This window comes from Rhodospirillaceae bacterium (assembly GCA_018660465.1).
Taxonomy (GTDB): domain Bacteria; phylum Pseudomonadota; class Alphaproteobacteria; order Rhodospirillales; family JABJKH01; genus JABJKH01.
This window is the reverse complement of the sequence record JABJKH010000022.1, coordinates 1-53,226: the sequence shown is the minus strand read 5'-3', so window position 1 is coordinate 53,226 and position 53,226 is coordinate 1. Positions and strand designations below refer to the sequence as shown.

Annotated in this window: 55 protein-coding genes; 31 read left to right on the top strand and 24 right to left on the bottom strand. The window is 52.8% G+C overall.

The window, feature by feature from the left end; genetic code table 11:
* From HOM51_04485 to HOM51_04445, 9 genes are all read left to right on the top strand, one after another.
* The coding region (locus tag HOM51_04485; protein ID MBT5033756.1) for a flagellar motor switch protein FliG at positions 1-410 on the top strand (410 nt) is incomplete at its 5' end.
* 44 nt (positions 411-454) lie between these two features.
* The gene (locus HOM51_04480; GenBank protein MBT5033755.1) at positions 455-1,459 is read left to right on the top strand and encodes a hypothetical protein; all 1,005 of its coding nucleotides are present in this window, start codon (positions 455-457) and stop codon (positions 1,457-1,459) included.
* Positions 1,452-1,826 (top strand): flagellar motor switch protein FliN, encoded by a 375-nt coding sequence (fliN, locus tag HOM51_04475; GenBank protein MBT5033754.1) that lies wholly within the window; start codon positions 1,452-1,454, stop codon positions 1,824-1,826. The genes HOM51_04480 and fliN overlap by 8 nt, the downstream gene beginning before the upstream one ends.
* 41 nt (positions 1,827-1,867) lie before the next feature.
* Positions 1,868-2,680 (top strand): flagellar motor protein MotA, encoded by an 813-nt coding sequence (locus tag HOM51_04470; GenBank protein ID MBT5033753.1) that lies wholly within the window; start codon positions 1,868-1,870, stop codon positions 2,678-2,680.
* Positions 2,681-2,715: 35 nt separating this feature from the next.
* On the top strand, positions 2,716-4,059 hold the full coding sequence (locus HOM51_04465) for a sigma-54-dependent Fis family transcriptional regulator (GenBank protein ID MBT5033752.1): 1,344 nt from the start codon (positions 2,716-2,718) through the stop codon (positions 4,057-4,059).
* A 23-nt stretch (positions 4,060-4,082) separates the two neighbouring features.
* A complete protein-coding gene (gene flhA, locus HOM51_04460; GenBank protein ID MBT5033751.1) occupies positions 4,083-6,221 on the top strand; it encodes a flagellar biosynthesis protein FlhA in 2,139 nt (712 codons plus the stop codon).
* 53 nt (positions 6,222-6,274) lie between these two features.
* A complete protein-coding gene (locus tag HOM51_04455; GenBank protein ID MBT5033750.1) occupies positions 6,275-7,066 on the top strand; it encodes a MinD/ParA family protein in 792 nt (263 codons plus the stop codon).
* Entirely contained in the window at positions 7,059-8,738 is a 1,680-nt protein-coding gene (locus HOM51_04450; GenBank protein ID MBT5033749.1) for a hypothetical protein, read from the top strand. Before HOM51_04455 ends, HOM51_04450 begins: the two co-directional genes overlap by 8 nt.
* A gap of 9 nt (positions 8,739-8,747) precedes the next feature.
* Positions 8,748-9,116, top strand: a complete 369-nt coding sequence (locus tag HOM51_04445) for a hypothetical protein (protein ID MBT5033748.1) — start codon at positions 8,748-8,750, stop codon at positions 9,114-9,116.
* Here HOM51_04445 and HOM51_04440 read toward each other — a convergent pair.
* Together HOM51_04440 and fliI are read right to left on the bottom strand one after the other, a co-directional pair.
* Positions 9,113-9,544, bottom strand: a complete 432-nt coding sequence (locus HOM51_04440; protein ID MBT5033747.1) for a hypothetical protein — start codon at positions 9,542-9,544, stop codon at positions 9,113-9,115. The genes HOM51_04445 and HOM51_04440 overlap by 4 nt on opposite strands.
* Positions 9,545-9,569: 25 nt before the next feature.
* Positions 9,570-11,126 (bottom strand): flagellar protein export ATPase FliI, encoded by a 1,557-nt coding sequence (gene fliI / locus HOM51_04435; protein MBT5033746.1) that lies wholly within the window; start codon positions 11,124-11,126, stop codon positions 9,570-9,572.
* A 219-nt stretch (positions 11,127-11,345) separates the two neighbouring features.
* Between fliI and HOM51_04430 the strand changes: the two genes are divergently transcribed.
* The 7 genes from HOM51_04430 to HOM51_04400 all read left to right on the top strand — a co-directional run bounded on the left by HOM51_04430 (position 11,346) and on the right by HOM51_04400 (position 18,985).
* Entirely contained in the window at positions 11,346-12,344 is a 999-nt protein-coding gene (locus HOM51_04430) for an ABC transporter ATP-binding protein (GenBank protein MBT5033745.1), read from the top strand.
* Complete coding sequence (locus HOM51_04425; GenBank protein MBT5033744.1) at positions 12,341-13,375, top strand: ATP-binding cassette domain-containing protein; 1,035 nt, start codon at positions 12,341-12,343, stop codon at positions 13,373-13,375. The genes HOM51_04430 and HOM51_04425 overlap by 4 nt, the downstream gene beginning before the upstream one ends.
* Before the next feature lie 73 nt (positions 13,376-13,448).
* Positions 13,449-15,056: an ABC transporter substrate-binding protein gene (locus HOM51_04420; GenBank protein MBT5033743.1), complete on the top strand. Its 1,608-nt coding sequence runs from the start codon at positions 13,449-13,451 to the stop codon at positions 15,054-15,056.
* A gap of 84 nt (positions 15,057-15,140) precedes the next feature.
* Entirely contained in the window at positions 15,141-16,112 is a 972-nt protein-coding gene (locus tag HOM51_04415) for an ABC transporter permease (GenBank protein MBT5033742.1), read from the top strand.
* An 18-nt stretch (positions 16,113-16,130) separates the two neighbouring features.
* Positions 16,131-17,027: an ABC transporter permease gene (locus tag HOM51_04410; GenBank protein MBT5033741.1), complete on the top strand. Its 897-nt coding sequence runs from the start codon at positions 16,131-16,133 to the stop codon at positions 17,025-17,027.
* Between the two features lie 44 nt (positions 17,028-17,071).
* The gene (locus HOM51_04405) at positions 17,072-18,100 is read left to right on the top strand and encodes a TauD/TfdA family dioxygenase (GenBank protein MBT5033740.1); all 1,029 of its coding nucleotides are present in this window, start codon (positions 17,072-17,074) and stop codon (positions 18,098-18,100) included.
* A gap of 27 nt (positions 18,101-18,127) precedes the next feature.
* Positions 18,128-18,985, top strand: coding sequence for an isocitrate lyase/PEP mutase family protein (locus tag HOM51_04400; protein MBT5033739.1), 858 nt, complete (start codon positions 18,128-18,130; stop codon positions 18,983-18,985).
* A gap of 11 nt (positions 18,986-18,996) precedes the next feature.
* Here the strand turns inward: HOM51_04400 and HOM51_04395 are convergent, their stop codons facing one another.
* Genes HOM51_04395 through HOM51_04385 form a run of 3 tightly spaced genes read right to left on the bottom strand, consistent with a single transcriptional unit; the run spans position 18,997 to position 22,454 of the window.
* Complete coding sequence (locus tag HOM51_04395) at positions 18,997-21,360, bottom strand: xanthine dehydrogenase family protein molybdopterin-binding subunit (GenBank protein ID MBT5033738.1); 2,364 nt, start codon at positions 21,358-21,360, stop codon at positions 18,997-18,999.
* Positions 21,360-21,941 carry an aldehyde dehydrogenase gene (locus tag HOM51_04390; protein ID MBT5033737.1) on the bottom strand — a complete coding sequence of 194 codons (582 nt, stop codon included), beginning with the start codon at positions 21,939-21,941 and terminating at the stop codon, positions 21,360-21,362. The genes HOM51_04395 and HOM51_04390 overlap by 1 nt, the downstream gene beginning before the upstream one ends.
* A gap of 3 nt (positions 21,942-21,944) precedes the next feature.
* Positions 21,945-22,454: a phosphonopyruvate decarboxylase gene (locus tag HOM51_04385; GenBank protein ID MBT5033736.1), complete on the bottom strand. Its 510-nt coding sequence runs from the start codon at positions 22,452-22,454 to the stop codon at positions 21,945-21,947.
* Positions 22,455-22,637: 183 nt separating this feature from the next.
* Between HOM51_04385 and HOM51_04380 the strand changes: the two genes are divergently transcribed.
* On the top strand, positions 22,638-23,345 hold the full coding sequence (locus HOM51_04380; GenBank protein MBT5033735.1) for a response regulator transcription factor: 708 nt from the start codon (positions 22,638-22,640) through the stop codon (positions 23,343-23,345).
* Positions 23,346-23,375: 30 nt separating this feature from the next.
* Here HOM51_04380 and HOM51_04375 read toward each other — a convergent pair whose 3' ends face one another.
* From HOM51_04375 to HOM51_04360, 4 genes are all read right to left on the bottom strand, one after another.
* Positions 23,376-24,209, bottom strand: coding sequence for a protein-glutamate O-methyltransferase CheR (locus tag HOM51_04375; protein MBT5033734.1), 834 nt, complete (start codon positions 24,207-24,209; stop codon positions 23,376-23,378).
* Entirely contained in the window at positions 24,206-25,285 is a 1,080-nt protein-coding gene (locus HOM51_04370) for a chemotaxis response regulator protein-glutamate methylesterase (GenBank protein ID MBT5033733.1), read from the bottom strand. Before HOM51_04370 ends, HOM51_04375 begins: the two co-directional genes overlap by 4 nt.
* An 84-nt stretch (positions 25,286-25,369) precedes the next feature.
* On the bottom strand, positions 25,370-25,735 hold the full coding sequence (locus HOM51_04365; protein ID MBT5033732.1) for a response regulator: 366 nt from the start codon (positions 25,733-25,735) through the stop codon (positions 25,370-25,372).
* A gap of 206 nt (positions 25,736-25,941) precedes the next feature.
* Positions 25,942-26,574: a hypothetical protein gene (locus HOM51_04360; GenBank protein MBT5033731.1), complete on the bottom strand. Its 633-nt coding sequence runs from the start codon at positions 26,572-26,574 to the stop codon at positions 25,942-25,944.
* A gap of 235 nt (positions 26,575-26,809) precedes the next feature.
* On the opposite strand from HOM51_04360, the gene HOM51_04355 reads away from it, so the two are divergent.
* Entirely contained in the window at positions 26,810-28,501 is a 1,692-nt protein-coding gene (locus HOM51_04355) for an NADH-quinone oxidoreductase subunit F (protein ID MBT5033730.1), read from the top strand.
* A gap of 8 nt (positions 28,502-28,509) precedes the next feature.
* Complete coding sequence (gene fdhF, locus HOM51_04350) at positions 28,510-31,278, top strand: formate dehydrogenase subunit alpha (protein MBT5033729.1); 2,769 nt, start codon at positions 28,510-28,512, stop codon at positions 31,276-31,278.
* A gap of 17 nt (positions 31,279-31,295) precedes the next feature.
* Here fdhF and HOM51_04345 read toward each other — a convergent pair whose 3' ends face one another.
* The 6 genes from HOM51_04345 to HOM51_04320 all read right to left on the bottom strand — a co-directional run bounded on the left by HOM51_04345 (position 31,296) and on the right by HOM51_04320 (position 35,634).
* Positions 31,296-31,682 (bottom strand): type II toxin-antitoxin system VapC family toxin, encoded by a 387-nt coding sequence (locus HOM51_04345; protein ID MBT5033728.1) that lies wholly within the window; start codon positions 31,680-31,682, stop codon positions 31,296-31,298.
* Entirely contained in the window at positions 31,679-31,903 is a 225-nt protein-coding gene (locus HOM51_04340; protein MBT5033727.1) for a type II toxin-antitoxin system Phd/YefM family antitoxin, read from the bottom strand. The genes HOM51_04345 and HOM51_04340 overlap by 4 nt, the downstream gene beginning before the upstream one ends.
* A gap of 120 nt (positions 31,904-32,023) precedes the next feature.
* Positions 32,024-32,782 carry an alpha/beta fold hydrolase gene (locus HOM51_04335; protein MBT5033726.1) on the bottom strand — a complete coding sequence of 253 codons (759 nt, stop codon included), beginning with the start codon at positions 32,780-32,782 and terminating at the stop codon, positions 32,024-32,026.
* Between the two features lie 77 nt (positions 32,783-32,859).
* Positions 32,860-34,461: a choline dehydrogenase gene (locus HOM51_04330; protein MBT5033725.1), complete on the bottom strand. Its 1,602-nt coding sequence runs from the start codon at positions 34,459-34,461 to the stop codon at positions 32,860-32,862.
* A 19-nt stretch (positions 34,462-34,480) separates the two neighbouring features.
* Entirely contained in the window at positions 34,481-35,269 is a 789-nt protein-coding gene (locus HOM51_04325; GenBank protein MBT5033724.1) for a putative hydro-lyase, read from the bottom strand.
* Positions 35,269-35,634 carry a hypothetical protein gene (locus tag HOM51_04320; GenBank protein MBT5033723.1) on the bottom strand — a complete coding sequence of 122 codons (366 nt, stop codon included), beginning with the start codon at positions 35,632-35,634 and terminating at the stop codon, positions 35,269-35,271. The genes HOM51_04325 and HOM51_04320 overlap by 1 nt, the downstream gene beginning before the upstream one ends.
* Before the next feature lie 60 nt (positions 35,635-35,694).
* Between HOM51_04320 and HOM51_04315 the strand changes: the two genes are divergently transcribed.
* On the top strand, positions 35,695-37,068 hold the full coding sequence (locus HOM51_04315; GenBank protein ID MBT5033722.1) for an MmgE/PrpD family protein: 1,374 nt from the start codon (positions 35,695-35,697) through the stop codon (positions 37,066-37,068).
* Here HOM51_04315 and HOM51_04310 read toward each other — a convergent pair.
* Complete coding sequence (locus tag HOM51_04310; protein ID MBT5033721.1) at positions 37,037-38,005, bottom strand: pyridoxal-phosphate dependent enzyme; 969 nt, start codon at positions 38,003-38,005, stop codon at positions 37,037-37,039. The two genes, HOM51_04315 and HOM51_04310, sit on opposite strands and share 32 nt — an antisense overlap.
* Before the next feature lie 137 nt (positions 38,006-38,142).
* On the opposite strand from HOM51_04310, the gene HOM51_04305 reads away from it, so the two are divergent.
* Genes HOM51_04305 through HOM51_04295 form a run of 3 tightly spaced genes read left to right on the top strand, consistent with a single transcriptional unit; the run spans position 38,143 to position 40,417 of the window.
* The gene (locus HOM51_04305) at positions 38,143-38,847 is read left to right on the top strand and encodes an ABC transporter permease (GenBank protein ID MBT5033720.1); all 705 of its coding nucleotides are present in this window, start codon (positions 38,143-38,145) and stop codon (positions 38,845-38,847) included.
* Positions 38,848-38,849: 2 nt separating this feature from the next.
* The gene (locus HOM51_04300; protein MBT5033719.1) at positions 38,850-39,596 is read left to right on the top strand and encodes an ATP-binding cassette domain-containing protein; all 747 of its coding nucleotides are present in this window, start codon (positions 38,850-38,852) and stop codon (positions 39,594-39,596) included.
* Positions 39,566-40,417 carry a solute-binding protein gene (locus tag HOM51_04295; GenBank protein ID MBT5033718.1) on the top strand — a complete coding sequence of 284 codons (852 nt, stop codon included), beginning with the start codon at positions 39,566-39,568 and terminating at the stop codon, positions 40,415-40,417. Before HOM51_04300 ends, HOM51_04295 begins: the two co-directional genes overlap by 31 nt.
* Position 40,418: 1 nt before the next feature.
* On the opposite strand, the gene HOM51_04290 is transcribed toward HOM51_04295, so the two are convergent.
* On the bottom strand, positions 40,419-41,282 hold the full coding sequence (locus HOM51_04290; GenBank protein MBT5033717.1) for a helix-turn-helix transcriptional regulator: 864 nt from the start codon (positions 41,280-41,282) through the stop codon (positions 40,419-40,421).
* Positions 41,283-41,302: 20 nt separating this feature from the next.
* Positions 41,303-41,905, bottom strand: coding sequence for a TetR/AcrR family transcriptional regulator (locus tag HOM51_04285; GenBank protein MBT5033716.1), 603 nt, complete (start codon positions 41,903-41,905; stop codon positions 41,303-41,305).
* Positions 41,906-41,961: 56 nt separating this feature from the next.
* Between HOM51_04285 and HOM51_04280 the strand changes: the two genes are divergently transcribed.
* Together HOM51_04280 and HOM51_04275 are read left to right on the top strand one after the other, a co-directional pair.
* The gene (locus tag HOM51_04280) at positions 41,962-42,729 is read left to right on the top strand and encodes an NAD kinase (protein ID MBT5033715.1); all 768 of its coding nucleotides are present in this window, start codon (positions 41,962-41,964) and stop codon (positions 42,727-42,729) included.
* 25 nt (positions 42,730-42,754) lie between these two features.
* Positions 42,755-43,840, top strand: a complete 1,086-nt coding sequence (locus tag HOM51_04275) for an AbrB family transcriptional regulator (GenBank protein ID MBT5033714.1) — start codon at positions 42,755-42,757, stop codon at positions 43,838-43,840.
* On the opposite strand, the gene HOM51_04270 is transcribed toward HOM51_04275, so the two are convergent.
* On the bottom strand, positions 43,837-44,892 hold the full coding sequence (locus HOM51_04270) for a quinone-dependent dihydroorotate dehydrogenase (protein MBT5033713.1): 1,056 nt from the start codon (positions 44,890-44,892) through the stop codon (positions 43,837-43,839). The genes HOM51_04275 and HOM51_04270 overlap by 4 nt on opposite strands.
* Positions 44,885-45,247, bottom strand: coding sequence for a DUF952 domain-containing protein (locus HOM51_04265; protein ID MBT5033712.1), 363 nt, complete (start codon positions 45,245-45,247; stop codon positions 44,885-44,887). Before HOM51_04265 ends, HOM51_04270 begins: the two co-directional genes overlap by 8 nt.
* Positions 45,248-45,436: 189 nt before the next feature.
* Here HOM51_04265 and HOM51_04260 point away from each other — a divergent pair, with 189 nt between their 5' ends.
* The 5 genes from HOM51_04260 (at position 45,437) to HOM51_04240 (ending at position 48,853) form a co-directional block, all read left to right on the top strand.
* Entirely contained in the window at positions 45,437-45,628 is a 192-nt protein-coding gene (locus HOM51_04260; protein MBT5033711.1) for a hypothetical protein, read from the top strand.
* A gap of 81 nt (positions 45,629-45,709) precedes the next feature.
* Positions 45,710-46,141 carry a nuclear transport factor 2 family protein gene (locus HOM51_04255; protein MBT5033710.1) on the top strand — a complete coding sequence of 144 codons (432 nt, stop codon included), beginning with the start codon at positions 45,710-45,712 and terminating at the stop codon, positions 46,139-46,141.
* An 11-nt stretch (positions 46,142-46,152) separates the two neighbouring features.
* Positions 46,153-46,527, top strand: coding sequence for a hypothetical protein (locus HOM51_04250; protein ID MBT5033709.1), 375 nt, complete (start codon positions 46,153-46,155; stop codon positions 46,525-46,527).
* A gap of 17 nt (positions 46,528-46,544) precedes the next feature.
* Positions 46,545-47,642 (top strand): alpha-hydroxy-acid oxidizing protein, encoded by a 1,098-nt coding sequence (locus HOM51_04245; GenBank protein ID MBT5033708.1) that lies wholly within the window; start codon positions 46,545-46,547, stop codon positions 47,640-47,642.
* 8 nt (positions 47,643-47,650) lie between these two features.
* Positions 47,651-48,853, top strand: coding sequence for a CoA transferase (locus HOM51_04240; GenBank protein MBT5033707.1), 1,203 nt, complete (start codon positions 47,651-47,653; stop codon positions 48,851-48,853).
* A 10-nt stretch (positions 48,854-48,863) separates the two neighbouring features.
* On the opposite strand, the gene HOM51_04235 is transcribed toward HOM51_04240, so the two are convergent.
* Positions 48,864-49,916 carry a 2-dehydropantoate 2-reductase gene (locus tag HOM51_04235; GenBank protein ID MBT5033706.1) on the bottom strand — a complete coding sequence of 351 codons (1,053 nt, stop codon included), beginning with the start codon at positions 49,914-49,916 and terminating at the stop codon, positions 48,864-48,866.
* A gap of 105 nt (positions 49,917-50,021) precedes the next feature.
* On the opposite strand from HOM51_04235, the gene HOM51_04230 reads away from it, so the two are divergent.
* Positions 50,022-50,696, top strand: a complete 675-nt coding sequence (locus HOM51_04230) for a flavin reductase family protein (protein ID MBT5033705.1) — start codon at positions 50,022-50,024, stop codon at positions 50,694-50,696.
* Here HOM51_04230 and HOM51_04225 read toward each other — a convergent pair.
* The 3 genes from HOM51_04225 to HOM51_04215 form a co-directional block, all read right to left on the bottom strand.
* Positions 50,693-52,126: an alkaline phosphatase family protein gene (locus HOM51_04225; protein MBT5033704.1), complete on the bottom strand. Its 1,434-nt coding sequence runs from the start codon at positions 52,124-52,126 to the stop codon at positions 50,693-50,695. The two genes, HOM51_04230 and HOM51_04225, sit on opposite strands and share 4 nt — an antisense overlap.
* Positions 52,127-52,204: 78 nt before the next feature.
* Positions 52,205-52,912, bottom strand: coding sequence for a hypothetical protein (locus HOM51_04220; GenBank protein MBT5033703.1), 708 nt, complete (start codon positions 52,910-52,912; stop codon positions 52,205-52,207).
* 127 nt (positions 52,913-53,039) lie between these two features.
* On the bottom strand, positions 53,040-53,226 hold a 187-nt coding region (locus HOM51_04215; protein MBT5033702.1), incomplete at its 5' end, for a hypothetical protein.

Here is a 53,226-nt window from a genome sequence, read left to right as displayed (position 1 = left end):
TGGCCGATATCTTCAACGGCCTTGATCGGAATACCGAGAACCAGTTCATGAGCGGACTGGAAGAACGCAACCGAGAGAGTGCTGAGAAGATCAAATCGCTAATGTTCACCTTCGATGATCTGGCCAAGGTCGATGCTGCCGGTGTTCAGGTAATCCTCCGCCAGGTTGAGAAAGATCAACTGGCAATGGCGCTTAAGGGCGGTTCGGACGATGTAAAAGACCTGTTCTTCGGCAACATGTCCGAACGTGCCGGCAAGATGATGAAGGAAGACATGGAGGCCATGGGCGCGGTTCGCCTGCGCGATGTGGACGAAGCCCAGTCTGCCATCGTGCAGGTCGCCAAAGCACTGGCTGATGCCGGTGAAATTGTTATTGCAGTCGGCGGTGAAGACGACGAATTCGTCTACTAATCGACAAACAGAAAATATTAAGCTGCACGGCAGCGGGAACATTAATGAGCACGGCACAAAAATATATTTTCGATACGGACTTTGAAGAAGAGGCTAAGCGAGTCCTGCTTGAGATCAAGCAGGAAACCGAGGCCGAAGCCAAATCCGAAATTGAAGAGCCTGATCCGACCTTTACTGAGGCGGAAGTGAACACTGCCCGCACCGAAGGCTTCAACGCGGGCAAGGAAGAAGGTATCCGTGAGGCTGCCAACGCGACCGAACAACGCGTGCTGGAAACGTTGAAGGCGTTGAGCCAGCAAACGGAGCAAATCTTTCACAGTATGGAAGACGTAAACACAACGGCCATCCGCAACGCCATGTCGGTGGGGGCCTCGATTGTTCACAAGCTTTTTCCGCATCTAAATGAACGCCACGCGGACACCGAAGTTCAAGCTCTCATCGACACGGTCATAAAACAAGTTATCAGCGATCCAACTATTCGCGTGCATGTAAACGAGGGGCTATTTGAGGTCGTTAAAGAGCGATGTGTGCCGATGGCGGCAAAAATCGGTCATGGTGATAAAGTCGAAGTCATTGCCGACAGCACACTTCCCGAAGGTAATTGCCGACTCGAATGGGAAAGCGGTGGTGCCGCGCGCGATGCTGCAGGCATATGGCGCGACGTTGATGAAATTCTAGAACGCAACTTGGGTGGCAATTGGAAAGCGCTAAAAGAAGTAGCTGAGTCCATTGCTGCGGAGAAAGCGGCAGCACTAGAGCCAGTCGCTGAGCAAACTGACTCTCCAGGTTTGGATCCAGATCAGGGGGAACAACCTACGCCGACCTCAGAAATTACGACTGAAGAACCAAAAATTACGACTGAAGAACCAGAAATTACGACTGAAGAACCAGAAATTACAACTGAAGAAGGTGTCGTCGAAGACACTCCAGGAATTGTACCAGAGGCAGAAACGACACCAGAGAAAGGCTCCTCTGAATCTGAAACATCTGAGAACGACGCCCCTATAACGGACGACACTCCTGAGGGACAAGGAGACGAAAATGGCTGACGAAGAAGACAATCTAAATCTTTCGGAACTCGACACATCCACAAAGCCGGTAGAAGACGACGATGCGGAACTGGCGGCAATGGACGTGGCCTTGCCGGAACGCGACACACAACTGGCCAGCATCCAGGATCTGGAAGCGGTCTACGACATCCCCGTTCAGGTCTCAGCGGTGTTGGGTAAATCCAGCATGCAGGTGAGCCAAATTCTAAAGCTTGGTCGGGGTGCCGTCGTAGAATTGGACAGGAAAGTCGGTGAGGCGGTTGATATCTACGTCAATAACCGGCTTGTCGCCCGCGGCGAAGTCGTCGTCGTGGAAGAACGTCTTGGCGTGACCATGACTGAAATTATCAAGACGGACCAATCTTAGGTTCCCTTCAGGGGTTCCCATCAGGGCAGACGATTTTATAAATGGCCAACGACGCAAACATAGCAATTGGAAAAGTTAAGGGATCCTTGGATCTGGCCACGATTGTTGGCTTAGTCTCGGTGTTTGGGCTTGTCGCCACTGCGATTTATCTTGGCGGCGATGTAAAATCCTTTTTCAACCCGCCGTCGATCTTGATTGTCTTGGGTGGCACCTTAGCCATTGTTACGGTTTGTTATTCGCTCGCCGAAGTTGGACGCACCGGCCGTATCGTCGCGAAAACCCTGACACAAAATGTCCGTGATCCGTCGGAAGCCGCCACTCAGGTTCTTCAAATCGCCGATTTGGCCCGCAAGAAAGGGGTTTTGTCGCTGCAAGAAGTATTGGCGTCGATCCGGTCAGAACCCTTTCTTTATAAAGGCGTCATGATGGTCGTAGACGGGACACCTGGGCGCGAAGTCGAATTGATCATGCGCCGCGATATGTCGGCAACCGGCCAGCGCCACGTCAAAAGCACGGGCGTACTCCGCAAGGCAGCGGAGTTTGCCCCAGCCATGGGATTGATTGGTACGCTCATCGGTTTGGTTCAGATGTTGGGAAACTTACAGGACCCGTCAACCATTGGACCGGCAATGGCCGTAGCCCTGCTGACAACATTTTACGGTGCCGTGCTGGCGAACATGGTGTTCATGCCCTTGGCATCCAAGTTGGAACGCAACTCAGCCGAAGAAATGCTGATTTACAATCTTTACACGATGGGGGCGACTTCCATCGGCAGGCAAGAAAACCCACGGCGATTGGAGATGCTGTTGAACAGCGTCCTGCCGCCAGCAAAACGCGTTAAATACTTTGACTAGTCTAGCGGCTGGTTGAAACTGGAGAATACGACACTATGCGGTTACTCATCATCGGAACCCTCGACGGTCAAATCGGCGCGGCCAGCCAAATCGCCATCGCGCAAGGCGCTACGGTTGCCCAGGCTGATGATATAGACGGGGGCCTAAACAACCTTCGTTCCGGCAAGGGTGCAGATTTGGTGATGGTCGACGTGAAGTTAGACATCCCCAATTTGATGATTAGCCTAAAAGCTGAACGTATTTCTGTTCCCGTGATTGCCTGCGGCATTGGCAATGATGCGCAAGCCGCCGTCCGGGCGATCAAGGCGGGGGCCAAGGAATATGTGCCTCTGCCGCCAAATGCGGAACTGATTGGCGCGGTCTTGGCCGCCGTCACCGAAGAAGCCCACACCATCGTTCACCAAAGCCCACAAATGGACCGGCTCTTGGAGCTAGGGCTCCAGGTCGCACCGAGTACCGCGAGCATTCTGATCACCGGCTCATCCGGAACCGGCAAGGAATTGATGGCGCGGTTTTTACACAATAATTCGAAGCGCAAGGCCGGACCCTTTATCGCCATCAACTGCGCGGCAATTCCTGAGAACCTTTTGGAATCTGAACTGTTTGGCCACGAAAAAGGCGCCTTTACCGGTGCTGTCGCGCGCCGGCTTGGCAAGTTCGAAGAAGCCAACAACGGCACCCTGCTGCTGGATGAAATCAGCGAGATGGACCCGCGGCTTCAATCAAAGCTGCTGCGCGCCATTCAAGAGCGCGAGATTGACCGGGTCGGTGGCTCCAAGCCTGTCAAAGTAGATGTGCGTATCGTTGCGACATCTAACCGTGACATGGATGCTGAGGTCCGTGCAGGAAATTTCCGCGAAGATTTATATTTCAGGCTCAACGTGATGACCTTGGACATGCCGTCCCTGTCAGATCGAACCGGCGATATTCCGGTTCTGGCAGAATATTTTGTAAAGAAGTACGCCGAAGCCAACGAAATGCCCGCCCTGCCGATTTCAAAGAGCGCGGAAAAAATACTGACGGCCCATTCCTGGCCCGGCAACGTGCGGGAATTGGAAAATACCATGCACCGGGCTGTCTTACTTAGCAGCGGTGAAGAGATCAGTACCGATGCGATCATGATCACCGGGGCACAGGGCGCCGCAACCGAGACCTCTTCAAATGCTGACGCAACCGCTGCCGGTATGGTCGGGCGAACCGTCGCCGAAGTTGAACGGGATCTCATCATTGATACGCTGCAACATTGTTTGGGCAATAGGACCCACGCGGCGAATATTCTGGGCATCTCCATCCGCACCCTGCGCAACAAGCTGAAACTCTATACCGGCCAAGGCTTCGACGTACCCCACCCGGGCGACGGCGATCAGCCGGCGGTTTAAGAAACTAAAGGCATAAAGACGACATGGCGGACACAGCCCCCTCAACAGCAGTAGCCACAACCGATGGCGGAGACGAAGACGCATCGTCGGTCGGCGATCAGCTGAATTCAATGGCCGGACGCGGCGATATCATGATGGCCATCGGCGTGGTCGCCATTTTGGTGATCTTAATTCTTCCGCTACCGACGTGGCTGATGGACTTCGGCCTAGCGATCTCCATCACTTTCTCAGTGATGATCCTTATGACCGCGTTGTTTATCGAAAGACCCTTAGAATTTAACTCATTCCCGACGGTTTTACTGTTGGCGACCATGCTAAGACTGTCGCTCAATCTTGCCTCAACGCGGTTAATTCTGGCCGGCGGCCATGAAGGAACACACGCCGCAGGTGAAGTAATTCAGGCCTTCGGCGGGTTTGTCATGGGCGGTAATTTCGTCATCGGCATTATCGTCTTTGCTATTCTGGTGATCGTGAACTTTATTGTTATTACTAAGGGTTCGGGGCGTATCGCTGAAGTTTCCGCCCGTTTCGCCTTGGATGCCATGCCGGGCAAGCAAATGGCCATCGATGCGGACTTGTCGACGGGCCTGATCGACGAAGATACGGCGAAGGCTCGGCGTAAAGATTTAGAAGACGAAAGCACCTTCTTCGGTGCCATGGACGGTGCCGCAAAGTTCGTCCGAGGCGATGCCATTGCTGGCCTGCTGATTACCTTTATAAACGTGATCGGCGGCATGATCATTGGTGTTGCCCAGCAGGACATGACTTTCTTGGCGGCGGCTGACTCGTATACCCGTCTGACCGTTGGTGACGGACTGGTCACCCAAATTCCGGCGCTGATCGTTTCCACCTCTGCTGGTTTGGTCGTAACCAAGGCAGGCTTGCGCGGTGCCACGGAAAAAGCACTTTTCAAACAACTGGCGACCCAGCCTCGTGCCCTCTACATGAGTGCAATTCTTCTTATGGGACTTGGAATCTTGCCGGGCATTCCTTTCCTACCGTTCGCCTCATTGGCAACGATTATGGGGGGTGCCGCGTTCTATCAGAACCGAGTCCAGGGCCACCGTAAGACTGAAGAAGAGGAACAACTTCAACTGGCTGCAGCTGATGCGGCGCCCATTGAAGAAGAACCCATCGCCAATGCCCTGCGCATCGACTATTTGCGCTTGGAACTGGGATACGGACTGCTGACCTTGATTAACAATCCGCGCGAAGGCCAACGCCTGACCGAACAGATTAAAGCGCTGCGCCGCCAAATGGCCTCTGACGTTGGCTTTGTGATGCCGTCGGTACGTATTCAGGACAACATGCAGTTGGCCGCCAATACCTACATTTTACGGGTGAAAGAAATTGACGCCGGAACAGGCGATCTTCGTCCCAACATGCTTTTGGTCATGGATCCCCGTGGTGAAGACATCACCCTTCCAGGCGAAAAAACGACGGAGCCTACGTTTGGTCTGCCGGCCATGTGGATCGAAGAAACAAACCGCGAAGAAGCTTTATTCCGTGGCTATACGGTGGTTGATCCGGCAACGGTTATTACCACTCATCTGACCGAAGTCATCAAAGACAACATGGCTGAATTGCTGTCATATGCGGAAACTCAGAAACTTCTCGATGAGCTGGAAAAAGAACATCAAAAGCTGATCACAGAAATGATTCCTGCGCAAATTTCGTTGGGTGGCATTCAACGCATTCTCCAGAACCTGCTGGCCGAGCGGATTTCCATCCGAGATTTACCAACAATTTTAGAAGGCGTTTCAGAAGGCTGTGGCCACAGCCGCAACGTCGCTTTGATCACAGAACACGTGCGCGCGCGACTGGCCCGCCAGATCAGCGATATGAATACCAATGAACAAGGCATCATCTCGCTCGTCACCTTATCACCTGAGTGGGAACAGCATTTTGCTGAGTCCTTGGTTGGAACCGGCGATGATCGTCAATTGTCCATGCCGCCGAGCCAATTGCAGCAATTTATCGCTGCCCTACGTGACACCTTTGAACGCCAAGCCATGATGGGTGAAACCCCTGTTCTGCTGACCAGCCCGGCAATTCGGCCCTTTGTTCGCTCTATCGTTGAACGGTTCCGACCGATGACGACCGTGATGTCGCAAAACGAAGTCTTTTCCAAGGCACGCATAAAAACGGTTGGTCAAATTTAAGAACCGGGTATAACCGGTATAAGTATTGAGATTAATGTGACCGAGGCACCTGCATGACCAGCGAACCCTCCCAGGCCCCTAAGGCTGTGACTAAAGGTCATAACATGATCGCCGTTGCGTCTGGTAAGGGCGGTGTCGGCAAGACGTGGTTCGCCATCACCCTCTCCCATGCCTTGTCCAAGGAAGGCCAGCGGACTCTGTTATTTGACGGCGACTTAGGTCTGGCAAATTTAGACATTCAGTTGGGCCTGATGCCGAAGCATGATCTCGGCAGCGTCATTTCGGGTCGCTTGACTCTCAATCAATCGATCGTTCCCTACGAAGACGGTGGCTTTGATATTATTGCCGGCCGTTCTGGTTCTGGCGGGCTTGCCAATGTTCCAGCCAGTCGGCTGCAAATATTAGGCGACGATCTGACGTTGTTGGCAGGTTCGTATGATAAGGTGATTTTGGATCTTGGTGCTGGGGTGGAGCGCACGGTCCGACAAATGGCCCAGAACGTCGCCACCTGCATTGTCGTCGCCACCGACGAGCCGACATCGCTGACTGACGCCTATGCGTTTATTAAAATCACCCATTTGGAACGCCCTGACACCGATATCCGGGTGGTCATAAACATGTCGAATTCCACGCGAGAAGGCGAACGTACCTTCAACACTTTGCTCAAAGCGTGCGAGGGATTTCTGAAAATGTCACCAACGTTGTTGGGTGTCGTGCGACGCGACGACAAAGTGCGCGAAACCATTCGCAGTCAATCATCTATCTTAACCCGCTATCCCAATGCAGAAGCCGCTGTGGACGTAGAAGCCATCGCCCTGAAATTATTGGAAACAGCCGATGGCTGATGTTGTTCCGCCACCAACAACACCGCCTGTTACTTCTTCTAGCCCTCCCCCCGCACCACCGACGTTGACCGTTTCCAACCCACCGCCTGCCTTAACCAGTAGTCCTGTCGGGACTCAATTCGAAGGCCGTGCGATTACGCCGCCAAATCAGCCCTCTAACCCGACCCCAACCCAGGCGGCTCCCCAGGCACCGGCCCAAGTCCAATACCAAGTTCAAATTCAAACGCCCTTGGGCACGCTAAATGCACAAAGCCCCCTCCCCCTCCCAAACAACGCGGCATTGGCGTTGGTTCTTCAGTCCCTCGGCGAGCAGCCGCAACTCCTGCTGACATCGCTTGATGGCAAACCTCTAACGCTTTTTCCAGCGCGTGTCGGAAACCTGTTAAACCCATTAGGCGCGTTGGCAACGTCGACACCAACAACACCCGTCACGCCTGGCGCACTGCCAATCACTCAACTGACTCAAGGCGCAACGGTCAATGCAACCCTGCTGAGACCTATATCCGCACTGAATGCCGGCATACCAACGACTGGAGCCTTGGCCGGCCAAGCTGCGGTCCCCGGAACCCCGGTTGCCGGGACATCGGCGGCGACATCTCCTGCTGGCATCGTTTCGGGTGTTCAGAGCACCCTCAATTCTGGTCAGACTCCACTCCACGCGAGCCATATTGGACCCCAGGCACCGGGCACAGGAATGCCCGCCACGGGCCTTCCGGCAGGCACTCAGGCAACCGTAAAGATCATATCGCTGCAACCGCCCACGCCCGGCAGCGCGCCGTCTCCGCCCACACCCGGCGGTACGATCACGGCGGGACAAACCCTGACCGGCACCGTTACCGGATCAACACCCCTCGGCCATCCCATTGTTACGACTTCGGCGGGTGTTATATCCTTGGCAACGAAAACCGTTCTGCCGACAAACACCCGTGTAATATTTGAGGTCGCCGGCAACCCCATTCTGCCACCGGCCCCCAAAACCGGCATTGGGCAAATGCTAACGACGCTACACGGCACGAAGTCCTGGCCTGAGTTGACCGAGGCGCTGCAAACCCTGGGCGACGTCAATCCGGCAATCGCTCAACAGGTGATCAATTCTGTCATTCCCGGAGCGAATGCCCAATTGACAACCAATGTCCTGTTCTTCCTCGCAGCTTTGCGCGGTGGCGACCTTCGTGGATGGCTGGGCGAGGGGCCAACGAGCATTCTGCAACGCGCCAAGCCTGATTTGGTGGCACGGCTGAATGACGGCTTTAATCAGATCGCTCGGGTTTCCGAAGAATCTACAGCCGGTGAATGGCGCGCAACAGCGGTGCCGTTTTTAAACGGATCGGAGATCGAGCAGATTTATCTCTACACCCAACGCCACAACCGCGAAGATGATCCCGACAAAGACAAAGCTGACGCCCGATTTGTCGTGGATGTGACACTGACGAATTTAGGCCGCCTGCAACTGGATGGTTTTTTGCACCAGGGACGTAAACATTTCGATCTTATTTTTCGCAGTGAGACACCCCTGCCCGGCACCATGCCTGAAGATATCAGAACGATCTTTATCAATTCGGGCGAAATTACCGGTATGCAGGGAGGCATCTCGTTTCAGGCCGCGCCGCCCAATTTTGTCGACCTCTTTCCGCCGGATAACGCGGACGATAATGTCGGCTTAATCGTATAGGTGACATAGATGGATACACACGAGCGCCGACAACTGCTGGCAGCTATACCCGGCCCCGATACAGAACATGAAATCCTGGTCCGTATGGAACAGGCCGTTTCGTTTGAGGGAGATCAAAACTCAACCCAAATTCGGATCATGTATATACCCGATCGTTTGCTGCTGCCTGATGAGAGCTTACGAGCTTATTTCAATGTGGTGTCAACGTTGGATTATGGCTCGTTGGAGACCTTAGCCGTTAAATTACTTGACGATTTTAACAACGAAATCGTCCCGCGCTGGGTCCAAATAGATATCACCACGACGGGCGCACAGATCACTGCGACCGACCGCCAACCGGGCTGGGACAATCCGAACCTTCTTTCTACAATTTTTTAAACAAAAGAGTGCGCTTTACGGCGGTGGGCATTTATGCCGATTTCGTCGAGAATGGATTGTTCTCGCCGGGTCTCTTCCAAGGCTTCCCGTTTATCGCGGTTTTCCTGGGCAATCTCATATTTTTTGAGTTCCAGATAGGCCTCACTGAGGGCATCCCGAGCTTCACCTACTTTTACCTCCATCTGAATGATGGACTCCGCCATTCGCTCGCGCCGCATGATAACGCCTTGGGCGTAGATGCCATAACATATATCGGCCTCCCCCGGCATTGAAGCAGCGACGCGTTGCTCGTTGACCACCTCAATCTCCAGATCACGTTGGCTTTGTTCCAGATCACCCATAAGTTTTAGCAACTCCCCCAAATCACGACGCTTTTCATCAACGCCGAATTCGTGGATTCGGATCAAGTTTTTTAAGTCATCAGCCATAATTTGTTCCGTCTAATCTTTTAATTTATTGCCCGTTTTCCGGCTTGACTGGATCGGCGATAAGGCTCGGCGCCGTCACTGGCGGTGCAACTCCCGGGCCGGTTGCTGCCGGTTGAGGTTGTGGTTGTGGTTGTGGTTGCGCTGGCTGGGCCGCCTGAGCTTGGGCTTGGGCTTGGGCTTGGGCTTGGGCTTGGGCTTGGGCTTGGGCCTGGACTTGAACTTGAGCTTGAGCAGGAGCCGGGGCTGGTGCTTCGATAACGGCCCCTAAAATCTCACCCAGGGTTTGATAGCACGTAGCAAGATCAGTCTTATCCACTTTTTTCTGAGCCAAAAATTCCTCAATTGCCGGGTAAAAATGAATGGATTCATCAATGCCTGGATCACTGCCGTGACGGTAGGCGCCCAAGCGAATGAGTTCGGCCATGTCTTCATAGACGGAAATAAATCTGCGTGCGCGATCAACAATGGCGTTTTCATTATCTGAATTACAGTCCGGCATGGACCGCGAGACGCTTTTCAAGATATCAACCGCGGGATACCGCCCGCGCTCAGCAATTTCACGGCTGAGAACGATGTGTCCGTCGAGAATGCCGCGTACCGCATCGGCCACAGGTTCGTTATGGTCATCGCCTTCAACCAAGACGGTGAACAGGCCGGTAATCGAGCCCTGCCCCACCGAACCTGGGCCCGCGCGTTCCAGTAACTGTGGCAATTGGGCAAATACGGACGGCGTGTAACCTTTGCTTGCCGGGGGCTCACCTGCGGAAAGACTAATTTCACGCTGCGCCATGGCGAAGCGGGTGATACTGTCCATCAAGCACAAGACCTCTTGCCCTTGATCCCGAAAATATTCGGCGACCGCCATGGTGACGAAAGCTGCTTGACGACGCACCAACGGCGGCTCATCCGATGTTGCGACGATAACGATACTGCGGGCCAAGCCTTCTTCGCCCAGATCGTCTTCTAAAAATTCTCTCGCTTCACGGCCCCGTTCGCCAATCAAGCCAATTACGTTGACCGCCGCGTCCGTATTACGGGCCATCATTGATAGCACCGTTGACTTGCCAACACCGGAACCGGCGAAGATTCCCATGCGCTGGCCATGGCAGCAGGTCAGGAATGTATTCAATGATCGAATTCCCAGATCCAACTTACCGCCAACCCGTTGGCGGGTGTGGGCAGGCGGTGGCTGACGGTGAATGGGATACCCAGCTCCCCCCATGGGGAGAGGCCCCTTATCATCGACTGGCTCACCAAAGGCATTGATGACCCGGCCCAACCATCGCTTATCCGGATAGATCACCGGATCGCTGGAACTGACTTCCACCGGACAGCCAAGACCGATCCCATCCAGCGAGCCGAATGGCATGACCAAAGCTTTTCCATCACGAAAGCCAATCACTTCGCACAGAATTTTTTTATCTCGGCGTCCAACGATGGTACAGTGGTCGCCAATAGACAGGCTGCCCTGAACGCCATCGACCTCCACCAACAACCCAACAACGGCACTTACCTGACCATACATATGATAGTCCGGAAGGCGGTCGATTTCATTCACGATATTATCGAAAAAAACGCTCAATTAATGACACCCTGTTTCACTAGATGGCCCGAGACTTTAGAATTTAATTATAGCCTATTGTGCAAGTAAGACTTTAATGTTTAGTAAAAGTCATCATTCCTAATTTCGATGAATTTCATAATCACAATACTAGCAATTGACTTTTGAAATTAAGGCACTTACCGTTTTTATGAATAAGTATAAGAGGCGGCTAAAGAAGCCTGCTCAAAGGGAGGATTAGTGACGAAACTGCTCGAGATTAGCGGTCTTACAACCTATTTCTACACGTCCGGCGGGACGGTAAAGGCTGTGGACGGCATTTCATACGATTTGGAAGAAGGCGAAACCCTGGCCATTGTCGGTGAGTCTGGCTGTGGTAAGTCGGTCAGCGCATTGTCGCTGATGCGCCTCATTCCCAACCCACCAGGTGAAATCGTCGATGGAAAAATGATCTTCATGGGGAAGGACCTACTGGCCCTTTCCGAAGAGGACATGCGCAATATTCGCGGCAAAGACATCGGCATGGTGTTCCAAGAACCCATGACGTCACTAAATCCCGTGCTCACCATCGGCTTACAGTTGACGGAAACCTTGATCCAGCACCTCGGTGTCACTCAAGAGGAGGCCGACAAGCGCGCCCTTGATTTAATGCAAATGGTTGGAATTTCTGATCCGGGCCGACGTTTGTCGCAGTACCCTCACCATTTAAGCGGTGGCATGCGCCAGCGGGTGATGATTGCCATGGCCTTGGCGTGTGAGCCCAAGCTTATCATTGCCGATGAACCAACGACGGCGCTGGATGTGACAATTCAAGCGCAAATCCTGGAATTGATGAAAAACCTTACCCGGGACCACGGCATTGCGATGATCATCATCACCCACAACCTAGGCGTGGTCGCGCGCTATGCGGACCGGGTGAACGTGATGTACGCGGGCAAGATAATCGAAAAGGGTTCCGCTAAGCAGATTTACCACAACCCGACCCATCCTTATACCTTGGCCTTGTTGAAGTCGGTGCCGCGCATGGATCAACCAAGGGCAGCTAAGCTGGACCCGGTCGATGGTCAGCCGCCTGATTTGACAAAACTTGATGGCGGTTGCGCTTTTAGACCACGGTGCCGATATGTCATTGACCGGTGCGCAACGGAAATCCCGGAATTAGAAGAAACCAGTGACGGCCAACTGACGGCATGCTGGCACGGCGGCAAATTAGACGACCCGCTTCAGGAGGCTTCATGACCAAGACTAATATTACCCGGGAAGCGGAAACCGGCTCCGGCACCAGCGTTAATCTCGGCGAAACGCTGATTACCGTCAGCGATTTAAAGATGCACTTTCCCATCGTGGAAGGCATTGTCATTAGCCGAACCGTCGCAACCGTTAAGGCTGTCGATGGCATCAGCTTCGATATTAAAAAAGGCGAAACCTTGGGCTTGGTTGGGGAATCAGGCTGCGGCAAGACAACCACGGGCCGCTGTATCCTCCAGTTGGAAAATCAAACCGATGGCTCCATCGTCTTTGAGGGGCAAGAATTAAAAGACCTAGATCAAAAACAGATGTCCAAGGTCCGGGAAAAAATCCAGGTGATTTTTCAGGACCCCTACAGTTCTCTAAACCCCAGAATGAAAATCGGCGAAATTATTGCCGAACCCATCGCCGTTCATAAAATTATTGAAGATCGAACCGAGCGCGATGCGCGAGTTCGCGAACTGCTGACAATTTGCGGATTGAACCCCGCTTTTGCTGATCGCTACCCGCATGAAATGAGTGGTGGCCAGCGCCAGCGGGTAGGTATTGCCCGCGCCTTGGCGCTCAATCCGGACTTTATTGTCTGTGACGAAGCGGTTTCCGCATTGGACGTGTCGATCCAGGCTCAAGTGATCAACCTGCTGGAAGACCTGCGCGACGAATTTGATCTGACGTATTTGTTTATATCCCATGATCTGAGCGTGGTGCGTCATCTGTGCCACCGGGTCGCGGTGATGTATTTGGGGAAAATGGTGGAATTGGCGGATTGCGATGCGCTTTATGATGATCCCATTCACCCCTATACAAATGTATTGCTGTCGGCGGTACCTATTCCCGATCCGGAGATTGAAGCGGATCGCGCCCATGAAATCGTTAAGGGTGAGGTACCAAGCCCGATTAATCCACCAAGCGGATGTGTTTTCCACCCCCGTTGCACGATGGCAACGGAGCGGTGTGGTAAAGAAATTCCCGAATTTAGGGAAGTAAAGGCGGGCCATTGGGTGGCTTGCTGGGAAGTGTGACTGTAAGGCCATTAGGTCAAAGCGGCACAAATTGAGGGAATGGGAGTTCCCTCGCTCATGGGAGGTAAAAGTTATGAAAATAACCTACTCTAGACTAGCGATCTCGGTCGCGGTCGGCGTTGGCGTTGCTATGGCAGCGTTTAGCCCGGCTCAGGCCATTAAGAAAGGCGGCGTGTTAAATTTCGTCGTCGGTTCTAAGATTCCGTCTTATGACGGACACATTGAGACCACGTTCGGCATGATCCACCCGATCAAGCCATTTTACAGCACCTTAATTCGGGTTAACCCGAACAATCCTTCATCACCGACGGACTTCGTTTGTGATGTTTGCGAAGGTGATGTGCCTAAAGGTGAAGAAGGCGGAACCTTGTTCAAGTTCAAAATCCGCTCAGGCATTAAGTTCCATGATGGAACGCCAATGACAGCGCAGGATGTTAAGGCTACTTTTGACAAAGTCGTCTTTCCACCCAAAGGCGTCGCCAGTGCCCGGAAAGCCTATTTCAAGGCGGTTAAATCCATCACGGCTCCTGATGACACAACGCTGATTTTTAAGCTGAGTTTCCCCACTGGAACGTTTATTCCAGCAGTCGCCATGCCTTTCAACTTTATCTATTCGAAGAAGGATTTGGATACAAAAGGCTACACTTGGCACAAGAAGAACGTGAATGGTACGGGCCCGTTCGTATTTGTTGAACACCAGCCTGGTTCGTTCGTGTCGGGGAAGAAGAACTCCAGCTATCACCACAAAGGCCAGCCGTACTTGGATGGCTTTAAGGCGATTTCCGCACCGAAGATGTCTCTTCGCATGCAAGCCATTCGCGGCGACCGTGCAGCCATCGAATTCCGCGGTTTCCCACCGAAAGCACGTGACGACCTTGTGAAAGCATTAGGTAAAAAGATCACGGTTCAAGAAAGTGATTGGAACTGCTTCCTGATGGTCACACCGAACCATAAGGTGAAGCCTTTTGACGACCCACGGGTCCGTAAAGCGCTGACATTGGCTATCGACCGTTGGGGTGGGTCCAAGTACCTGTCTCGTATTGCAATCGTGAAAACGGTTGGCGGTATTGCATTCCCAAGTCACCCCTTGGCAGCAACGAAAGAAGAATTGACGAAAATTCACGGCTACGGCACGGACATCAAAGCGTCCCGCGCTTTAGCTAAAAAGTTGTTGGCGGATGCAGGTCAATCCAATCTTTCGTTCACGCTTAACAACCGCGGTGTTGACCAACCCTATAAGATTGTTGGCACCTGGTTGATTGACCAATGGAAGAAAGTTGGTCTTAAGGTTAAGCAGCGCGTTCAACCGAGCCCAGCTTTCTATGCTTCTTTGCGTAAAAAGAAGGACTTTGCTGTGTCGATCGACTTTAACTGTCAGTCGATTGTTAATCCTTTAGCTGACGTTTCCAAGTGGCTGGGTAGTGCTGGTAACAACTACGCCCAGTTCGAAGATCCCGTCTTGGAAAAAATGTTCCTGAAAATGAACAAATCGGCTGATCCGAAAGTGCAACGTGAAATCATGCGGAAGTATGAGACGCGGGCTCTGCACGACACAGCGTCCAGTTCGGTTACGTTGTGGTGGTACAAGATCAATCCTCACCGGTCCTATGTTAAAGGCTGGAAGATTGCTCCGAGTCACTATCTCAATCAGACTCTCGATAACGTCTGGTTGGACAAGTAGTCAAAACACGACAATAGAACCGGCCCCCACCCGCGGTTACCGCGGGTGGGGAACCCGGCACTAAATTATTTTTGAGGACGGTACATGTATAAGTATATGGCAAAACGACTGCTGTTAATGATCCCGACGTTGTTCGGGGCAGCCGTCCTTATCTTTTTGCTCCTCCGCTTAATTCCAGGCGACGTCTGTGAGCTGCGTTTAGCAGGCACTGGAAATTATGTGGATCAAGAAGCTATTGATATCTGTCGAGAAAACCTCGGCATGAACGACGCGAAAATTGTTCAATTTTTTGATTTCATATACGGTTTTGTAACCTTTAACTTTGGCGAGTCGATGTGGACTGGTAAGGCGATTACCTACGAAATTGGCCTTCGATTCCAACTCTCGCTACAAGTCGCGATCATGGCAACATTTGTTGCTGTAATCATCGCCATTCCTTTAGGCGCGATTTCCGCGCTTAAGCAAAATACCTGGGTCGATTATGTGGTCCGAACCTTCAGTATTGCCGGCATTGCCATGCCGTCGTTCTGGCTGGGTATTCTCATCATTCTGGGCCTTTTGATTTACTCTCAAGCATGGTTTGGAGAGGCCTGGATGCCGCCCATTGAATACGTTTCTCCGCTTGAAGATTTAGGGCAAAATATGTTGCAACTAATCTGGCCGGCGGTGGCAACTGGATACCGGTATTCAGCAGTCGCAACGCGTATGACTCGATCTGCCCTGTTGGAAGTGCTGCGTGAAGATTACATCCGTACTGCGCGCGCCAAGGGCTTGATGGAAAAGCTGGTGATTAACCGACACGCCTTGAAGAACTCTATGTTGCCGGTGGTCACAATCATCGGAATTGAGTTCGCCTTCCTCATGGGTGGCTTGGTTGTAACAGAGCAGGTCTTCAATCTGAATGGCCTTGGCAAATTGTTCGTTGAATCGGTTTTGAACAGTGATTACACCATGACCCAAGCGTTGGTCATGTTGGTGGTCGCGATCTTCGTTTTAACGAACTTCGTCATCGATTTATTTTACGCGTGGTTAGATCCCCGCATTCGTTACAGTTAAGGGATTAGAATCATGACAATGGTTTCAGAAGTTCAAGTCGAAGCAGAAGTTGAGGAACTAAACCCAGACGTTCCTCTTCTCCAGGCAATGCTACAACTGATCAAACGGCAGCCGCTGGGTGCGGCAGGCTTGGCCGTGGTCATCTTAATGATCTTAATGGCTGTCTTCGCCAATTTCCTGTCGCCTTATGATCCGGAAGCAAATTCTCTGGAACACATGCTGGTTGAACCCAGTTGGATATTCCCCATGGGCACCGACCAATTCGGTCGCGATGTGCTGACACGGATCATTTATGGCGCTCGGACGGCGCTCTATGTGGGCTTTACTGCTGCCACTGTCGGTTCATTCCTGGGATTACTCCTCGGCGTCGCCAGTGCCTACTTCGGCGGGCGCTTTGATCTGATCATGCAGCGGGTCATGGATGTGTTCATGGCTTTTCCACTGATCATCATTGCGCTGGCCGTGGTTGCCACCTTGGGCACCGGAACCACCAACGTGATCATCGCGATCACCATCCCGTTCGTGCCGCAATGTGCGCGGGTCGTGCGATCCAGTGCCTTGGCCATTCGTGAAATTCCGTATGTGGATGCAGCGCGCTCTTTAGGCTTTGGTCATTCGCGGATAATTCTGCGCCACATGATGCCCAACGTGATGGCACCGTTCTTGATCATGTTCACCTCGTTCTTGGGCCAAGCGATCTTGCTAGAAGCTTCGCTCAGCTATCTCGGCATGGGCGTGCAGGAACCAACGCCTGCGTGGGGCCTGATGCTGCAAGGTGGTGCGGAAGAATATGCAGAAAGTGCTCCTTGGGTCGCAATCTGGCCCGGCGTTGCGATTAGCCTCGCCGTGTTTGGTTTCAACCTGTTTGGTGATGCCCTGCGTGATGTCCTAGACCCGAAACTGCGGTCGCGCTAATCTTATCGGATTATTCTTTGCGTGATTAAGCCCGGAGTCTGGTTATGTCTGAAATCCTTAGAGAACCCGTTCGTGAGCCTAGTGCGTGGACGCCAGGGGAGCTTGCGGCTGATCCTTCCTGGATCTATCGATTTTCGGATGCAGACATAGCCGAACTCGATCAAGCGACGGAAGGTGTTCGCGCTAAGGGAGCTGGCAATTTTGATCGGGAAGATTTTCCTCTGCCCAACCTGGAATCTCTGTTTGAAAATATCCTTCAGCAAATTGAGTTTGGTCGTGGCTGTGTGCTGATCAAAGGCCTGGACGTAACCGCCTATGACCCGGCCACCCTGGAAACGCTTTATTGGGGAATTGCAGCACATTTGGGCGTCCTAATGCATCAAAATCCGATGGGCGACCTGATCGGCCATGTCACCGATGGTGGCCGCGACTATGCGTCTAATAATGTCCGGGGCTATACGACGAAGGCTGAACTCCGCCCTCATAGCGACCCGACTGATGTCGTGGCGCTTCTGTGTAAACACCCCTCAAAATCGGGAGGCGAAAGCTGCATCGCCAGTGCATCTGCGATCTATAACGAAATCTTGGCAACCCACCCGGAGTATTTAGAAATTTTAACGGCCGGCTTCCATTTTGATCTGCGCGGCGAAGGTGTAACCACAGATCCGAACGAAACCTCGTTCAACAGAGTCCCCGCCTTTAGCTACTTCGATGGTCGATTGAGCTGCCGATTTAACAGCCGCACGATGATCGAAGGCATGGACAAGGCGGGAAAATCACTAAATGAACAGGAATTAAAAGCGGTCCAATACGTCGTTGAATTGGCGTTAAGCGATAAGTTCCGCCACGACATTATCTTTGAACGGGGTGATATCCAAATTCTCAATAACCACGGTATTCTGCACGCCCGCAAAGGCTTCGAAGATTTCCCTGAACCTGAGCGCAAGCGAGACCTGCTGCGGCTTTGGCTTAATCTACGCGAGGGGCGCGACTTAGCACCCGAATTCGCCGACCGCTTGAACACCGGCCCCAGAGGCGGCATCTGCCTAACTGACGACCGCCGCCCCCATTAGGGCCAATATTATTCTAGGAGAACCAGTGTGACCAAAACAGACCAACTCCGCGCGATCCTGGCTGAACCCGGTGCGGAGGTCATGCCCGGCGTCTTTGATGCCATGTCCGCACGCCTCGTCGAACGCGCAGGGTTTCGCGCCAGTTTCATGAGTGGCTTTGCCGTAGCCGCCGCCCGGCTCGCCATGCCCGACACGGGCCTGATTTCCTATACTGAAATGGCCAACCAGGGCCAAAATATGTGTGATGCAGTTTCGATGCCGATCATTGGTGATGGAGATACGGGCTACGGCAACGCGATTAATGTGCGGCGCACGGTCGAAGGTTTCGCCCGTGCGGGTTTCGCCTGCGTGATGATTGAGGATCAGGTATCACCGAAGCGATGTGGTCATACCCGGGGCAAGAAAACCGTCGATCGCGCCGAAGCTTTCGCGCGGATCAAGGCTGCCATCGATGTAAAAAATGACGGTACTGATATCCTGATCATGGCGCGCACAGATGCCAACGCCACCGAAGGCTTCAATGAAGCCCTCTACCGCGCAAAAAAGTTTGCCGAGCTCGGTGCCGATATCACCTTCCTTGAAGCGCCTAAAGACGTGGAACAAATGCGCACCTATTGTGAACAGGTCCCCGGACCCAAAATGGCCAACATGGTAGAACAAGGCGATACGCCTGTGCTCTCCCCCAAAGAACTGGGCGACATCGGCTATAAGATCGTGGTCCATCCCCTGACCCTATTAATGGCGGGCATCAAGGCGATGGAGGATGTTCTTACTCAATTCAAAAACGGGACGTATTCCGAAGACTCGTATGATTTTTCTCACCTGCGTGATGTCGTCGGATTTCCCGAATACTACGAAGCTGAAAAGAAATACGCGACCGAGTGAGCGCTGGCACTTTACGCGTTCAAGGCTTGATAAATTCTTTCAGGCGTAAATGGCTGGGTAGACAGCTTTGTTTCGAAGGGTGAGAGGGCATCGTTGATGCCATTCATCACCGCCGCCGGTGCCCCGGCCGTTCCCGCTTCCGCAGCCCCCTTAGCTCCCAGTTCAGAAACTTGGGTCGGTGTCGAGACCAGATCAACATCAATATCCGGCATTTCCACAGCCATCGGCACCAGGTAATCGGCTAAGTTTCCGTTCATCAACTGTCCCTCTGACGAATAGAGACAGGTCTCGCCGAGAGCCGCACCCAAGCCTTGCACCACGGCACCTCTAATTTGTTCGCCAACTAAATCTGGGTTTATGACGGTACCGCAGTCGTGCACGACCCAATGGCGAAGTAATTTGACGAATCCAGTCTCCACATCGACTTCCAAGTACGCCCCCTGAATGCCGTTGGTAACGATGGCGTCGAAATCCTTCTGGGCGTAGTTCTGAGTGGCAGAGAGTTCTGGATGGAAATCCTTGGGGAACAAGTCGGTTCGGAAATAAACCTTGTAGGCGAGTTCCTCGAGCGACATCCGAATGGTACCGCCATTTGCATCAATAATTTGACTGTCTTGAATATCCAACGTGGCGGTGTCTTCTTGGAGCAAGAAAGCAGCAACATTCAAAATATTTTCACGCAAGGCCCTGGCTGCCTTAAAGGCGGTTTCGCCACCGGTCCCTGCTCCCCGCGACCCCCAATTTCCAGCGCCGTAGGGGGTTGTATCTGTGTCGCCAAGTTTAACCGCGATCTGGTCCATGCCGACGCCGAGCACAGAGGCAACGATTTGCGCCGTGATGGTGCGTGCCCCCTGTCCGATTTCGACCACACTGATGGCACAGGTAAAAGTCCCCTGTGCCGCCAAGGCAACTGTACAGCCATCCTGCGATGTAATTGGCGCACCGCCCATACCATAGGTGGATGACGATGGGCTAGAGCCTTGAAGATACGACGCCAATCCTATGCCTCGGTAAATTCTCTTTTCCCGCAACTGGTCTTGTTCTGCTCGCAAGGCAGGATAATCCATCATCTCCAACACCCGATCTAAACACGCTTGCTGAGATAATGTTTCAAGAACAGAACCACTTGGCAGCTTGTAAGGACACGATGTTTCATCGATATAGTTCCGTCGGCGAATGTCGGCGGGATCGATTTTTAGAGCCTGTGCCGCCCGGTCGACCATGCCTTCAGTGGCGACGCAGGCAACAGGATGGCCGACAGCTCGGTACTGGCCAAGCGCTGCTTTGTTTTGAAACACCACCTGACTTCTACCGCGATGGAATTTTGATGCGTAAGGCCCGCCGGTCAAATTAAATACGTGCTTGGTCTCATTCACACTACCCCGAGGGTAGACCGAATAAGCACCGGCACCACAAAGATCATCCACATCCCAGGCAAGAAAATCGCCTTCTTGATTTACGGCAAGGCGGACCTTCACACGATGTTCGCGGGAATGATTATCGGAAATAAAAGATTCGATCCGATCCGCCACATGTTTAACGGGGCGCCCGAGCATTATCGACAACGCGGTCGTCGCCGTTTCATCGCCATAGATGTGGATTTTTAAGCCGTATCCACCGCCCATGTCCGGTACCTGAACGCGGATATTTGTCTCGGGTATTCCCAAGTGCTTGGCATAAAGATACTGCATCATGTGCGGGACTTGGCTGGACATATAAACGTTGAGGAAAATTTTCCCTGGATTGTAATCTGCCAAAATTGACCGCGGTTCCAAAGTCACAGGGGTCTGGCGTTCAACGTTAAAGGTCTCTTCCAGTACGTGGTCCGCTTGTTCGAAAACTTGGTCGATGCCATCTGTTTCGCCCGCGCGCGAGAAACAAATATTATCGCCGAGTTCCGCATGGATGATCGGCCCATCCGATGCGAGCGCCGCATCCATAGTCGCAACGACAGGCAGCGGCTCCCAATCGATTTCCACCAACTCCGCCGCGTCTTCGGCCAGGGCGCGGGATTTGGCGACAACAACAGCAACCGGTTCACCCTGCCATGTCGCTTTGTTTATCGCTAACGGAAACTGGGTTGCCGATTTCATAGATGGCATGTGAGTCAGCACACCCTTCCAAGGAACCACGTGATCGATGAAATCGGGGCCTGTCAAAACCGTAATGACACCTGCCCCGGCTTTTGCAGCAGTCGTATCAATTGAGACAATGCGCGCATGGGCGTGCGGACTTCGCACGAAGCACGCATGCACCATGCGGGGAAGTTTCATATCATCCACATATGTTCCGTGCCCAGCGAGCAAACCACCGGCATCAAGGCGTTCCACACCCTTGCCAATAAGACTGCTTGGTCGATTGAGAAGAGATGACATTAAACCTGCAAGGCCTCTCGAAATCGCTGTTTTAGCATGACGCCGTCTTGAGGCCGGGGGATGTCTGAGGCTTGGTTGGCAAAAATCTTAATGTCAAAAAATACAGGGCCGGGCTGCTGCCTGATCATGGGAATCGCATCGTTTAAGTCTTCATTTGACCTAACAGTTCCCGTCACTGGAAAACCTGCACCTGCCGCAACAGCAGCTAAATTCATCGGTCCCGCCGTGTGGGTTTCTTGCATTCCCGTCTCGCCGTAGCGTTCATTATCCAGAACCACGATGGCTAAATTGCTTGGCGCTTTATTGGCAATTGTTCCAAGCCCTCCCAGCCCCATCAATATTTCACCGTCACCCGTGATGACCACAATGCGACGGTCCGGTTGGGCTATCGCCAATCCTAATCCCATCATGCTTGCCGCCCCCATGGCTCCCCATAAGGGAAAGTCAGCGGAGTTATCTTCTATCGACAATATGTCGTAGCATGAAGAGCCTAATCCAGCGACGACCAGGAGATCGCCTCGGTCCTGCAGCAGCTGACCAACCACATCACGTCTCTCCAATGAATTCCCAAGATTGCTCATGCCTTAATCCCCAAACTTCTTCACACCGATAACTTTTTGTTCGATCAAAAGTGCCATCGCTCTTTCCTCTGAGAATACCTGTTCCCCAGCGGCGGCAACCATATCACCTGCAGTCTCACGCTGATCAATTGTGCGGACCTCTAACCCTGCAAGGGATAATACATCTCCGGTAATGCTACCCATCGGGTTTTGCCAAAAGTTTGGCTCCCCTTCTTGCCCCCGCATGGTCACGAGAACTAACAGGGGAAATTGGCATGTCTTCACCAAGGAAAGCATGTTCACACAGTTGCCGACGCCGCTGCTTTGCATCAGCAGCACGCCCCGCTCCCCGCCAAGCCACGCGCCGGCCAATACCGCAACGCCTTCTTCTTCCGTCGATAAGGGAATCGCGTTCATTCGGGCATCCTCATTGGCACCGCGAATAACTTCTGTATGGCCCGCATCCGGGACATATGCCACTTGCCGTACATTAAGTGCCAACAATGCATTAAAAATATTCTTCTGCCACGACATCCGACTTATCCTCAATTAATCCGCGAGAAAACTTTACCCTGCCGCCCCCAAGGGGCCAACACCGAACCTAAGCGACGAAAAAAGAGAATGAGACATCGCTGAATTCTCTTGACTTACGCACTTGATTGTTTTTAAAGCATGTTTTATGGTTAACGAATCTTAACAGAACCGATTGGGTTGGTTATGCGCATACTTCTTGTTGAAGATGATCCCACTACTGCACAAAGCATTGAGATGATGCTAAAGTCCGAAGGCATGGTGGTCGATACCACCGATCTCGGCGAAGACGGATTAGAGATTGGGAAGCTTTACGACTACGACCTGATTGTATTGGATTTGATGCTGCCAGACATGGACGGATTAGAGGTCCTACGTCGGCTGCGCGATTCACGGGTTGAAACCCCGGTGTTGATCCTGTCCGGCTTAACTGAGCCTGAAAAGAAGGTCAAAGGCCTAGGCATCGGTGCTGATGACTACTTGACCAAGCCCTTTGATAAAGCTGAGTTGTTAGCACGTATCCAAGCGATTATTCGCCGTTCACAAGGGCACGCGCAATCAATCATCAAGACGGGCAAGCTGTCGGTCAATCTGGATGCCCATAGTGTCGAAGTCGAGGGTCAACCGATCCATCTGACCGGCAAGGAATATGGAATTTTGGAATTGTTGTCACTGCGCAAGGGAACAACATTGACCAAAGAAATGTTTCTGAATCACCTGTACGGTGGCATGGATGAACCTGAACTGAAGATTATCGATGTGTTCATTTGCAAGCTTCGGAAGAAACTTTCCGTCGCAACAGATAATGATTCATATATCGAGACAATTTGGGGACGAGGATATGTCCTGCGCGATCCTGACGCTGAGGCAGAATCCATCGCTGCGGAAGCCTAAAATAGGTTTTAGTAAGATTTAGAAAAAGTGTTAGCTGACCGGGATGCCTACGCCGTCAGACAGGCAGTAAACGCCGCGCAGCCCAGCAAGCGGCTTAAATTTTTCGGTTATTCCCAGTACCGTCTCCGCGCCCCCAAGGAACAACACCCCGTCAGGCGGCAGCAGCTTTGCGATTTGATCCAGAACCTTACCCTTGGTTTCCTGGTCAAAATAAATCAGCACATTACGACAGAAAACGACATCGCATTTTCCAAGCGGTGTCAGATCGTTCAATAGATTAAAGTACTTGTACGTGACCAAATCGCGGACTTCCTGCTTCGCCTCCCACATCTCATCCTTTTTGGTGAAATACTTCAGCAACTGCTGAATCGGCAGTCCACGCTGCACCTCAAATTGAGAATAAACACCCGCTTTAGCCTTCGCCAAAATATCGTGGGAGATGTCTGTGCCAACGATACTCGTCCTCCAACCCGGCAACTTCGCTGCGGCATCCCTTAATACAATCGAAAGAGAATATGGTTCTTGCCCACTCGAAGCCGCAGCACACCAAATTTTAAAAGACTTCCCGCCGCCCCGTGTTTTAATCAAATGGGGAAGGACGGTATCTTTGAAAATATCAAAAGGCTTAATATCGCGAAAAAAGAACGACTCGTTTGTCGTCATTGCTTCCGTTACTTCTAGAATCAAAGCTTCCTGCTTAGTTGATCGGATATGAGCGATCAACTCATCCAGTCCCTTCATTTCCCGCTTGCGCGCAACCGGCATCAGCCGACTTTCCAACAGGTACGATTTATCCGGCGTCAAGACCAAGCCAGAACGGTCTTTTAATAGCGTGCTTATGAACTCAAAGTCTTGCGGGTTCATAGGATGCCTCGGCTGGCGAAGGAAACTATCTTCGACGCGATATCATCAATAGGGACAACGACGCTACAAAGGCCCGCCGTCGCAACAGAACCCGGCATTCCCCAAACAACACTTGATTCTTCATCCTGGGCGATTAGCGTTCCACCGTTATCAACGATGGTTTGGCCGCCTTTTGTTCCATCAGACCCCATGCCGGTTAGAATAACTGTCAGAATGTTTGGGCCATAAGCCTGTGACATGCTTCGAAGCATTGGGTCAACAGCGGGACGGCAGAAATTCTCTTTCGGACCTTGATTCAGCCGCAGCACCTTATTGGCACCATCCTTTTCCACCGTCATGTGATAATCGCCCGGCGCTATATAAATACTACCAGGGGCTATTACAGTTCCGTCCTTGCCTTCATTACACGGACGCTTTGAAGCCTTTTCAATATGTTCAGATAAAATTGACGTAAACGTCGGCGGCATATGCTGGGTAATGACGATAGGAAGTTGGAAATCCTTGGGTAATCCGCCCAAGACCTTAAACAGCGCCTGCGGCCCACCAGTGGAGCTGCCAATTGCCAGAACCGAGGGCCTGGTTCTGCCAGGCGCTCTTAATTTAATATCGCTAGAACTGGGCATTGCCGACTTGAACGGTGTTTTACCTGTAGTGGCTTCAACCTTAACCCGACCCGCGCGCTTGCGACGTGCATCCCCCAACGTCTTTACTTTTTCTAAAAGCTCACGCTGGAAGTCACCTTTTCCGCCAATTTCGCGCGACGAAGTCGGTTTAGGAACATAATCCGCCGCCCCCATCGTCAGCGCACGAATACTAATATCTGCATTCCGGTTGGTAAGGGTTGAGGCCATAAGAACCTTCAGGTCCTTATCAATTTCCAAAAGCAAGGGCAGCGCCGTCAGGCCATCCATTACCGGCATTTCGATATCTAGAATTACAACATCGACCGGTGTACGCTTCAGGCTGCTGATCGCCATTTCACCATTGGCAACAGACGCCACAACGGTGATATCAGGATCCGAATTCAACATGCGCGAAATCAGACCTCGAACAATCGCCGAATCGTCAACCACCATCGCCTGGATGGGATCAGAACCCTTTGGCGCATTAGCCGCGCCGGTATTGGAAATATTAGCCACTTAATTCCGCCTTACGGGTCGCTATAACAATCCCACTTGTGTGAATTTCGCCTGAATGATCTCACTATCAAACGGCTTCATTATGTATTCGTTCGCACCCGCTTCAATGGCCTCTTGAATATGCTGGATATCGTTTTCTGTTGTGCAAAAAACAACAATTGGCCCATCTCCATTCGGTAAGACCCTCAATTCCCGCAGGAACTCAATTCCGCTCATGACCGGCATATTCCAGTCTAGCAAAACAGCATCGGGCATTTTGCTCGTGCAAGCATCAAGCGCTTGCTTGCCGTCAGCAGCTTCAACGGTCTCGAACTCCAACTCCTGTAGGATTTTTCGGGCCACCATGCGAATTACTTTTGAATCGTCGACAATTAAACAAGACTTCATGGCAACCTACACCGTTCAATGAAATTTCCGACTACTGAATCCATAACAACCCTCAAGCCAATTTATTCTTTTAAATCAGCAAATTTGAACTTACGGAAAGTACCACAAAAAATGGCACTCCCGCTATCTTAGACATTCCGTCCAAGTGAGTCTCTGTAAAACACACTAATACGGATAAAATCCCATCTCCCCGCCTCGCGCAAGACCTAATCCAAAGGCCCAGGTAAAACAACCGCTAGATTAACTGTATCCGCACCTTCACCGGAGATTTCGATCACAGACCCCAAACTTTCGGCCAGAAGTGCTGCCCAACGGCCATGTATGTTGTGTGCATTAAGATCATCAAAATTTATATCTTTAACTATAGCGCGCTGTGTCCCTTCTTTAATCTCAGCTCGATCCCCTGTTGCCGTTACGGCTGCGCCAAATCCCTCTGGCAAAACAGCGACCCGGACGGCCAAAGCTCCGCCACGCGGCAGACACTCGATTCCGATTAGAATCATACTAAGCACCAATTTACACGCATTGGTGGGGAACAATCCTTGATCTACGTCATCTGCTGGCCAATCTAAATCGACTTTACCTTCGATCATAAACTCACCGGCCAATTTACGTGCCTGCCCCATTACTGCGGTATCTGCACCACCCAAACCAAACGCCATTCGGTAGAAGCTTAGCCTTGAGCCCATCTGCTTTGCACTACGTCCAACCATGGCCAGGGCATCTTCACCACCGTCCATTTCCTCAAACAGCTCCAATCCAGCATTAACCGCCCCAACTGGCCCCACCAAATCGTGGCACAACCGGGAACACAAAAGCTGCGCTTCTCTCATGTCCATAATGATTTTATTCCTTCGTTTATTTGCCGTTATTTACTTTCTTCGTGCTGACCAAGAGCCTAAGCTTCTTTGCGGAAAGAATCTAACACATGGTACCCAACTGCAATACCAAGACAGCTTAAGCGTTATCAATATTTTTGCTTGGTATACTGTATACTTATAAAATTCTCTGGTATATAACCCCCAACTTAAGCTGAGACTTAAGCTGACTAAAGATCGACGAAAAGGCTCATTAATGTCTGCAATAGGTAAAACTTCCACGTCGCCCGTTCAGTTGGGGCGTAAGGGTCGCCCGGCGTTTGCCTTCCCGAGAGGACGCCAAGTAGATCCGAAAGCTGTGGAGGAGGTTCGCGAGCTTCTGGTTACGGAAATGTATCAACGTGACATGCTGATTGAATATCTTCATTTAATCCAAGATAAATATGGGCATCTGTCCGCAGGTCATCTTGCGGCTTTAGCCAGCGAAATGAAGTTGGCGCAGACGGAAGTCTACGAAGTTGCAACTTTCTATTCTCATTTTGATGTGGTTCGGGAAGGCGAAGATGCACCGCCCGAACTCACGTTGCGGGTCTGCGACAGTCTGACCTGTGAAATGATGGGCGCGCAATCGCTGCTCAAGGACCTAGCTGCCAATTACGGTAAACAAGTGCGAGTGCTGAACGCCCCCTGCATGGGCCGCTGTGATGTCGCCCCGGTTGTTGAAGTTGGCCATAATCACGTTACATCGGCAACGGTAGAAACCGTAGCAGCGGCGGTAGATAGCAACAACATTCATGCGGAAATGCCGGACTACAAAGACTTTGATGCCTATAACGCAGACGGAGGCTACAAGCTTTTAGAGGCTTGTCGGAGCGGCGACCGCACCCCCGAAGACGTCATTGAAATCATGAGCGACTCGGGTCTACGGGGCCTTGGCGGCGCAGGTTTCCCGGCGGGTCGCAAGTGGAGCATCGTCCGTTCCTACGAAGGCCCCCGTATGATGGCAGTCAATGCCGACGAAGGTGAGCCCGGCACATTTAAGGACAAGCACTATCTAGATAACGATCCTCACCGATTCTTGGAAGGCATGCTGGTCGCGGCCTGGGCTGTGGACGTCGCGGCAATCTATGTCTACGTGCGGGACGAATACCCCGCCATCCGTAAAGTTTTGACGGACGAGATCGCAAAAATCACAGACGCTGGCCTGAACGGTGACACGGACATCCATCTCCGCCGTGGTGCCGGCGCTTATATCTGCGGTGAAGAATCTGCGATGATTGAGAGCATTGAAGGCAAACGCGGCCTTCCCCGCCATCGCCCCCCCTACGTGGCAGAGGTCGGTTTGTTTGGCAGGCCAACCCTAGAGCACAACGTAGAGACACTGTATTGGGTTCGCGACATTGTCGAGAAGGGTGCAGATTGGTTTTCTAGCCCTATGCTGCACAGCTATTCGGTCTCGGGTCGGGTCAAAAACCCTGGCGTCAAACGCGCCCCCGCCACCATCACGGTACGACAGCTTATCGACGATTACTGTGGCGGCATGCAGGACGGCCATACGTTTAAGGGTTATCTACCGGGCGGCGCATCAGGCGGAATTCTTCCGGCATCCCTGGATAACTTGGAACTGTTCTTCGGTAAATTGGAAGAACATGGCTGCTTTATTGGCTCAGCTGCAGTTGTCATCTTATCGGACAAGGACGATATGAAAGACGTGGCGTTGAACATTATGCGGTTCTTTGAAGATGAAAGCTGCGGTCAGTGCACACCATGCCGGGTTGGCACGGAGAAAGCGGTCGCCCTGATGGAGCGCGATACTTGGGACGAAGGATTTCTTCAGGAACTGGGACAGGCCATGACCGATGCGTCCATCTGTGGACTGGGACAGGCAGCATCGAACCCGCTGAAAATGGTTTTAAAACACTTCCGCGACGACCTGAATTTCGAATAGAGGCTATTATGAGCGATCAAATCACCTTCTCGCTAAACGGCATTGACGTCACGGCAGAACCGGGCGAAACCATCTGGCAAGTGGCGGACCGCCTGGGCATAGAAATTCCTCACCTCTGCTATTCACCAAAGCCAGGCTACCGCGCCGATGGCAACTGCCGCGCCTGTATGGTGGAGATCGAAGGCGAGCGGGTCTTGGCTGCAAGCTGCATCCGTCCCGCGTCTGAGGGCATGAAGGTCAACACCGTCAGCGACCGCGCGAAGAATGCCCGAAAGGCAGTATTCGAACTCTTACTGGCCGATCAGCCAAAGAAAGAAACCGCCCACGATCCAGACTCAAACCTTTGGAAGTGGACCGATAAAATTGGCTTGAGCGAAAGCCGTTATCCGGCTCGCGACTGTCCGAGCGCTGACAACACTCACCCGGCAATGGGCGTTAACTTGGACGCCTGCATCCATTGTAATCTGTGCGTTCGTGCGTGTCGTGAAGTCCAAGTGAACGACGTCATCGGCATGGCGGGCCGTGGCATTAAATCTTCCATCGTATTTGATATGGGTGACGGCATGGGCGACAGCACCTGCGTGGCCTGTGGCGAATGCGTTCAAGCCTGCCCGACAGGGGCCTTGATGCCATCAAATGTTTTGGATGAGAATGGCATTCACACAGGTGCCGCAGACCGTCAAGTGAATTCGCTCTGTCCGTTCTGCGGTGTGGGCTGCCAAGTCACGTTCAACATCCGCGACGATAAGATTTTATTTGTCGAAGGCCGCGAAGGGCCGTCCAACAAGAACCGCCTTTGCGTCAAAGGCCGCTTTGGCATGGACTATGTGCATCACCCGGAACGCCTGACGGTTCCCCTGATTCGCAAAGAAGGTGTTGCCAAGGACGCGGCGGACGTTCTCGACCCCGCCAACCCCTTCACTCATTTCCGTGAAGCGACTTGGGAAGAAGCATTGGACAAAGCCGCTGAAGGCCTGAGCAGAATCCGGGATCGCGATGGTGCCCAAGCCCTCGCCGGTTTTGGCTCGGCTAAGGGATCCAATGAAGAAGCCTATATGGTGCAGAAACTGGTCCGCACCGGGTTCCAAACCAACAACGTCGATCACTGCACGCGTCTCTGTCATGCCTCCAGTGTTGCGGCCCTGATGGAAGGCATCGGTTCCGGAGCCGTGACAGCCCCCTTCATGTCAGCCAAGGACGCCGATGTGATCATCGTCATCGGCGCACGACCGACGCAAAACCATCCGGTCGCTGCCACGTTCTTCAAGAACGCCGCCCAGGAAGGCAAGACCCTGATCATCATGGACCCGCGTCGCCAAGCGTTGAGCCGACACGCGGATCATATGTTGCAGTTCACGCCGGGTCGCGATGTACCTTTGTTGAATGCGATGATCCATACGATCATTGAAGAAGGCCTAACCGATGAGAATTACATCAAGGGCTACACCGAAGGCTATGAAGACCTAAAAGCAAAGGTCAAAGATTTCTCGCCGGAAAAGATGGCGGAAATTTGTGGTATCGATGCCGAAACGATCAGAACTGTCGCCCGCAAATACGCGACAGCGGAACGCTCCATTATCTTCTGGGGCATGGGTATTTCTCAGCACGTGCATGGCACAGACAACGCCCGCTGCCTGATTGCGCTATCGTTGATTACCGGCCACGTGGGTCGCCCCGGCACGGGGCTGCATCCGTTACGAGGGCAGAACAATGTTCAGGGCGCGTCTGATGCGGGCCTGATCCCCATGCTCTACCCGGATTATCAATCTGTCGAAAACGATAACATCCGAGAAAAATTTGAAACTGCTTGGGGGACCGAGCTTGATCGCAAGCGCGGCCTGACCGTGGTTGAAATCGCCGACGCGGCGTATGACCGAAAGATCAAAGGCATCTACGTCATGGGCGAAAACCCGGCCATGTCTGACCCCAATGCTGGACACGCCCGCGAGGCCATGGCGCGGCTGGAACATCTTGTGGTTCAGGATATTTTCCTCACCGAAACCGCCTTCCTAGCCGACGTTATTCTACCCGCCACCGCGTTCCCGGAAAAAGACGGCACGTTCTCCAACACCAACCGCCAAGTCCAACTGGCGCGCCAAGCGGTCAATGCGCCGGGCGATGCACGCCAAGACTGGTGGATCATTCAGGAGATCGCCAACCGCATCGGGCTCGACTGGTCCTACACCCACCCGAAAGACGTGTTCACTGAAATGCACACGATCATGCCGTCGCTGAATGGCATTACGTGGGAACGATTGGAGCGAGAAGATTCGGTAACCTATCCGTGCGATTCAGAAGACGTTCCTGGACACGATATCGTTTTCGGCGACGGCTTCCCGACGGCAAGCAAGCGCGGCAAGTTGGTTCCGACTGAGATTGTCGCGCCCTATGAAATGCCTGATGAGGCGTATCCGTTGATCCTGACCACGGGTCGGATGCTGGAACACTGGCATACCGGCGCCATGACCCGCCGATCGTCGCGCTTGGATGCGTTAGAGCCCGTGCCGGTCGCGAGCTTCCATCCCAACCAACTCGACCAAATGAACATCGGCCCCGGCGACACCATCAAAGTCGCCAGCCGCCGCGGCGAAATAGAAATTGCAGCCAGGGCTGACCGCGATGTTCCTGATGGTATGGTCTTTATTCCGTTCTGCTTTAACGAGGCCGCAGCGAACTTGCTGACCAGCCCGCAGTTGGACCCAATCGGAAAAATCCCTGAGTTTAAGTTCTGTGCGGTGAAGGTGGAAAAAGTTCGTGCGCTGGTGGCAGCGGAGTAGGCTGATTTTTCGGGAATTCACCATAAAACTGAAATTTGATAGTCCTTAAACACTGGGTCGATCGTGACGACTTTCAATTTCTCAATGTTTGCCTGGGCCATGAGCATACGGTCGAATGGGTCTTTGTGAGGACCGGGTAGCCGTCCAGCTTCCACGGCGTGCTCCAGCGAGATGGGCAGACTTTGAAAACCAGATTTTCTGACATAAAACACCAAACGCTCTGACACGTCCCCGACGCCGGTCAACTTCCCGATCCTGTGTTTCGTCGAAATTTCCCAAGCAGACGCACTGCTAACAAATATATCATTTTCTGTATTGGCAATAGCGTCCCGTGGCTCAAGGGGCAGTTTTGGATCATCTGTTAGCCACCAAAGCAATGCATGGGTGTCGAGAAGCAGCCTCATTGTCCCCACTTGTCCAAGTCTTCTTTGGAAAGAGGATCAAAAAAACTCTCAGCCAATTGGCCCTTCAATAACCCAGGCTTACGAGGAGCCTGACGTTCAAGCGGCACAATGCGCGCAATGGCCTTGCCAGCTTTGGCAATAATCACGTCCTCCCCAGATAAAGCCTGATCAAGCAATCGAGAAAGATGCGTTTTTGCGTCGTGAATATTAACGGTTGGCATGAGGCTTACCTTATGACAATATATGACTAAGATAGTAGACTAAGTCATGTGATTAGTCAATCATGCCGCCTTCTTGAACTCACAATACAATTTCCAACCCTAATAAAAGTTAACCAAGACCTACCCCGCATGCCGCAGAAGGAATTTCTTCAGTACCAAATTAAACAACTCGGGCTCTTCCAAGTGAATGCCGTGCGCCGTCGCGGGCAGGATGCAGAATTCGGCGTTTGGGATACCTTCCCATAATGGAATGGAATCATACGGCGTTGTCGAACGATCCTGATCCCCGACCAGCACCAAGGTCGGCATGGTGAGTTCCCCAAGCCAAGCCTCAGAATTCCACCCCTGCATCGCGCGCATTACCTTGATGCAGTGCGGCAACGATGCGCCGGCGCAGGCTTCCCGTGTACGCGGATAGCGGGGACTTTCGGTGCCATCAACGAACCAAGTCGCAACCGTCTTGTCGGTCGTCGCCTCGACGCCGTCTCTCCCCAGCCGCTGAATAGACGCTTCCCAAGATTCAAACCGCTGTGGCAAATCACCGACCGCGGATGATCCATACAATATCAGCGTCTCAACCCGGTCCGGATACAACCGCGCCAATTCCTGCGCGATCATGCCACCCATGGAAAATCCAAGCAGCGACACCCGCGGAAGATCAAGCGCATCCATAACCTCAATGACCGTATTCGCATAGCCTTCCAGGCTGTCCTGCTCCGGCACCCCGGCACTGCCCGCAAAGCCCGGCAAGTCGACAGAGATCAACTGAAAGTCACCCCCCAGCGCCTCTTCCTGCTGAAACCAATACCCAGCCCCGCCAACAAACCCATGCAGCAAAACCAACGGATGCCCGTTTCCGTGAACCTGATAATTTAACATTAATTTTTCTCGCTCCTGTTAGGCTGGCCAAATGTTAAGCAGCGACAGGGAGACGGAGCAAGCCCCAACTCTGGAACCTACCCCCCATCCTCCAAAATCATATCCGCTGCTTTTTCCCCAATCATAATAATCGGCGCGTTTGTGTTCCCGGATACAAGGGCCGGCATGATGGAACCGTCCACCACGCGCAGTCCTTGCACGCCGTTTACCCGCAGGCGGGCGTCGACCACGGCTTCTGCGTCCGCGCCCATGCGGCAGGTGCCGACGGGGTGGTAACTGGTTCTGGCCCGTTTATCGAGGAACGCCAAAAAATCGTCGTCGCTGACGCACTCTGGGCCGGGCCTGGTCTCTTCGACGATATATTTTCTAATCACCGATTGGCTCATTATCTCTCGGCCTTTTTTGATGCCCATGATGAGGGTTTCGCGATCTTTCTCTGCTGTCAGGTAGTTCGGGATAATTTCCGGCGGCACGGTTGGATCATTTGACTTGATCATGACCGTGCCTCGGCTTTCCGGACGCATCAATGCGATGATCAGGGCGCACCCGGAATATGGATCGACCGGGCCGCCCACAAGTTCAGAGCTGAACAACATGATCTGGTGCTGGATATCAGGCGTGGCTGCATTGGGATGCGCCTTAATATAACCCGCAGCATAAGACACACCCATGCCGAGCAACCCCCGGCGCTGAAACAAATATTTTAGACCTTCGGAAATCCGACTGGTTAAACGATTAAGAATATCATTGACGGTAAACGGTTGGTTGACCCGATACATTAGCGGCGCATTTATATGATCTTGCAGATTGGCCCCGACTCCTGCCCGGTCGGCAATGACGTCAATGCCGTGATCTTGAAGATGATCCGCCGGGCCAACGCCTGAGAGCTGAAGAATTTGTGGTGAATTATAGGCGCCTGCTGAAACGATAATTTCAGCCGTGGCGTGCGCAGTCTTGATTTGTCCCCGCTGGCGGTATTCAACGCCGACGGCCTTGGTGCCGTCGAATAAAACTCGATTGGCCAGGGAATTTGGTTCGATGGTGAGATTGGCGCGGTCTCTGGCGGGGTTTAAGTACCCGACTGCCGTGCTGCACCGCCGCCCATTTTTTGTCGTCCATTGAGTATAGCCGAATCCTTCTTGGTCTGCGCCATTTACATCGGGATTGCGTTTGTGCCCCGCGTCCTCTGCTGCTTGGATAAAGGCATCCGCCATGGGGTGCGGATCTGCCGGATCTGACACCCAAATTGGGCCGCCAACGCCATGGTAGTCGTCGGCACCGCGCTGCTGATTCTCGGCGCGTTTGAACAGCGGCAGAACATCATCATAGCCCCAGCCTGTACAGCCCAGCTGCCGCCAATGGTCATAGTCTTGCTTCTGTCCGCGCATATAGACGAGACCATTTATGGAACTGCTGCCGCCCAGGACCTTGCCGCGCGGCTGAATAATTTTCCGTTTGACCCAATCCTTTCCAGCCTCCGACCAATACATCCAATTGACTTTGGGGTTGGTGAAGTTTTTGCCGTAGCCGATGGGGATGTGGGTCCAGAGCTGGTTGTCTTTGCCGCCAGCCTCCAACAACAGAACCCTATACTTCCCAGACGCTGAAAGCCGGTTCGCCAACACACAGCCCGCACTTCCCGCCCCCACAATAATATAATCGAAAGTCGCCTCAGCCATTAATTCGCTTCCTTTAATTCTAGACCCGTGTTGACTCAGATGTGATGTCGGAAACGAACATATGCCCTGGCGCGTGGGTAATCGCCAGTTCCGGCTTAGCGCGCAAGATCGCCTCTTGCGGGGTGACGCCGCAAGCCCAGAAAACCGGAATTTGATCGTCGGTCATTTTTACCGGCATTCCGTAATCAGGAGATTCCAAATCACTTATACCTATCGTATCGGGATCGCCCTGGTGAATTGGTGCGCCGTGGCCAATCGGGTAATGGGCTGTGATTTCGGCTGCTTGCTTGGCGTGCTCGGCGGTGAACGGGCGCATGGACACGACCACGGGACCCGAAAATTTCCCAGCCGGATGGGTCGCGATGTTGGTGGCGTACATCGGAACAAATCCAGTCTGCTCAATATGCGGCAGCGGCAGACCTGCCGCAGCGAGTGCCTCCTCCGCCGTGAAAGAGCAGCCGAGTAAGAACGTCACCAAATCGTCCCGCCAAAGGTCCTGAATGTCCGTCGGCTCCGCAACCGGTTTACCATTTCGGAACACACGGTAGCGCGGTAAATCTGTTCTCACATCAGCACCGGGTGCGGATTTAAGTGGCTCGGGGTTGCCGGGTGCCAACATCTCGACCACCGGACAAGGCTTGGGGTTGAGTTCACAATACTCGGCGAATTCCACCGCATCCACCGCCGGCAAGATCACCATGTTCGCTTGGACATACCCCACAGCACAACCCGACGTTGGCCCTGCAAAGGACTCGTCGCGGCAACATTGGCGTAAGTCGTTAGGTAAAAGGGAGGAGACTTTCGACATCAGTTCTTTGTAAAAATCTCACCAATTAGCTGGTGCACGGTCTGGCTGCCTTCAGGATTCCCTGACGAATCCGCCGTCATTTTGGTGACTTCTTCGTGGACTTTTTCGACATCAACTTCGTGGGTTCTGAGCATTACCTTTAGGACTGCTTCGATGGCAATGATATGGGCAGCAAGACTTTCTGTTTCTTCGATGCGTTGGGTCGCTGCTTCGCCAATAGAGCCCAAATCCCCGGCGATGTTTTGCAGGTTGCTTTCCAAGTTCCTGATCTGATCAAAAAAGCCTGACTGTTCCAGGGTTTTAATAAACGCTGCCGAAGACTCATTGGTTTCTTCGTCAGTAGGTTTGTCACCAGTGTCTGACATGTCTAAAATCCCCCTAAATCAGTTGCGATCTAAAGCGTAGCATTTAAGGACAACAGAATCATGCTAAGAAAATTAGGGGCCTATGCGGCAGAGGTTGCGGCTGGAACTTTACCAGATGAAATTCAACACGCCGCCAAGCAGCGGGCTGTCGATTGGTTTGCGACCACGGTGCCTGGCAGTGTCGTCGCCCCTGCAACCTTATTACGAGACGCCCTGGATGAAGACACAGGCCGTGGCGGGGCTCGTCTGATCCCAGATGGTGTATTGGCCACAACCCGGACCGCGGCGTACATTAATGCAGCTGCCTCTCACACCGTTGAGTTTGATGATATTTATGGACCTGGGGTTTATCACCCAGGGGTATCTGTCATCTCGGCAGCATTAGCAATCGCCGAAGACAGGCACGTAAGTGGAGAAGTGTTTTTAAAGGCCATCGTTGCGGGTTATGAAATTTCGGACCGCATTGCTGCCGCCTTGCAGCCCGACCATTACCGCTATTTTCATACGACTGGTACCATTGGCACCTTTGGTTCGGCGGCTGCGGTCTCTGTCATTCTTGGGCTAGATGGCACTCAAACGGCACATGCACTGGCCAATTCAGCGACCTTTGCCGCAGGTTTGAAACGCGCCTTCCTAGCTGATTCCATGAGCAAACCCTTGCATGCAGCGCACGCGGCAGAAGCTGGCCTTACTGCTGCTTTGGGCGCGTCCAAGGGCGTCACGGGAACGCTGGAAGTTTTGGACGCTCCTGGGGGCTTCGGTGAGGCCATGGGCGTCGGACCTGATTGGGAAGCCGCCTTCACTGACTTGGGTAAGGCCTATACCATCACCCGCGTGACCATTAAAAACCACGGCTGCTGCGGCCATACATTCGCTGCTGTTGACGCGGCGCTCGATATCCAAAGACAACACAACTTAGCCACTGAAGATATCGTAAGAATTTCCGCCGGGTCCTATTCCAACGCCGTCGACGTTACCGGCGATATGGATCCGCAAACCGAATATGAAGGTAAATTCAGCCTCGCTTACTGTCTGTCAACAGCTCTTGTGCATGGCAGCGTGCGCATGGATGCGTTTACGCCAGAACGACTGAGCGATCCTGAAACCCGCCGCCTGATAAGCACCTTGGATTTGTATAAAGACAAACAGGCCGACGAAGAGTTCCCCAACCAGCGTGGTGCCATTGTTGAAATTGAAACCAAAGACGGGCAGGTCCTGTCCCATCGACGCCGTGCCCGCAAAGGCGACCCTGATGATCCGCTAAGCGATCAGGATTTGGAAGCCAAGTACCGGGAACTGGTCGCACCGGTTATGGGCGACGCACCGACGGAGGTTCTGCTCAAGTCTTTGTGGTCGTTGGAGACTCTTGCGGATATGGCTGAGTTACCGATGGTGGCATCCTTCACGCCGACATCGAAAGCATCTTCTGGATAACTTCCTCGGTGACGTTGCCGCCTGTTACAGCAGCGACTGTTTTCAGTGAGGTATCCACTTTGCCTGAGAGAAACCCTGCGGACGCTACAACGCCAGCGGGTTCGCCCAATATCTTCGCCCTGAACAACAATGTTCGAAACGTTTCGGCGATGTCTTGTTCAGAGATTAAAACAATTTCGTCCAGGTACTCTTGTAAATGCTGGAAGGGAAATTCTCCAGGCCTGACCGCGGACAGGCCATCGGCCATAGTATCCCAATAGTCAATCGCCGTCGGCTCACCCTTTTCCAGCGATACATAGGCCGCGTTGGCGCGTTCCGGCTGCACGCCAATGACTTTGACCTCGGGTCGGCTGAGTTTTACGGCCGCCGCAATGCCACCCGCAACCCCGCCACTGCTGACCGGCACCAGGACTTGCTCGACGTCCGGGCAGTCTTCGACGATTTCAAGACCAATGCTGGCGTGGCCTGCTGTGATCGGGCGTTCTTCCCAGGTGTTGATGGCGGTCATGCCTCGTTCGCGGGCGACTTGTTCGACGATGTCTTGGCGGGCGCTGGCGTCGGTGCCACACAGAAAGACCTCGGCACCATAGCCTTCCGTCCCTTGAATTTTGTAGGGGCTGGTATGGTCCAGCATGACAACGACAACCTTCACCCCCCTGCGCGCGCCCGCGTAGGCAAACCCCTGGGCAAAGTTGCCGGATGACGTCAGCACCAGTCCATTCTTCAAGCGCTCAGGCTCAATAGCGTTCATCATGGTGAACGCGGCACGAACTTTGTAAGCCCCTGTGACTTGCAGATTTTCAGCTTTCAGAAATAATTTTTCCTGCCCGACTTCGGCGGAATCCCTGGACAACGGCAGAATAGGCGTGCGGCGGATCACGTCCGGCAGCGCATCCCGCGCAGCCTTAATTTCTTCCAATGTAATGAGTGACGTCACTGATTTCTCTCCTTGGCTCAAAGGAATACTGGTTTACACATATGCATAAGTATGTAAATTCATGCATAATTTACATTTCTTGCCGATTTAGAGCTTCAAACGCTACGACTAAACCGCCCGAAGGAGAAACCGGCCCCATGACCGATTTCAGCGATGCACTTTTGACTGCTGTTGCCCTGATCGTCAACCTGAACCAGGATTTGACGGAGATTGTGTTGCTGTCGCTTAGGGTCAGTTTCAGTGCGCTGTTTATTGCCACGCTGATTGCCATGCCTGTTGGGGCCGCTGTTGCGCTGTATCGGTTTCCAGGTCGAACGGCGATTGTTGTTTTCATGAATGCGCTGATGGGATTGCCACCGGTGGTGGTCGGGCTAATCGTTTATCTGTTGTTATCGCGGACAGGTCCCTTCGGTGTTCTGGGGCTGCTGTTTACGCCAACGGCGATGATCATTGCCCAGGTCCTGCTGATCATGCCGATCATCGGTGCCCTCACCCGCCAAGTCATTGAAGACCTGTGGGCAGAGTATGAAGAACAGCTTCGATCCTTAGGTGCTGGCCCCGGGCGCGCCATTACAGCACTGATCTGGGACGGGCGGTATTCGTTGCTGACGGCCCTGCTTGCCGGGTTCGGACGCGCCAGTGCGGAAGTCGGCGCTGTCATGATCGTCGGCGGCAACATCGATCATGTTACGCGGGTAATGACGACATCCATCGCCTTGGAAGTCAGTAAAGGTGATTTGGTTTTAGCGTTGGCGCTTGGTTGTATCCTGATGGCGATCTCGTTGGGGGCTAATGGCGGTGCTTATGGGATGAAAGCCTTGGCAGAAAGGTCTGAAAAATGACCATTAATGCCGATAGCATCTTCCCGCTGGAACTCAGCGATCTCAGATATGAGGCCAGTGACAAGCGTTTGATCAATGATCTTTCGTTCAAACTGGAGGCCGGTCCTCGGACGATTATTCTCGGACCAAATGGTGCCGGGAAAAGTCTGCTTTTGCGTCTCTGCCATGGCTTGATACAGCCCTCAGGCGGGGCCATTCGATGGCACGGTGCCCGGACACGAAACCCGTCAGATTTCCAAGCGATGGTCTTTCAGCGCCCGATCATGCTACGTCGATCTGCCCAAGCTAATGTGGACTATGCGCTGGCCCTTAGAGGGATCGACCGGGCCGAACGCAAGCGCCTCACCCAAGAAGTCTTGGAAAAGACCGGCTTGGCTGAATTTGCCAGACGCCCTGCCCGGGTCATGTCGTTCGGTGAACAACAAAAGTTAGCCCTGGCCCGCGCTTGGGTCCTAAAACCACAAGTGTTGTTCCTAGATGAACCCACGGCCAGTCTGGACCCGGGTGCGACATATGCGTTTGAGGAAATCATCGCCGAAATCCACGCCGCTGGAACCAAGATCATCATGACCACCCACAACATGGGTCAGGCCCGACGCTTGGCCGATGAAGTTTTGTTTATCCATCAAGGAAGACTGTTGGAGCAATCCCCGGCAGCCGACTTTTTTGCAGCCCCGAAGAACCCACTGGCGGAGGCCTTTATCCGTGGTGATTTGTTATGGGGACCCAATCAGGAGATGCAGTCGTGAAAGCTATCGCAATCGTCATCGCACTTGGTATTTGGCTCGCAGCAGGATTACCCGCACAAAGTGCCGAAAAATATATCACCCTGACATCCACGACATCTACGGAAAATTCAGGCCTGCTGAGGCATATCTTGCCGATGTTTTCCAAGAAAACAGGCATCTTGGTTCGAGTCGTAGCAGTTGGAACGGGCCAAGCAATCCGAATTGCCAGACGGGGTGATGCTGACGTTTTGCTGGTCCATCACCGCACATCCGAAGAAAAGTTCGTCGCTGATGGCTTTGGCATAAAACGTTACGATGTGATGTATAACGATTTCATCATTGTTGGCCCCACTGCCGACCCGGCCAAAATCCATAAAATGAAAAATCTAACAGCAGCTCTCCTGCGGATTTCTGCCACCAAGTCACCCTTCATGTCGCGGGGCGACGACAGTGGTACACATAAACGCGAACTATCGCTATGGATGAAAACTGGAGTAAATTTAAAAAAGGTTTCCGGCACTTGGTACCGGGAAACCGGCTCCGGCATGGGGGCAACCCTGAACACCTCGTCTGCCACCAACGCCTATACCATGACCGATCGGGGGACCTGGCTGGCGTTCCAGAACAAGGTGGGCCTGAGCGTCCTTGTCGAGGGGCTGCCGCCGTTGTTCAATCCCTACGGCGTGATCCTCGTAAACAAAGCGAAGCACCCCCATGTGAAGGCAAAAGAGGGACAAATATTAATCGATTGGTTAATTTCCAAAGAAGGCCAAAAAGCCATCGGCGCTTTCACCATCAATGGAAAGAAGTTGTTCACGCCGAACGCCAAACCGGGCCAGTAAATTAATCCAGGCTGGCTGAAATCTGCCCTACATTGGCGACGGCATAGCCCCCCATTTCTTTGGCTTTGGCTCGAAAATTTTCTGTTCGAGAGAAGGCGAGAAGTGTCTGAACCGGAGTCTCAAAATAATCTCTGCGACGGACCAACAAATCAAATCGTTCGCGCGCCAATGGCACGAAATCCAGACGTTGACCGCGGGCGACCGCCGCGATCCCAAGCCCGGCATCAGCCTTGTCGTCCAGGATTGCCAACCCCAAGTCGTTCTCACTCCGAAAAACTTCCGTGAGAGCGTTGAGTTGGTCGAATTTTATGCCTGCCTCATCCAACAAGTTTTGAAATAATAGGCGACTGCCCGCATCTGGCTGTCGAACAGCAACCCGCGCGTTGGCCGTGACCAAATCTGCGACTGAGATAATGCCTAGAGGATTTCCCTTAGCCAATACCAGCCCCTGTTCTCGCCAAGCCCATTCGACCAGCACGGTCCCCTGCCCCGCGCACTGCTTGGCGACGGACTGGGTGTTATAGCCCTCCGGCTCCGGGATATGCAGGCCACAAACAACCGCATCACCGCTGGCAAACCGCCGCAGGCCGTCCAAGCTGCCGCCCGGTAACACCGCCAAATCACACCCAGATTCACGCAGGCTCCAATCCAATAGCGGATCTTGGCTTCCTGCAACAACGGCGGGGGGCGGGGTCAACGAAACGCCTGTGGTATCCGTTTCTCGCGCCAACCACGCATCAATCAACGGCTTTGGGAATAGCCACTTGCCAGTCACTCGAGTACATGGAATGGCCTTCTTGGCGATTAGATCATAAACTTTACGTTCCTTGATCCGAAGGTAATCCGCCACTTCATGCGTGTTCATAAGTTCCTTCAAGCTGCATCCTACGCTCGAAGTGATAATAGATAACGGCTAAGCCCAACCATGCAGTCGCGGAAGACGTCGCTACTTTGTGCCGCCTTAGCTTGCCCGAGACCGCCTTCAACGGCCGCAATAAAAAACGCTGCCGCTTGGTCAGCATCGACATCACCTAGCACATCGCCGCGTTGCTGGCTGTTGCGAAGCGAACTTTCAATTCCCTTACGCCAAAGTCGATACAGCGCCTCAATCCGTTGACGAAAACCATCATCAATGGCCGACATTTCCTGCGCCAAATTGTTAAGCGGACAGCCTAATTCAATCAGGCTTTCAAGATCTGTATGCACATCTATGTCGATGAGACCCGCCAGCACCGCGATAGGGTCTTCAGTATCTTCAATTGGTTCCAGCCACCAGGTTTCAACGTAAGCCTTCAGGACTTCGTCAACCACGGCGTAACCCAAGGCAGCCTTGTTGGGAAAATGATGATAAAGCGCGCCCTTGGTCACCCCCGTTGCAGCCAAAATATCGCTGAGCCCCGCCGCCTGATAGCCTTGCCGGTGGATATTTTCATACGCTGCCTGCAAGATTGCACGGCGCGTTTGCTTTGGATTGCGAACACGTGGCATACCAACTAGTATGTTGGAAATTCGTCAAATTCGCAAGAGATGCTACAAAGGATATCATGAAGTTTAATTCCATTGCCTTCGCCGCTGCCGATCAGGAGATCGCTCAGACTGCGAAGAAACTGTTAGAAGCGCGCTATAGCTACGTGCCTGCTGAGGAAGCAGACGTGGTTGTCGCCCTTGGGGGTGACGGCTTCATGCTGCAATGTCTCCATGAATACATGGAACAGCAAACGCCAATTTTTGGCATAAACCGAGGCTCTGTCGGATTTTTGATGAACGCGTATGAGGAAGATGGCCTTCTGGAACGCCTTGAAAAAGCAGAACTTAACACCATTCCAGCGCTGTCCATGACGGTGCAGGATGTAGATGGCACCCGCCACCAAGCCATTGCAATTAATGATGTATCGGTGTTTCGGCAAACTCGTTTTGCCGCCAAGGTCCGCGTCTTGGTCGATGATGTGGTTCGCCTGGAAGAGCTCATTTGCGATGGTATTTTGCTGTCAACACCGGCGGGCAGCACAGCCTATAACCTGTCAGTACACGGGCCAATTTTACCCTTAGGGGCCGGCGTGTTGGCACTAACACCCATCAGCGCGTTTCGGCCCCGGCAATGGCGGGGGGCTGTCTTGCCGCACCAGGCAAAAGTTGTCATTGAAGTTTTGAGCTCTGATATGCGTCCGGTCAGTGCGGTTGCCGATTTTTATGAGTTTAGAAATGTCATACGGGTTGAAATTATAGAAGACTCCAGCTTGGCGCCTAAACTATTATTTGACCCCGAACACAATCTAGAAGAACGTATTCTTAAGGAACAATTCTTACCCTAATTCCAGGGACGAACTGGATCAATAAATGCCCATTTCCTCGGCGCTTTCTAAGCGCACCGCCGTGCCGATTTTACTGACTTTATGTCTAGCTGCTGTGGGCGGCGCAATCTTTGAGTACCTTCGCTCGCCCCTGCCGTGGATGATTGGGGCCATGGTTGTAACGACCGTGGCCGCACTATTCGGCGCGCCAATTCAACATTCCAAAAAATTACGCGGCTATATGGTCGCAGTTCTGGGAACCATGTTGGGGACCGCCTTCACGCCAGAGACAGTTACAGACGCTTTACAATGGGGGCCCACACTCGGCTGCGTCCTAATTTACGTCGTCATTGTGGGTGGCGTGTCGTATCAGATTTTAACCCGTGTTGCGAAATACGACCCGGTATCCTCCTATTATGCAGCGGCTCCTGGTGGTTTGATCGAAATGGTAATGTTAGGCAAGAGCTATGGGGGTGACGAAAGGGTCATATCATTAGTGCACAGCATGCGGTTGCTGTTGACCGTAATGATTATTCCATTTTGGTTTCGATACTTCGGGGGGTACGATCCAAGTACTGCTGCCGCGGTAACTCACGGTACGAGTATCACTCCCTTCGATTTAGGCGTATTATTTGTCTGTACCGTTGTCGGTTATGCCGGAGGCAAGATGCTACGGCTGCCAGCATACGCCATTTTAGGGCCTCTGGCTGTAAGTGGCTTCGTCCACGTCGCAGGGTTCAGCGACGCCCGTGTTCCGCAAGATTTGATCAATGTCGCGCAAGTGGTCCTAGGGGCCAGCATCGGTTGTCAATTTGCAGGATTAGCTTTGAAACGAGTCTTCGGCAATTTGTTGGCTGGGGGAGTAACAACCATCGTTATGATTGCGGCGGCGATTGCGTTCGCCATGATCATGTCAAAGGTTACGGGGGTGGATTTCAAGGTATTGGTTCTGGCCTTCTCGCCCAGCGGCTTGGCAGAAATGAGCCTCATCAGTCTCGCCTTGGGAATCGATATTGCTTTCGTTTCTACCCATCACCTGTTCCGCGTATTTTCTCTGTTGGTGTTTGCGCCGATAATTTTTAGATTGGTCCAGTCTTTTGTGGAACGACGGAAAGGGGACGGTCGCCCCTAACGATGATCAGCCCCGACCGCATCGGTGATCGATGCAAATCCATCTTTTTTTAAACACGCCAACAACTCTCGTTTAATACGATTCACCAGGCCAGGCCCCTGATACACAAGCGCCGAATAGAGTTGAACCAGACTGGCCCCCGCACGAATCTTTTCATAAGCATCCGCCCCGCTGGAAACACCTCCGACGCCAATCAGCGGCAGCTTTCCTTCGGTCAGTTGATACATCTGGGAAAGCACGCTGGTCGATAAATTCATCAGCGGCTGCCCGCTTAATCCACCGCCTTCCGAGCTATGAGCATCAGTCAGACTAGCGGGGCGTTGGATCGTGGTATTTGTCGCAATCAAACCGTCAATCCCGACCTCCAAAGAAACAGTGGCGATTTCAGCAAGATCTTCGTCGGCCAAATCTGGCGCAATCTTGACCAGCAACGGGGGGCGTTTTCCAGAGTCTGATTTATTCAACACCTCCCTCACACCTGCCAGCAGGCTCTTTAATTGATCGCCGCCTTGCAACAGGCGCAAACCCGGCGTGTTCGGTGATGAGACATTAACCACAATGTAGTCGGCATAGGATGCCAACTTTTCCGCGCCCAAGACATAATCATCAAGCGCATTCTCTGTGTCTTTATTTTTGCCGAGGTTCACCCCAAGAATTCCCGAATGCCCCTTCGCCAAACGTTCAGCAACAACGTCCATGCCATCGTTATTAAACCCCATGCGATTTATCACCGCCCGATCACGGGTCAGACGGAACAGCCGAGGCTTCGGGTTCCCAATTTGGGGACGCGGCGTGACACTGCCGATTTCCACGAACCCAAAACCTTGCTCACACATTGCGTCCGGGACTTCAGCATTTTTATCAAACCCTGCTGCCAAACCTATAGGGTTGGCAAACTCCAGGTCCCAAAGCTTGACCGATAGAATTGGATCCTCAAACTTCGCACCAACGGGAGCCAAGCCCGCCTTCAGCACACAAATGGCAACCCCATGCGCGGCTTCCGGATCAAGGAGCCGAAGGACAGGGCCTGCGAGTTTATATAAATCAGCCATCGGCACGACTAATATCCGATGGGAAAACGTGTAATCCATCGACTCCTAACGGTAGATCGTCTACCCGCATCACGGCCGCTGGTGATAATTCTCCATAAAGATGGGGAAACAATGCCCCGCCACGGGAGTTCTCCCACTTCAGCGCAGATCCCAATTTATCGGGATCGACGCTCAATAAAACCAGTCCAGACTGCCCGGCACGGTGTTTTGCCGCACTTTCAACGATCTGAGTACTGTTTGAGAAATGAATAAATCCGTCGGCTTGGTCCTGAGAAGACCCCAAATAAGCCCCCACCTTCTCAGCCTCCAACCACTCTTCGCGGCGGCACATATGATAAATGAGTTCTGTTGTCATAGATCAAATTTATAGCCCGTTCTAAATTCGTCAATCCCCTACAAAGAATCAGGTTGTCACATGCGTTTCATATGCTCGCAATACTACACACATATGGAGACCCTATATGAATACCTGTTAACAGAGAAATTGATACAAGAATTCGGGGCCAAATTACGCCCCATAAAGCAAAGGATATCGAAGAATTCCATGATTGAACCAAAAAATGGCAACAAATTGCGGAACGCATTGCAGGTCCTGGACACCTTGACATTAGCCGGTTTGGTGGTCGTACCGGCTAGCCCGACGCCTAAAATGCGCAAGGTCGGTGCGGTGGCAGGAGACATCAGCCAAGCCAATGCAGCCACGGTCTACACGGCCATGATCTCAGCTGAGGATTAAATTTACATAATCAAGGTCTTCTCTATGTGGGGGATACAGGTTTAGACTACCAGACTGTTTAATCCGGCCTAGAGAGTGTCCATGTCTGATTACGTCGCTGTCTTGTTTGCCAATGATGCTTTTTATCTCGCGTTCACCAGTCGAGATGTAGAGGCGATGGATACGGTCTGGTCGCAACGGCCTTCGGTCACGTGCATCCATCCAGGCTGGGAATTGTTGTCAGGCCGCGATCAGGTCTTGGAAAGTTGGGAGGCGATCCTAACCAGCGGACATTCCCCGAGCGTCACCTGTCACGAAGCTTCTGCCACCGTCTTGGGTGATACGGCCTATGTGGTTTGCTATGAGGAACTGGAAGGCGCATACCTGATGGCGACGAACATTTTTATTCGTGAGGACAACACTTGGAAACTCGTTCACCATCAAGCAGGTGCCGCCCCGCCGCCTGAAGAAGACGATGAGGATGACGAGGACGATGACGACGACGAGTTCTATTCTCCAGAGACCATTCAATAAGGAAATTCCCATTGCGTAAGTTAAGAATGACCATCGGCAGTGTGTCGATCACTGCTGAATTGTTTGAAACACCGACTGCCGACGCGCTCTATAACAGCGCACCGTTTTCTTCGTCGGCGCAAACCTGGGGAGATGAAGTTTATTTTTCAACGCCGGTTCAAGCAGACTTAGAAGCAGATGCCAAAGCGGTGGTCGAAGCCGGCGAGCTTGCATTTTGGGTGGAGGGGGATTCAATTGCCATTGGCTTTGGCCCGACCCCTATTTCCGAAGGCGATGAAATTCGGCTGGCCGCACCGACAAATATTTGGGGCCGCGCCGTTGAAGACGTCCGTGATCTCAGGAACGTCGCGAGTGGCGCATCTATAACAGTTGAAACGATTGATTAAATACGGAGACACATTCCATGAAGCAAGATACCGAACTCGATTATTTGACCATTCATGAAGTGGTTAAACAGGCGCGATTAAATTTGTCTCAGTTTGCCTGGGACTACCTGATGGGGGCTGCCAGTACGGAAACCACGCTCAAACGCAACCGCATGGCATTCGACAGCGTCGCATTGCGTCCTCGCGTTCTGCGTGATGTTAATGACATTGATTGCACGTCAGAATTATATGGTCGCAAGCTCCGCCTGCCCCTGTTTATGGCGCCTATCGGATCGCTGGAATCGTTCACTGAAGAGGGGGGAATTGGCGCCGCCAAGGCTGCTGGAGAATTTGGCTGCGGCCATATGCTCAGTTCGGTCTGCAATCCAGGTCTTGAAGACGTCGCTGCTGCTGCCGATAACCTGCGTATATATCAACTTTACGTCCGGGGGGACCGGAACTGGGTTGACGGCTATGTCCGGCGCGCCATCGATAACGGCTATTCGGCTTTCGCCATTACAGTTGATTCTGCCCGTTATAGCCGACGCGAGCGTGATATTGCGAAACGCTTTGTCAAAAAGTGGCGGCGCAAAGTCGAAGATAGCATGGCTTATCAAGCCGCTATCGATTGGGATCTAATCAAATACATTAAAGACAATCACGACATCCCTCTCATCCTTAAGGGCATCGCAACGGCGGAAGACGCCGCCATTGCTGTCGAAAACGGCATTGAAGGAGTCTATGTCTCCAACCACGGCGGGCGGCAATTGGATCAAGGTCGCGGCACCCTGGATGTCTTGCCGGAAGTGGTGAAGGAAGTGGATGGCAAAGCCAAAGTCTTCATCGATGGTGGCATCATGCGGGGCACAGATATTGTTAAGGCCATCGTCATGGGCGCGGACGCGGTTGGCATTGGTAAGTTGCAAGGGCTCGGCTTGGCTGCTGCTGGGTATGAGGGGCTCGTTCGTATCCTTGAAATCCTCGAAATGGAAGTCGAAGAATGTTTGGGCCTGATGGGCGCGACGTCCTATGCAGATGTTGATCCGGCGCAATTGTTCCCGGGCGCACCCCTGGTTAATGAACCGCATGCATTAAGCGCTTTCCCGCTGTTGAACCTGGAAGACGAAGGGTATTAAGAAAAGCCATGGGCCAGCCATTAGAGGGCATTCGCGTCCTTGATCTAACCAATGTGCTGGCCGGGCCGTTCTGCTGTTATCAATTGGCGCTGCAAGGTGCCGATGTGATTAAGGTGGAGCGACCTGGAACAGGAGACCTCGCTCGGCAACTAGGCGCAGACACGGCCCTGAACCAAAAGTTCATGGGCACATCCTTCATGGCTCAGAACGCGGGCAAGCGATCCATTACGCTCGACCTTCAAAAACCTGAGGGCAAGGCGGTCTTCAAGAGCTTGGTGAAGACTGCGGACGTAGTGGTTGAAAATTTCCGCCCTGGCGTCATGGACAGATTAGCCCTGGGCCATGACGAACTTAAGAAAGTCAAACCATCGATCATCTACTGCGCGCTGTCCGGGTTTGGCCAAGACGGCCCGCTTTCAAAAAACCCAGCGTATGATCAGATCGTGCAAGGTCTATCTGGCGTGATGAGCGTGACGGGAGATGCTGAGTCCGCCCCGCTTCGCGTCGGTTATCCGATTGCCGACACCATCGGCGGCATGACGGCCGCCTTCGCGGTAACGTCAGCCTTGGTTAAAACAGGCCGCTCAGGGGAGGGTGAATTCATCGATGTCTCCATGCTGGAATCGACATTGGTCACCATGGGCTGGGTGGTGTCGAACTTTCTTATTTCAAGTCGCGAGCCACAGCCGCTGGGCAACGAAAACTTTACCGCGGCGCCTTCCGGCACGTTTCAAACAAGCGAAGGCCTGCTCAACATTGCCGCGAACAAACAGGAACAGTTCGAAAAACTATGCGACCTTGTCAGTCGCCCGGACCTCGCCACTGACCCGCGTTTCCAGGAACGTGAAACCCGCAAACGAAACCGCGATGACTTGAATACTGAATTAGAACAAGCGTTGGCAGCAAAGACTTCGGCTGAGTGGGAGGAATTGCTAAACCAAGCAGGTGTTCCAGCCGGCCGGGTCCTCAGCGTTCCGGAAGCCCTCGACCAACCGCAAATAAAACATCGTGAACTGATGAAACACTTCGACCATGTCCCCGGCATCGATCAAAGCCTGGATGTGGTTCGCGCGGGGTTTAAGCTGGGAAGTGGCGCCCCCGACATAGATCAACCGCCGCCAACCCTGGGTCAACATACCGTGGAGATCTTGCAAGAATTAGAACTTGGAGACGACGAAATCCGCCGCCTCCAAGCCCAAAAAATCGTCTGAATAACGCGGCTTAAATGCCTTTGACGTTATCTGGGCTTTGCGCCAGTTCACCGCGTTCGACCCGTTTTACCAAGTCGACCAGAGCCATGTTAACAGGGGTTTCGATCCCGACTTCTCGGCCTTTATCGACGATAAACCCGTTAATGAAATCGATTTCGGTGCGGCGGCCTTTGCGGATGTCCTGTCCCATGGAAGGCCGCTGGCCGGGAGTGCGATGTTTGCATTGTTCTGCCAGGTCATCACGGCAGCGGTTTTGCGCTTCGGTATCGCCCGCAGCCGCATCAACAATCCACTGAGTCTCCATCCCGCCCAGGCTTTCTATATCATAACCAAGCGCCCGACCGACCCGAATTGCTTCGCTGGCTAATCTAATCGATACGTCGCGAGAGAAATCTTCGGTGTCCCGTTGAATGCCGTTCATCCCGGTGCAGGCGGAAAGGCCATTGCGCATCGTGTTGATACACAATTTGGACCAACGTTCTCCCCATAGGTTGGAAGTTACCTTGGAGCTATCTCCGCCTTTCATGAGTTCTGCAACTTCGGTGGCGCGTGCTGTTATCCGGCCATGCATTTCGCCAGCCCGAAAGACCGTATGCTTTTCACCCCCCAATTCTACATTGCGCACGATATGTCCGGGTTCCGTCAATTCAACAGAGATCATACTCGCGATGCAGCCCATCGTCTTACCCCATCCGACAACCCGGGCAATGCGTTCTTCGTTGATGCAGTTCTGGAGCGACACGACGTATCCGTCTTCGGCAAGATAAGGCCGGATCAGCGTTGCCGCCCATTCCGTGTCATAGGATTTCATGCAAATAAAGGCGATGTCGATCGGCCGTTCTTTGCTGATCTGCTGGACTTCGGTCAGATGAATAGCTTTGACGGGCACAGAAAAACGTTCCTGTTCCGTGACGCCGCTGAGTTGAATGCCTTTCTCACGAATATAATTTACATGTTCCGGCCAGGGATCAACAAATGTTACGTCTGCGCCATTCCGCGCCATGTGACCGCCTGCGTATCCCCCAACCGCACCGGCACCCACCACAACAATTCGCTTACCCATTAGACTTCTCCTTCACTATTTGTATCTGGTCGATTGCCAGACTTGTCACATCCCCTTTTACGTTGCATGGTCCGCCAATCGAATCAATGCTTAAAGGAGCCATCCATGTTCTATGAGCCGGGTAAATCAGGTCACGGCCTGCCCCACGATCCGTTTAAAAGTCTGGTCGTTCCCCGGCCGATTGGATGGATTTCCACCTATGCAAAGGATGGCACGCCAAACCTAGCACCCTATAGCTTTTTCAATGCGGTTGGGTTCGCGCCGCCAATGGTAATTTTCTCCTCCGGCACCCGGCGGCCTGATCATAGCGACAAGGACTCTGCTCTCAATGTCGAAGAAACCGGCGCCTTCGTTGTGAACATGGTGAGCTATGATCTTCGCGACCAAATGACTCTGTCTGCCGAAGAAGTCGACCCTGATGTTGATGAGTTCGATCTAGCGGGACTGGAAATGGGACAAGCGAAAACCGTGAACGCGCCCTTGGTCGTTGCCTCCCCCGCACACTTGGAATGCAAATACATGCAAACCGTGAAACTGGAGAGCACCAAGCCCGGCGTTTTCAGCAAGGTTGTCTTCGGCGAAGTCGTTGGGGTGCAGATCAATGATGATTATTTAACCGATCAAGGTCGCGTTGATGTCGAAAAGATGCGCCCGGTGGCACGGCTCGGGTATATGGACTACACATCGGTGGAGACGATTTTCTCAATGAAGAAGCTGATGCCGGAAGATGGTCAGAACCCTGGCGAAGCTGGAACAGGGATCACGCGGAAATTGGGTTAACTCAACCGCCCCCAATCCAAATAACGCGTCTCCCCCACTTTACTAATCTCAATCTGGGTTTGCCGTCCGCCTGATTTTTCCGAGATTAATAATTCGGACTTATGTTCCGGCGCGTCGTTGAAATCAGCCAACGCCTCGACGAGGACCCGTCCGTCAACAGAGGGGGTCTTCACCCCTAACACATGCAGCATCGTCGGCAGAACGTCGATAATGCCGGTCGGCGTATCGGAAACATAGGCATTGCGAAAAGCGTTGCCGCCCACCGCCAACCACGAGTGAAGTTCCTTCGCATGTAGGCCGCCGTGAATTCCGCCCCCTGGCGGATAAATCGAATTATGTACCGTCGTTCCGTTGATGCCATGTGAGTTCGGCGTATCGCTGCTGCGAAGCACCAATCCAATATCCGGCGCGCGGCGATGATCCATCCCGACATCAGCCAAATCCAAAGTTCCCGGAACGGCACCTCCACGCGTGAACAAGGGTCCACACCAAGGTTGCTCTAACAACCATTCAACTATTCTAGAGATCATATCGGAGTTAGAATTCCGAACGTATAACCCGCCCGCACTCGAGAGTGCTACCGCGACGTCTATCCCTTCGGTTAGGGCCTCCCCAGCGCTATATCCGGCAGCCGATAATCTGGCTGGCAAATCTATCGCCTCATCTGGAATACCGAGTTGGCCATGATCGGATAGGGTTATGATGTTAATGTCTTTGCCTTCCAGCTCGGCTAGAACACGTCCGAATTCCGCATCTGCATGGCGGATTGCCGCGAGGTTCTCGGGCGCTCCCGGTCCCATCTTGTGATAGCTATTATCAGGTTCGCAGTACCACAAGATCGCCACGTCAGGTTTTCTCACGCCCTCAACCACGTTCAGGTAAGTATCCGTCGCGTAGGTTAGCCACTCGAGAGATGGCACGCTATGAGGCGGGATTGGATCTAGGCTTTGCGGCAGGTCTGCAGGGACAGAAGCATCCGGCCTTCGAAGCGACAATCGAAAGCCCTCCAACTCCTCCGCCTTATGATGCAGCATTCGTGTGCCGCCTGGGGTGCCGGAACTGATGACCGCCAGAGATTTTCCGTGATCTGCTAGGATTTCGCCGAGTACCGGCACGTCCGTCAGACGCCCCTCCAGCCGTCGAATGCCTTCTGAGAGTTGGTCTTCATCCCCGGTGTTAAACAGCTTGTCAGGTGATGCGGCAGGTTCCCAAAACCGATTGCCAACGATGCCATGGCGGGACGGATAGCACCCGGTCACAAGTGCTGTCTGATTGACCCGAGTTTCCGTCGGAAAAGTTGACCGATTGTGGGTGAAGCATGCGCCCTGATCTGCAAAGGCAGTGAGGTTCGGCATCAACTGCGGCGACACCATATCAGGACGAAGCGCATCAAACGCCACCACGAGAACCCGCTTATTTCCGTCAGCCATTTTACCGCCAAGTCGCAGTTATTCCACAGCCGCCAGAATAGACAGGGTCACAAGGTGTGCACCATGTTTAATTTGGATTTAATCCCGATCCACAGTCTTCCATTCCATTTCTTCGTCATCGTCGTCGAATGGAGATTTGCTAGCCTGTGTCGTTGCAGCCTCAAGGTCAAACGCCTCCTTATTTTTTTTCCAACTCATCTGCATCCAAGTCGGACTGCCGGCCCCGGGCTCACCCATATCGACCGGCACGCCACCATCGGCGACCACACCATCAACCAATGCGTGGTTAATGGCACCATCGGCATCCGTAATGTCTTCGGCCTTTGCAGCGATGATGAAGTCAGGCACTTCCATTTCCTCGAAAAGCGTTCCGAGCATATGTCTGCCAATTTCATTAATAATGAGGGCTGCGCGGTGGAAACCTTCGGATTCACCAACGTCGTCAAACTGCATTAAGTAACGGTCACCCTGGAAGGAAGCACTACCAGCACCGCCCCTATTCTCAGCAAAGACACGGGCTGCTGTCTCTTTTAAGTTTTCCGATTGTCGTCCGTCACGGCCACCGATCTTTTTATAAATTTCGGTTAAGTTAATAACATAAACCATCCCGCCCGCGACTTTATAACCGGGGTCTAGAATTGTGGCAGCATCAACCTTATCGACTTTAATCTTATCAATTTCCGCGATTGCCTTATCGAACTCGGCATCAATTTCCTCGTTGGTAGGGCCGTCATCTTTTTCTTTTAAAGCGTCTGCGAGCCGCCCGAATAGCGAACCTTTTCCCATGATATTCTTTTACCTTTAAATCTTTAAATAATGCACTTCAATTAAGTACATAAGAACCCAACCTGAACAGTACCTGACAAGATGGCCGATTCAGCAAAAAATGATCAAAATTTTCTGTATAAATTGGTTAGGCGACGTTTTCCTGGGTGCCGCCTGCGCCGCGCAGGTAGTTTGTGTCGATATAATGCTCGACATAAGCCTGCATTGAGGTGGTTTCAAATTTCGCCGGGTTGTCAGCGCTGACACAGGTATTCAGTGCCTCACTCGACGTTTCCGAGTCAGGATTAAAGAACGTCGCGATAGAGTAACGATCA

Coding starts and splice junctions, on each gene's coding strand:
- HOM51_04450 (MBT5033749.1), top strand. CDS start 7,059: ATGGCTGATGTTGTTCCGCCACCAACAACACCGCCTGTTACTTCTTCT.
- flhA (MBT5033751.1), top strand. CDS start 4,083: ATGGCGGACACAGCCCCCTCAACAGCAGTAGCCACAACCGATGGCGGA.
- fdhF (MBT5033729.1), top strand. CDS start 28,510: ATGAGCGATCAAATCACCTTCTCGCTAAACGGCATTGACGTCACGGCA.
- HOM51_04405 (MBT5033740.1), top strand. CDS start 17,072: ATGTCTGAAATCCTTAGAGAACCCGTTCGTGAGCCTAGTGCGTGGACG.
- HOM51_04220 (MBT5033703.1), bottom strand. CDS start 52,912: ATGGGAAAAGGTTCGCTATTCGGGCGGCTCGCAGACGCTTTAAAAGAA.
- HOM51_04345 (MBT5033728.1), bottom strand. CDS start 31,682: ATGAGGCTGCTTCTCGACACCCATGCATTGCTTTGGTGGCTAACAGAT.
- HOM51_04375 (MBT5033734.1), bottom strand. CDS start 24,209: ATGAACCCGCAAGACTTTGAGTTCATAAGCACGCTATTAAAAGACCGT.
- HOM51_04280 (MBT5033715.1), top strand. CDS start 41,962: ATGAAGTTTAATTCCATTGCCTTCGCCGCTGCCGATCAGGAGATCGCT.
- HOM51_04420 (MBT5033743.1), top strand. CDS start 13,449: ATGAAAATAACCTACTCTAGACTAGCGATCTCGGTCGCGGTCGGCGTT.
- HOM51_04395 (MBT5033738.1), bottom strand. CDS start 21,360: ATGTCATCTCTTCTCAATCGACCAAGCAGTCTTATTGGCAAGGGTGTG.
- HOM51_04270 (MBT5033713.1), bottom strand. CDS start 44,892: ATGGCTGATTTATATAAACTCGCAGGCCCTGTCCTTCGGCTCCTTGAT.
- HOM51_04455 (MBT5033750.1), top strand. CDS start 6,275: ATGACCAGCGAACCCTCCCAGGCCCCTAAGGCTGTGACTAAAGGTCAT.
- HOM51_04245 (MBT5033708.1), top strand. CDS start 46,545: ATGAAGCAAGATACCGAACTCGATTATTTGACCATTCATGAAGTGGTT.
- HOM51_04390 (MBT5033737.1), bottom strand. CDS start 21,941: ATGAGCAATCTTGGGAATTCATTGGAGAGACGTGATGTGGTTGGTCAG.
- HOM51_04425 (MBT5033744.1), top strand. CDS start 12,341: ATGACCAAGACTAATATTACCCGGGAAGCGGAAACCGGCTCCGGCACC.
- HOM51_04365 (MBT5033732.1), bottom strand. CDS start 25,735: ATGAAGTCTTGTTTAATTGTCGACGATTCAAAAGTAATTCGCATGGTG.
- HOM51_04340 (MBT5033727.1), bottom strand. CDS start 31,903: ATGCCAACCGTTAATATTCACGACGCAAAAACGCATCTTTCTCGATTG.
- HOM51_04470 (MBT5033753.1), top strand. CDS start 1,868: ATGGCCAACGACGCAAACATAGCAATTGGAAAAGTTAAGGGATCCTTG.
- HOM51_04360 (MBT5033731.1), bottom strand. CDS start 26,574: ATGGACATGAGAGAAGCGCAGCTTTTGTGTTCCCGGTTGTGCCACGAT.
- HOM51_04440 (MBT5033747.1), bottom strand. CDS start 9,544: ATGGCTGATGACTTAAAAAACTTGATCCGAATCCACGAATTCGGCGTT.
- HOM51_04240 (MBT5033707.1), top strand. CDS start 47,651: ATGGGCCAGCCATTAGAGGGCATTCGCGTCCTTGATCTAACCAATGTG.
- HOM51_04410 (MBT5033741.1), top strand. CDS start 16,131: ATGGTTTCAGAAGTTCAAGTCGAAGCAGAAGTTGAGGAACTAAACCCA.
- HOM51_04285 (MBT5033716.1), bottom strand. CDS start 41,905: ATGCCACGTGTTCGCAATCCAAAGCAAACGCGCCGTGCAATCTTGCAG.
- fliN (MBT5033754.1), top strand. CDS start 1,452: ATGGCTGACGAAGAAGACAATCTAAATCTTTCGGAACTCGACACATCC.
- HOM51_04230 (MBT5033705.1), top strand. CDS start 50,022: ATGTTCTATGAGCCGGGTAAATCAGGTCACGGCCTGCCCCACGATCCG.
- HOM51_04330 (MBT5033725.1), bottom strand. CDS start 34,461: ATGGCTGAGGCGACTTTCGATTATATTATTGTGGGGGCGGGAAGTGCG.
- HOM51_04370 (MBT5033733.1), bottom strand. CDS start 25,285: ATGGTGGTTGACGATTCGGCGATTGTTCGAGGTCTGATTTCGCGCATG.
- HOM51_04415 (MBT5033742.1), top strand. CDS start 15,141: ATGTATAAGTATATGGCAAAACGACTGCTGTTAATGATCCCGACGTTG.
- HOM51_04480 (MBT5033755.1), top strand. CDS start 455: ATGAGCACGGCACAAAAATATATTTTCGATACGGACTTTGAAGAAGAG.
- HOM51_04290 (MBT5033717.1), bottom strand. CDS start 41,282: ATGAACACGCATGAAGTGGCGGATTACCTTCGGATCAAGGAACGTAAA.
- HOM51_04225 (MBT5033704.1), bottom strand. CDS start 52,126: ATGGCTGACGGAAATAAGCGGGTTCTCGTGGTGGCGTTTGATGCGCTT.
- HOM51_04295 (MBT5033718.1), top strand. CDS start 39,566: ATGGGGACCCAATCAGGAGATGCAGTCGTGAAAGCTATCGCAATCGTC.
- HOM51_04335 (MBT5033726.1), bottom strand. CDS start 32,782: ATGTTAAATTATCAGGTTCACGGAAACGGGCATCCGTTGGTTTTGCTG.
- HOM51_04235 (MBT5033706.1), bottom strand. CDS start 49,916: ATGGGTAAGCGAATTGTTGTGGTGGGTGCCGGTGCGGTTGGGGGATAC.
- HOM51_04385 (MBT5033736.1), bottom strand. CDS start 22,454: ATGTCGTGGCAGAAGAATATTTTTAATGCATTGTTGGCACTTAATGTA.
- HOM51_04325 (MBT5033724.1), bottom strand. CDS start 35,269: ATGTCGAAAGTCTCCTCCCTTTTACCTAACGACTTACGCCAATGTTGC.
- HOM51_04465 (MBT5033752.1), top strand. CDS start 2,716: ATGCGGTTACTCATCATCGGAACCCTCGACGGTCAAATCGGCGCGGCC.
- HOM51_04265 (MBT5033712.1), bottom strand. CDS start 45,247: ATGACAACAGAACTCATTTATCATATGTGCCGCCGCGAAGAGTGGTTG.
- HOM51_04315 (MBT5033722.1), top strand. CDS start 35,695: ATGCTAAGAAAATTAGGGGCCTATGCGGCAGAGGTTGCGGCTGGAACT.
- HOM51_04260 (MBT5033711.1), top strand. CDS start 45,437: ATGATTGAACCAAAAAATGGCAACAAATTGCGGAACGCATTGCAGGTC.
- HOM51_04355 (MBT5033730.1), top strand. CDS start 26,810: ATGTCTGCAATAGGTAAAACTTCCACGTCGCCCGTTCAGTTGGGGCGT.
- HOM51_04275 (MBT5033714.1), top strand. CDS start 42,755: ATGCCCATTTCCTCGGCGCTTTCTAAGCGCACCGCCGTGCCGATTTTA.
- HOM51_04305 (MBT5033720.1), top strand. CDS start 38,143: ATGACCGATTTCAGCGATGCACTTTTGACTGCTGTTGCCCTGATCGTC.
- HOM51_04445 (MBT5033748.1), top strand. CDS start 8,748: ATGGATACACACGAGCGCCGACAACTGCTGGCAGCTATACCCGGCCCC.
- HOM51_04255 (MBT5033710.1), top strand. CDS start 45,710: ATGTCTGATTACGTCGCTGTCTTGTTTGCCAATGATGCTTTTTATCTC.
- HOM51_04320 (MBT5033723.1), bottom strand. CDS start 35,634: ATGTCAGACACTGGTGACAAACCTACTGACGAAGAAACCAATGAGTCT.
- HOM51_04380 (MBT5033735.1), top strand. CDS start 22,638: ATGCGCATACTTCTTGTTGAAGATGATCCCACTACTGCACAAAGCATT.